The sequence below is a fragment of the Pseudonocardia zijingensis genome (assembly GCF_042657305.1).
Taxonomy (GTDB): domain Bacteria; phylum Actinomycetota; class Actinomycetes; order Mycobacteriales; family Pseudonocardiaceae; genus Pseudonocardia; species Pseudonocardia zijingensis.
On the sequence record NZ_JBHSKO010000028.1, the window covers coordinates 1 to 57,501 of the forward strand.

Here is a 57,501-nt window from a genome sequence, read left to right on the forward strand (position 1 = left end):
CGAGGGCGGCCCAGCTCTCCAGCATCGAGCGCGCGATGCTCACCTTGCCCGGGAGGAGCAGCTGCCGCCCGGCCTTCGGCCTCGCTCCCCAGTCGCCTTCGTCGAGCGCGGCGCGCAGGTCGGCGCGGGTGACCCACATGGCCTCGGCGATCTCGCCGTCGGCCGGGACCAGGGGGTCGTCGGGGTCGGCGACCGCGGAGAAGCCGACCATGAGGGAGCGCGGGAACGGCCAGGCCTGGCTGCCCAGGTAGGACACGTCCCGGACCCGGACGCCGACCTCCTCGTGGATCTCCCGCAGCACGCAGGCCTCGAGGGACTCGCCCGCCTCGACGAACCCGGCGAGCACGGAGTAGCGCCCCTCCGGCCACACCGGCTGGCGGGCGAGGAGCACCCGGTCCGCGCCGTCGTGCACGAGGCAGATGACGGCCGGGTCGGTGCGGGGGTACTCCTCGTGGCCCTCCTGCTCGCAGACGCGGTGCCAGCCCGCGTTGCGGGGGTGCATCGGCGAGCCGTCGCGCGTGCAGAACCGGGCGGCCGCGTGCCAGTTCAGGACGGCCACGGCGCCGGTGAGCAGGCCGGCGCCCAGCGCGTCGAGGGCGGCGCCGACGGTGCGCAGGTCGGCCCAGTCGGTGGGGTCCTCCCCCGCGACGAGGTCGACGTCGCCGCGCACCGCCCAGTAGGCGATGCCCTCGTGCTCGCCGAGCAGCACGGCGTCCTCGGGCGGCTCGTCGCCCGAGGTCGGCCGGGTGAGCAGCCGGGCGCCGGAGCCGGCGATCCGGTCCCAGCGGTCGCGCGGCCGGGGGACGTCGCCCCAGTCGACGGGCGTGCGCCCGCCCTCGTCGAGCACGACGAGCCGGGCCTTGGGCCAGCCGGCGAGCTGGCGCTCGCGGTCGGTGCGGATGGGTTCGTCCCGCATCACCACGGAACGGGACAGGACGGGCGGGGCGAGCAGCGGAAAGGTCACGGGCCCGTGACCCCGCCCAGCGCCCGCACGCCGGCGCCGATGACGTCGGCGTCGCCCACGACGACCCCGGTGAACGCCGACGGCGCGAAGAACTCCAGCGCCGCCTCCGCCACCTGCTCCACCGTGACCGACTCGAGCCGGCCCGGGTGGGCGCGCAGCCAGTCGATCCCGAGGCCGTCGGCGGCCAGCGCCGACAGGGTGGACGCGAGGCCGCCCTGGTTGTCCAGCGAGATCAGCAGCGACCCGACCGCGTAGGCGCGGGCCGCGTCGACCTCCTCGGCCGTGGGCGGGACCGCCGTGAGCCGGCCGAGCTCGTAGCGGGTCTCGAGCAGGGCGGCGGCGGTGACGTCGCTGGCCACGTCGGTCTCGACGCCGAGGACGGCGCCGCCGGGCACGAACTCGATGCCGGAGTGGGCGCCGTAGGTGTAGCCCTTGTCCTCGCGGACGTTCTCCATCCACCGCGAGGAGAAGTAGCCGCCGAACACGAGGTTGGCCAGCTGCAGCGCGGCATAGCGCGGGTCGTCGCGGCGCAGGGCGGGCGCGGAGAGCCGCAGCTGCGACTGCACGGAACCGGCGCGGTGGACCAGCTGCAGCTCCGACGGCGTGATCGCGGGCGGCGGGGACAGCTCGCGGGCCGGGGCGCTCGCCGTCCAACCGGCGACGGCCTTCTCCACCTGCGCGAGCGCGGCGGCCGGGTCGATGTCGCCGACCAGCACCATGATCGACCCACCGGGCACGAGCGCGGCGGCGTGCAGCTCGCGCACCTGCTCCGCGGTGACGGCGGCGACCTCCTCCCCCGTGGGCATCTCGCGGGTGATCGGGTGGTCGCCGAACCGCTTGCGCTGCAGCGCCTCGCGGGCGATCGTGCGCGGCTGGGCCCGGGCCACCGTGATCCGCTCGACGAGCCGGTCGCGCTCGCGCGCCACCTCCGCGTCGGGGTGGGTGGCCGACGTGAGCACGTCGGTGAGCACGCCGAGCAGGTCGGGCAGGCCGTCGGCGAGGCCGGACGCGCCGAACTGCAGCCGCTCCGGGTCGACGTTCACGCCGATGTCGGCGCCCACCGCGGCCAGCTCGTCGTCGATGCCGACCCGGTCGCGGGTGGCCGTGCCGGTGAGCAGGGTGGACGCGAGCAGCTCGGCGACGGCCGGGTGCTCGGGCTCGTCGCCGGCGAACGGCACCCGCAGCCGCAGCTCCACCATCGGCACGCCCGGCCTGCGCGCGGCGAGAACGCGCAGCCCATTGGGCAGCACCCGCTCCTCGACGTCGGGCAGCGGCACGGCGCGGGTGCGCCCGAGCGGCGGGAGCGGGCGCGGGCCCGGCCCGGTGCGGCCGATCTCCTCCGCGCTGCGGTGGGACGTGACAGTCACTCTGCCTCCTTCGGCTCCACCAGCAGCACACCGCGCCCGCCGGAGCGCAGCGCGGCCGCGGCGGCGCGCACCTGCTCGGGGGTGACGGCGGCGAGCCGGTCGGGCAGCTCCGCACTGATCTCGGCGCGGCCGTACAGCAGCTCGCGCGCACCCAGCCCGAGCATCCGGTACATCACGCGGTCGTTCTCCTGGTGCAGGCCGGCCGACCAGCGCGCCACCTGCCGGGACAGCTCGTCCTCGCTCGGGCCCTCCGCAGCGAGCTTGTCCAGCTCCTCGTCGACGGCGGCGAGCACGCGGTCGGGGTCGACCGCCGCCGGGTGCACGGCGGTGATCGTGAACGTGTCGGGGTCGCGGGCGTCGAGCGGGCCCATCAGCCCTGCGCCTGCGGAGATGTCGGTGACCAGCCCGTCGGTGTGCACGAGGCGCCGCTGCAGCCGCGCCGCCTCCCCGTCGCCGAGCACCGAGCCGAGCAGCGCGTGGCCGAGGTAGCCGTCGAGGTCGGTGCCCGGGTCGGGCAGCCGGTAGCCCAGGGCGATGGCGGGCAGCGGGGCGTGCGCGTCGACCACCGACTGGCGTCGCTCCCCCGTGGGCAGCGGCTCCCCGAACGAGGGACGCTGCGGCGCGGGCCGGGCCGGGATGTCCCCGAAGTGCTTCTCGACCAGGCGCAGCGTCTCGTCGACGTCGAGGTAGCCCGCCACGGTGACCTGCGCGTTGGCCGGTGCGTAGTAGGTGTCGAAGAACGCCGCGGCGTCGTCGAGCGACGCCTGCTCCAGCTCCGAGAAGTCGCCGTAGCCGTTGTGGGCGTTGGGGAAGGTGTCGTAGAGCACCGGCGGCAGCAGGATCCAGGGGAACCCGCCGTAGGGCCGGTTGAGGACGTTGAGCCGGATCTCCTCCTTGACCACGTCCACCTGGTTGCGCAGGTTCTCCTGCGTGAGCTTGGGCGCGCGGAGGCGATCGGCCTCCAGGAACAGCGCACGCTCCAGCGCCGCGGCCGGCAGCACCTGGAAGTAGTCGGTGTAGTCCTGGTGGGTGGAGCCGTTGAAGATCCCCCCGGAGCCCTGGACGTGCCGGAAGTGGGCGAGCTTCTCCAGGCTCTCGCTGCCCTGGAACATGAGGTGCTCGAAGAGGTGGGCGAAGCCCGTGCGCCCCTCCGGTTCCGAGCGGAAGCCGACGTCGACGTGCACCGCGACGCCGACGACGGGGGTGACGGGGTCCGGCACGACGAGGACCCGCAGCCCGTTGGGCAGCGTCGTCCGATGCAGTTCTGGCGCAGGCACGCTGCCGAATGTATCCCGCGGCACCGGCGGCGCGCTGGGAGCCGGGTGCGACCTCAGGCCGGCGGCAGCACCACGAACTGGCGCAACGACAGGTCGACGTAGGTGACCGGGCCCCGCGGTCCCGGCGTGTGGTCGACGTTGATGCCGGTCTCGGGCAGGCCGAGCAGCTTGTAGCCGTCCAGCAGGCGGGTGGTGGTGTTCCAGAACACCCCGGTGCCCGGGTAGGCGTCGATGAACGCCTCGGCGGTGGCGCGGTCGGTGGCGCAGACCGTGGCCGCCAGACCGGACGTCTCGCGCGCCGCCGTGGCCGCCGCGTCGAGCGCGCCGTCCACCGGGGCCACCGTGACGTGGGCCTCCGCGCCGGAGTCGAGGGCCCACTCGTGCCCGAGCGGGTGGGGGTGCGGCGGCAGGCTCGGCGTGATCCCCCGCTCCCGCAGCGCCGCCTCCGCCACCGGCCACAGCCGGTCGTAGGCCGGGCGGTCGATCAGCAGCAGGTTGAGCCGGTTGCAGACGCCGAGCCGGTCGGTGCTCTCGGTGACCAGCCGCGTGACGTCGGCCGGGTCGGCGCTCGCGTCCAGGTAGAGCACGCCGCCGCCGTCGGCGTGGGCGAGGACGCGGGTGCCCGCGGTGGCGCCGAGCGCCGACAGCTTGCGGGTGACGTCGCCGCTGCCGCGCACCACCACCAGCGGGACGAGGTCGGGAAGGCCGACCAGCGCCTCGGCCCCGGCGTGGCCCGGCGTGGGCACGAGCTGCACGGCGGTCGCGGGCACCCCGTGGCGTTCCAGCGCGGGAGCGATCACGAGCTCGACGAGCGCGCGGGCCGAGCCCAGCGCGGCCGAGCCGGTGCGCAGCACGGCGGCGCTGCGCGCCTTCAGCACCTGCGACGCGACGTCCACCGTGACGTTCGGGCGCGCCTCGAACACCGCGCCGATCACGCCGACCGGCACCCGCCGCTCGAACACCCGCTCCCCGGTCGGCAGCGTGCGCACCTCGCGCTGCGCGGGCGGTTCCGGGGTGTCGGCGAGCACCTCGAGCTGCGTGGCCATGTCGGCCAGCCGCTCCGGGGTGAGCCGCAGCCGGTCGAGCAGGCCCGGCGCCATCCCGGCCGCTTCGGCGGCGGCCACGTCGGCGGCGTTGGCGTCCAGCAGCTCGGCCTCCCGCTCCCGCAACAGCGCGGCGGCGGTGCGCAGCGCCGCGTCGACGGCGGCGCCGCCCGCGGCCCGCACTCCCGGCGCGGCGGCCGCCGCACGCTGCGCGGCCTCCCGCACGGCGGCGGCTTCGGGGCTCTCGGTGACGGCGGTGGTGCTGGTGCTCACGGGGAAAGGTTGCCACGCCGCGCGGGGCCGGCGCCCGGAGGTTCAGGAAAGCCACATTCAGGGCCGCTCCGGCCCGGAATGTGGCTTTCCTGAACCACGGGGGCGCCCGGCCACCGAACCGAGTTGACCTGCACCCCGGTTCAAGTTGCACGATCGTCTCGTGACCGCAGCCCCACCCCCCACCGCCGTCCGCGACGAGCTGTTCGGACCGAGCCGGCGTGCCACGACGATCGGCATCGTGCTCCTGATCAGCCTCATCGCGTTCGAGGCGATGGGGGTGAACACGGCGATGCCCGCGTTGGTGGCCGACCTCGGCGGCGTGGCGCTCTACGCGTGGCCGTTCGTGACGTTCATGGCCGCGTCGGTGTTCGCCACGGTGCTCGGTGGCCGCTGGTGCGACCGGGCGGGCCCGCGGGTGCCGCTGCTGGTCTCGCCGCTGCTCTTCGGCGCGGGCCTGCTCCTCGCGGGCACCGCGACGAGCATGGCGCAGCTGCTCGCCGGCCGGGTGCTCCAGGGCGCCGGGGCGGGCATGACGAGCGTGGCGATCTTCGTGCTGATCGCCGCGGTGTACCCGGAGCGGGCGCGGCCGGCCGTGTTCGGCCTGATGTCCTCGGCGTGGGTGCTCCCGGCGCTGCTCGGGCCGCCGGTGTCGGGGCTGGTCACCGAGGCCCTGTCCTGGCACTGGGTGTTCCTGGGGCTGGTGCCGCTCGTGCTGTTCGCCGCGGCGCTCGTGGTGCCCGCCGTGCGCACGCTGGCGGCTCCGGAGCGCCCGGCGGGCGGCGGCCGGCGTGGGCTGGTGGCCGCGGCGCTCGCCGCGTCGGCGGGGGTGGCCGCGTTGAGCTGGGCATCGCAGCACGTGTCGGCGCTCGGCGGCGTGGTGGCCGCGGTGTCGGTGGCGGTGCTCGTGCCTGCGCTCGTGCGCCTCTTCCCGCGGGGTGTGTTCCGGCTCCGGCGCGGCATCCCCACGGTGGTGGCGTGCCGCGGGCTGCTCGCGGGCGTGTTCTTCACGATCAACTCGTACCTGCCGCTGATGCTCGAGGCCACGCACGGCTGGTCGCTCGCCGCCGCCGGGATCCCGCTGATCGTCGGTGCTCTGGCCTGGTCGGGGGCGTCGGCCTGGCAGGGCCGCCACCCCGACCTGCCCCGCCAGCGGCTGCTGCGCGTGGGGTTCTGCGCGGTCACGATCGGGGCCGCCGGGATGCTGCTGGTGGCCCCGGCGTGGGGCGTGCCGTGGCTGGCCCTGCCGTTCTGGGCGATCGCGGGCCTCGGGATGGGGCTGGGGTTCTCGTCGGTGTCGTTCCTGCTGCTGCAGCAGTCCGAGTCCCACGAGACCGGCTTCCACACATCGGCGGCCCAGATCGCCGACCAGCTCGGCACCGCCGCCCTGATCGGTGCGGGTGGCGCGGCGCTCGCCCTGCTCGGCACGCCTGCGGCGGCGCTGCCGGTGCTGATCGCCGTGCTGGTGGCGCTCGGGGTGGTCGGGGTGCTCGGCGCGCCGCGCACGGCCGGTCAGGTCGGCTCGGCGAACACCACGACGTTGTCGGCGTAGTGCCTGGTGCGGCGGTCGAACGCACCACCGCACGTGATCAGCACCAGCCGCGGTGGCCCGCCCGGGGCGAACACCTCCGGCGGCAGCTCCGCCTTCGCGTACTGGCGGCGGGCGCTCACGCGGTAGCCGACGGACCGGCCGTCGGCCCCGGTCAGGACGACCTCCTCACCCTCCCCGACGTGGCGCAGCACGGCCAGCGCGCCCAGCCCGCCCGTGGCCGAGTCGACGTGCCCGGCGAGCACCGTGGTGCCCGCCGCGCCACCGGGCAGCGCGCTCGGCGACCACCACCCCACCGTGGAGGGCGGCTCGGGCACGACGAGCGCGCCCTCGGGACCGGTCGTCACGGCGACGACGGGGGCGCGCACGTCGCGTGCGGGCAGCACGAGCTCGACGGGCACGGTGCCCGCCCGGACCGGCTCCGGCACCGGTGCCTCGCCCGCGAGCAGCCGCGCGAGCTCCCCGTCGACGACCGGCGCGGGGTGCAGCGCCAGCGGATCCGGCGGCGGCCCCGGCCGGACCGGCGCCGGCGCATCGAGCGGCGCCACCACCGCGCCCGGCCCGGGAGCGAGCATCGTGAGCCCGGCCAGCACGCACACCGCGCCCGCCGCCACGAGCGCGCGCGAGACGCGCCCGGGTGCGGCGCGCCGGGCCGCGACCGGGTCGCGCGCCACGTCGCGGTGCTTTTCCGGTGCCGCGCCGCGGTGCTCGGCGAGCCCGGCGACCGTGGAGGTCCCGCCGGGCCTCAGGCCGCCCGGCGCCGCCACCACAGCGCGCCGGCGAGCAGCAGGGCCCCGAACCCGACCAGGCCGATCGCCGCGGACGTCACGTCACCCGCGGCCTGCCCGCCGCTGCCCGCGTCGACGGCCGTGGGCGCCGAGGCACCCGTCGAGCTCGAGGCGTCCTGGAGGCCCTCGGCGAGGGCGTCGAGCTTGTTCAGCGCCTCCTGCGCGGCGGCCTTGGCCTCGGGTGAGGCGTTCTCGTCGGCGAGCACGGCGTTCGCCGCGTCCCGGGCCTGCTCCTGGAACTGGCCCGCGGTGCGCAGCCAGGCTTGGTCGAACTGGTCGCCGCTGCGGGCGCGCAGGTCGGCGAGGGTGGCCTGCTGCTCGGGCGTGGGCTCGGCGGGCACCGCTCCGCCCGCACTCTCCTGCAGCTTGTCGACCAGCGCCTGCCCGTTGGTGGCGTACTGGGCGCCGAGATCGCGGACGTTCCCGGCGGCGCCCTGGGCCTCACCGAGGCCGCCGAGCGCGGCCATCGCCGCCCCGGCCGACCCGGCGGCGCCGAGCACGCCCACACCACCGGCACCGCCCGCGCCATCGCCTGCGCTCGCGTCACCGGGTGCCCCGGTCCCGTCCGGAGCGGCCGGGGCAGGCTCCTGGGCCTGATCGGAGGAACACGCGCCGACGGCGCCGAAGACCACGCCGAGGACGGCGACCACGGCGACCGCGTTCATGACGACCTGCCGGACAGTACGGGTGCGCACGGTTCCTCCTTCATCGGCGGATCCGGACACCCTTGCGCCATCCGCGGCGGGCCGCAGGCACAACCACACAAAACCGCCTGAACGGGTGGGAGTCAGGCTCGTTCGGACGGTTCTAGCTGCGGTGCGGCAGCTTCGCGGGCGTCGACGGGGGCGGCACGACGGGACCGGCGTCGCCGTCGGGCGCGGTGTCGAGGTCGACGATCACGGGCGCGTGGTCGCTCGGCCCGCTCCCCTTGCGGGCCTTGCGGTCCACCCACGCGGCCTGCACGCGCCCGGCCGGGTCGTCCCCGGCGAGGACGAGGTCGATGCGCATGCCGAGGTCCTTGTGGAACCGGCCGGCCCGGTAGTCCCAGTAGGTGAAGACCCGCTCGGTGGGCCAGCGGTCGCGCACGACGTCGTGCAGGCCGAGGCCCTTGATCTCGGTGAGGGCCTTGCGTTCGGCCGGCGTGACGTGCGTGGAGTTCACGAACAGCGCCGGGTCCCACAGGTCGTCGTCGGTGGGAGCGATGTTCACGTCCCCGGCCACGACGGCCGTGACCGGGTCGGTGATCGACTCCCGCAGCGCGGCGAGCCACTCAAGCTTGTAGAGGTAGTGCGGGTCGTCGGGGGTGCGCCCGTTCGGCACGTACACCGAGGTGATCCGCAGCCCGCCGCACGTCGCGGTGATGGCACGCGCCTCGGCGGGCGAGTCGGGGGTGGGGTAGCGCGGCTCACCGGGCAGCCCCCGCACCACGTCGTCGAGGCCGACGCGCGACAGGAGGGCGACCCCGTTCCAGCGGCCCTCGCCGAAGTGGGCGACGGCGTAGCCCCGTTCGGCCAGCGGCGCGTCGAGCGCCTCGGCGAACGCCTCGTCGGACAGCTTGGTCTCCTGCAGGCACACGACGTCCGGCGCGCGCTCGTCCAGCCACGGGAGCAGCCGGGGCAGGCGGGTGAGGGCGGAGTTCACGTTCCACGTAGCCAGACGCACGTGCGGCACGCTACCGTTGCCCGGAGTTTGTACGATGGCCGAACAAAGGGGTTTCTCCCATGCCTCAGCCCACCCGCGAGGACCGCTTCAGCTTCGGGCTCTGGACGGTCGGCTGGCCCGCCAACGACCCGTTCGGCACGGCCACCCGGCCCGCCCTCGACCCGGTCGAATCCGTGCACCGGCTCTCCGAGCTCGGCGCGTGGGGCGTCACGTTCCACGACGACGACCTCATCCCGTTCGGCACCGACGCGGCCGAGCGCGACCGGATCATCGCGCGGTTCAAGGCGGCGCTGGACGAGACCGGCATGGTCGTGCCGATGATGACCACGAACCTGTTCACCCAGCCCGTGTTCAAGGACGGGGCGTTCACCAGCAACGACCGGGGCGTGCGCCGGTTCGCGCTACGCAAGGTCATCCGCAACCTGGACCTCGCCGCCGAGCTGGGCGCCAAGACCTACGTCTTCTGGGGCGGCCGCGAGGGTGCCGAGGTCGACTCCGCCAAGGACATCGCCGCCGCGCTCGACCGCTACCGCGAGGGCATCGACCTGCTCGCCGCCTACGTCAAGGAGCAGGGCTACGGCATCCGCTTCGCGATCGAGCCGAAGCCGAACGAGCCCCGCGGCGACATCCTGCTGCCCACCGCGGGCCACGCGCTCGCGTTCATCGCCGAGCTCGAGCACGGCGACATCGTGGGCATCAACCCCGAGGTCGGCCACGAGCAGATGGCCGGGCTCAACTACACCGCGGGCATCGCGCAGGCCCTGTGGGCGGGCAAGCTCTTCCACATCGACCTGAACGGCCAGCGCGGCATCAAGTACGACCAGGACCTGATCTTCGGTCACGGCGACCTGCTCAACGCGTTCTCCACGGTCGACCTGTTGGAGAACGGCGCACCCGGCGGCGGCCCGCGCTACGACGGGCCGCGGCACTTCGACTACAAGCCGCTGCGCACCGAGGACGTCGACGGCGTCTGGGCGTCCGCGGCGGCCAACATGAGCACCTACCTGCTCCTCAAGGAGCGGGCCGCGGCGTTCCGCGCCGACCCCGAAGTGGCCGAGGCGATGGCCGTGTCCGGTGTGGCGGACCTGGCCAAGCCCACGCTGAACCCGGGCGAGACCGTGGCCGACCTCAAGGCCGACCGCTCCGCGTTCGAGGACTACGACGCCGTCAAGGCGGGTGAGCGCGGCTACGGCTTCGTGCGGCTGGCGCAGCTGGCCGTGGAACACCTGCTGGGCTCGCGATGACACTGGTGGCGGGGGTCGATTCGTCGACCCAGTCGTGCACCGTCGTCATCCGCGACGCCGAGACCGGCGCGCTCGTCCGGTCCGGCCGTGCCAAGCACCCGGACGGCACGGAGGTCGACCCCGCCGCGTGGTGGGACGCCCTGCAGGCCGCCGTCGCCGACGCGGGTGGGCTCGATGGCGTCGAGGCGATCGCCGTGGCCGGGCAGCAGCACGGGATGGTGTGCCTGGACGCGGCGGGCGAGGTGGTGCGGCCCGCGCTCCTGTGGAACGACACCCGCTCCGCCCAGGCCGCCTCCGACCTCGTGGCCGAGCTGGGTGCCACGGCCTGGGTCGAGGCCACCGGGCTGGTGCCGGTGGCCTCGTTCACCGCCACGAAACTGCGCTGGCTGGCCGAGCACGAGCCCGACCACGCCGCCGCCACCGCGGCGGTGTGCCTGCCGCACGACTGGCTCACCTGGAAGCTGCACGGCACGGGCGAGCTCGCCGACCTGGTCACCGACCGGTCGGATGCCAGCGGCACCGCCTACTACTCGGGCGTCACCGGGGAGTACCGGCTCGACCTGCTGGAGCGGGCCTTCGGGCGGTCGGACGTGCAGCTGCCCCGGGTGCTCGGCCCGGCGGAGGAGGCCGGGCGCACCCCGGACGGGGTGCTGCTCGGACCGGGCGCGGGCGACAACGCCTCGGCAGCGCTCGGCCTCGGCGCCGGCCCGGGCGACGTGGTGGTGTCGATCGGCACGTCCGGCGTCGTGTCCGCGGTGAGCCACACCCCCACGGCCGACGAGTCCGGCACCATCGCCGGCTTCTCGTCCGCCACGGGCGAGCACCTGCCGATCGTGGTCACCCTGAACGCCGCGCGGGTGCTCGACGCCACCGCGCGGATCCTCGGGGTCGACCACGACGGGCTCTCCCGGCTGGCGCTCTCCGCCCCGGCGGGCGCGGACGGGTTGGTGCTCGTGCCGTATCTGGAGGGCGAGCGCACGCCGAACCGGCCGGACTCCACCGGCGCGCTGCACGGGCTCACGCTCGCGAGCTCCACACCGGGGCACGTGGCGCGCGCCGCCGTCGAGGGCCTGCTCTGCGGGCTCGCCGACGCCCTCGACGCGCTGGTCGCGGCCGGGGTGCCGGTCGAGCGTGCGTTCCTGGTGGGCGGTGGCGCCCGGTCCGAGGCGCTCGCCCGGATCGCGCCCGCGGTGTTCGGGCGGCCCGTGCTGCGACCCACACCGGGCGAGTACGTGGCCGACGGCGCGGCCCGGCAGGCCGCGTGGGTGCTGTCCGGGGGCGAGTCCCCGCCGGTGTGGGAAGCCGCCGACACGGAGACGTTCGAGGCCGAACCCACACCCGCCGTCCGGGAGCGGTACGCCCAGGTCCGCGACCTGACGGCACCGCGCACCGGATGACGGGCACCGCGTGAGCGTTCCTGCGGGACAGCACACGGTCCGGCGGCACAACCTGGCACTCGTGCTGCGGGAGGTCGCCGGACCGGAGCCGCTGTCGCGGGCCGGGGTGGCGGCGCGCACCGGGCTCACGCGCGGCACCGTGTCCTCGCTGGTCGAGGAGCTGATCGCGGCCGGGCTCGTGGCGGAGCTCGCCGCCGAGCGCGGGGGCCCGGGACGCCCGGCCAGCCCGCTGCGGCTGGATCCGAGCGGGCCGGCCGGGCTCGGGCTCGAGGTCGGCGTCGAGGCCGTCGGCGCCTGCGTCGTCGACCTCAGCGGCGCAGTCCGCGCGCATCGCACGACCGCATCCGACCACCGTGACGACGCACCGGACGCCGCGCTCGCCCGCCTCGCCTCACTCGCGGTCGACGTCATGGCCGAGGCGGCGCTGCCGATCGCGGGCGCGACGGTGGCCATCCCCGGGGTCATCGGGCCGGACGGGGTGCTGGAACGCGCGCCGAACCTCCCGCGCTGGGTCGACGTCGACGTCGGCAGCGCACTGAGCGAGCGGCTGGGCGGACTCCCGGTCCGCGCGGGCAACGAGGCCGACCTCGCCGCGCTGGCCGAGCGGTGGGCCGGCGGGCCGGCCGACGCGATCGTCGTCTCCGGCGGGATCGGGGTCGGCGCGGGGATCCTGCTGGGCGGCGCGCTCTTCCCCGGCGCCGGTGGGCGGGCAGGCGAGATCGGCCACGTGGTGGTCGACCCGGACGGGCCGGCATGCCACTGCGGCGGCCGGGGTTGCCTCGAGACCGTCGCCGGGCTCGAGGCGCTCGCCGGGGGCGACGCGGACGCGGTCCGCGCCGCCGGGCGCGCGCTCGGCATCGCGCTCACCGGCGCGGTGCACCTGCTCGACGTGCCGGCCGTGGTGCTGGGCGGCGACTACCCGGGCTGCGGTCCCCCGCTGCTGGAGGCCGTGCGGGCCGAGCTCGCCGCCCGGGTGTTCTCCCGCGCCGGCGTCGACGTGCGGTTCTCCGCGCTCGGGCCCGACGCCGCGCTGCGCGGGGCCGCCACGGCGGTGGTGCAGGCCGTGCTGGCCGACCCGGGCCGGTTGATCGTCGGGAACGGTGTCAGAGCGACGGGTTCACCGTCCTGACACTCAGGAGGCCTTGGGCAGCACCCGGATCCCGTCGGCGCGGATCGTGGCGCCGTCGGCGGTGCCGGTGAGCACCACGACGTCACCGACCACGGGCTTCTGCGACAGCGCCGTGACGTCCGCGGAGACGGGGAGCCCGTCCACGGAGGTCACGGTGGCGGTGTCGCCGCTGAGCGCGGTGACGGTGCCCATGACGCGCGCCTGCGGCACCCAGATCGCCTCCGCGGTGGCGGCCTCGCCGGTGCCCTCGACCGCCATCACCACGCGCTCGCCGACCTGCAGGTCGCCCAGCCCGCTGTTGCCGGCACCGCGCACCCGGGTGTCGCCGTCGGTGCGGATGGTGCGCGGGGCCGCGCCGTCGACGTTCACGACGATCGACCCGTTCGCCACGGACCCGACCGTGCCGGCAACGACCGGCTCGTCGCCGAATCCGCCGAAGCCGAAGCCCTGCCCGCGCGGGCCCCGGCCCTCGAACTCGTCGTCATCGTCGTCCCAGCGCTCCCCCATCGGCCCGCCGTGGCGCTCCTGCACCCACGGCGGCGCACCCGACCAGCCTGCGCGGTCGAAACCCGGGCCGAACCGGCCGCGGTCGTGATCGGGCAGCAGGAGCGCCGCGGTCACGCCGGCGATCACGACCAGCGCCGCCACCACGGCGGTGATCACGACGCCGCGGCTGCGCAGCCGCGACCGCCAGGGCCGGCGCGGCCCCTCGGTCGAGGTGGTGGGTGGTTCGGTGCTGCTCATCTGAAGGCTCCCCTCGGGACGTCTTGCGAACTCCCCACCGACGCTGCCGCGCGTTCCTGAAGCCGGCCTGAAGCGCGCCCACACCTTCAGCCGATCTTCAGTCGGGCCCGCCCGCGCGGCGGGAGAATGGGAGCCGTGACCGCGCGCGTGCTGGTGGTGGAGGACGCCGAGGCGATCCGCACCGCCGTGGTTTCCGGGCTCGGGGAAGCCGGGTTCGGCGCCGCGGGGCGCCCGGACGGGCGCACCATCGAGGACGACCTCGCGACCTTCCGGCCCGACCTGGTGGTGCTCGACGTCATGCTGCCCGGACGGGACGGGTTCGCGCTGCTCGACGTCGTGCGCAGGCACAGCGACGCAGGGGTGGTGATGCTGACCGCCCGCGACGCCGTCGACGACCGGTTGCGCGGGTTGCACGGCGGCGCCGACGACTACGTCGTGAAGCCGTTCGCGCTCGCCGAGCTCGTCGCGCGGGTCACGGCGGTGCTGCGCCGGATGGGCCGCACTCCGGCCACCGTCGAGGTCGGCGACCTCGTCATCGACGCCGCCGCGGGCACGGTGCTGCGCCGCGGCGCACCGGTCGAGCTCACCGCCACCGAGTTGCGGCTCCTGGACTACCTCGCCACGCAGCGCGGCCGCGTGGTCAGCAAGGGGCAGATCCTCACCCGCGTGTGGGGCTACACCGACTACGACCCCAACCTGGTCGAGGTGCACGTCTCCGCGCTGCGGCGCAAGCTCGGCGAGCCGCGCCTCGTGCACACCGTGCGCGGGCTCGGCTACGTCCTGCGCGCCGAGGGCGAGGCGGAGACGTGACCGGCGGCCCGGCGCCCCGCCTGCGCACGGTGTCGCTGCGGCGCCGGGTCACGGTGCTCAGCCTCACCGTGCTCGCCGCCGTGCTGCTGGTCGTCGGCGTCCTCACCGACTTCTTCTTCAGCAACCAGATCCGCTCCGAGCTGCGCCAGCAGCTGGACGTGCGCGCCACCCTCGCCGGCCAGCTCGTGGCCCAGGGCGTGGCGGCCGACGAGGTGGCCCGCCGGGTGGAGGCCCCGGGCATCCGCGCCGAGGTCCGCGCGCCCGACGGCCGCGTCTACGCGGGCGACCCCGACGACGACCACCCCATGTGGGGCCCGCCGTGGCGTGACCGGCCGCCGGGCGCCGGCGAACGCTGGTGGGACGACGAAGAGGACGACCGCGCCGCGCGCCAGGTCCTCGAACGGCCGCTGGCCGACGGCTCGCAGCTCACGCTCGTGGCGAGCGGCGGGCCGGTGAGCGGTGCCCAGCAGGCGCTGCGGCGCATCCTCACCGTGCTGGGCCTCGCCGCGCTGGCCGTCGCCGGCATCGTCATGCTGCTCACCACCCGGGTGGCGCTCGCGCCGCTCGACGCGATGACGGCGCTGGCCCGCTCGATCACCAGCGGCAACCGCGGCAGGCGGCTCGCCCCCACCCGCACCGACACCGAGCTGGGCCGCACGGCCGCCGCCTTCGACGCGATGCTCGACGAGCTGGAGGGCGCCGAAGCCGCGGCCCGGGCGTCGGAGGCCAGGACCCGGCAGTTCGTCGCCGACGCCGCCCACGAGCTGCGCACCCCCATCGCCGGCGTGCAGGCCGTCGCCGAGGCGGCGATCGCGCCCGGGATGGCGCCCGAGGAGCGCGAGCGGCTGCACCTGCTGCTGCTGCGCGAGAGCAGGCGGGCCGGCCGGCTCGTCGACGACCTGCTGGTGCTCGCCCGGCTGGACGCGGGGCTGGAGCTGCGCCGCGAACCGGTCGACCTGCTGGAGCTCGCCCGGGCCGAGGCCGAACGCGCGCAGCTGGTGGCCCCCGACCAGCAGGTGGAGGTGCGCGGCGAGCACGTCACCGTGCCCGGCGACGCCTCCCGGCTGGCGCAGGTGCTGGGCAACCTGCTCGACAACGCGCGGCGCCACGCCGGGCCGGGCACGGTCGTCGTCACCGTGTCGGGCGGGGACCCCGCCACCGTGCTGGTCACCGACGACGGGCCGGGCGTCCCGCCCGCCGACCGCGAACGGATCTTCGACCGGCTGGTGCGCCTGGACGAGGCCCGCGGCGAGGACGGCGGCGCCGGGCTGGGCCTCGCGATCGCCCGCGGGATCGCGCGCGCCCACGGCGGTGACCTGCGCTACGTCGACCCGCCGTCCGGCCGCGGCGCGGCCTTCGAACTGGCCCTCCGGGCCCCGTGAGTGGATACGAGTGCTGGAGCACTCGTATCCACTCACGACCGCCGGAGGCGGCTCAGTCCTCGTCGGGCAGCGTGACCTTCTTGATGTAGAGCAGCCGGTCGCCGCGCTCCAGCGCGTCCACGGCGGAGGCGTCCACGCGGTACAGGTCGTCGCCGCGCACCACGCCCAGCACGATGTCGGCCAGGTGCCGGGGGGAGCCACCCACCTCGGCCTCCTCCACCGGCCGCTCGCTGATCGCGAAGCCGGCGTCGGGGGTGAGCAGGTCCTCCACCACCTCCACGACGCTCGGGGTGGTGGTGGCCATGCCGAGCAGGCGCCCCGCCGTCTCCGCCGAGACGATCACCGAGTTCGCGCCCGACTGGCGCAGCAGGTGCACGTTCTCCGACTCCCGCACCGACGCGACGATCCGCACGTCCGGAGCCAGCTCGCGGGCGGTGAGGGTGACGAGCACCGCCGTGTCGTCGCGGTTGGTGGCCACCACGATCGCCGACGCCTGCTGCAGACCGGCGATCCGCAGCACGCTCGACCGGGTGGCGTTGCCCGTGACCGTCACCAGGCCGAGCGCGGAGGCGGCGTCCAGCTGCGCGCGGTCGGTGTCGACGACCACGATCTCGGTGGGGTCGGCACCGTCGCCGAGCAGCGTCTCGACGGCGGCACGGCCCTTGGTGCCGTAGCCGACGACGACGGTGTGGTTGCGCACGCGGGACCTCCAGCGCTCGATGCGGACCGCCTGCCGGGAGCGCTCCGTGAGCAGCTCCACCGTGGTGCCGACCAGCACGATCAGGAACAGCAACCGCAGCGGCGTGATGACGACGGTGGTGAGCAGCCGCGCCTCGGGCGTGACGGGCACGATGTCCCCGTACCCGGTGGTGGAGAGCGAGACCGTGGCGTAGTAGAACGCGTCGCCCAGCGAGATCGGGGTGTCGCTGTTGTTGTCGACGTAGCCGTCGCCGCCGAACCAGACGACGAGCGCGGCGGCCACGAGCGCGCTCAGCGCGATCAGGACGCGGCGCAGCAGCGCCACCGCGGGACTCGCGCCCGTGTCGGGCATGCGGATGAGGCCGACCAGCGACGGGTCGGCGAGCGGCCGACGCTGATTCGTCCGGCGCAGATCCGTCACCACGCGCGGAGAGTAGCCGCCGGGCGGGGAGCGCGCGCACCGACCGGGCCGTCCCCGGCGAAGATCACCGCGGTTCCTCGACGATGCCGGCCTCGGCCGCGCCTGCCACGAGCTCGTCGAGGCCGAACGCCGTGACCGCGTCCACCGCCCCGGTTCCGGCCACGCCGTGCTCGGCGGCCCGCCAGGCGCCCCACGCGAGCAGGTCGGCCGTGATCGCGTACGGCTCGGGGGCGGTGAGCCGGGTGCGCGCGAGCAGCGTGCCGGTGCGGTCGAACACCTCGGCGACGAAGTGCGACCGGGCGCCCGCGAGCGCGCTCCCCGACGGCGCGGCCGGCACGGGGCGGGTCAGCAGGTCGGCCGCGGTGGCCACGACACGGCCAGGCAGGCGCGACAGCAGCGGCGCGACCCGGGCACCCGCGTGCACCGCCCCGCTCGCCCGGCCGAACCAGCCCAGGTAGACGTCCACCGTGCGCAGCCCGGGCGCGAGGCGCGGAAGTGCGAACTGCTCGCTCGCCCCGATCGTGACGCCCGGGCGCGGGCGCCCCGCCACGTCGAACGTGCGCATGCGGGCACCGGCCGCCTCGGTGCGCAGCGCACCGTCGCGCCAGGCGTAGAGGGGCTGGGTGGCGATCCCGGCGAGCGACCGCAGGGTGCCCCGGGAGAACGGCTGCCCCCGACCGAGCCCGGTGAGGAAGTAGCCGACGTCCACGCGGTCGGCGCCCCCGCCCGCCGCACGCAGGGCGAGCGCCCCGGCGAGCACCCCGGGCACGTAGTCGTTGCCGAACGCGGTGAGCAGCGCGGCGCCGGACCGCTCCGCGACAGGACCCCAGCGCTCGTGCACCGCGCGGATGAACGGCGGCTCCCCCGTGGAGTCGAGGTACACCGCGCCGGCGTCGACCGCGGCGGCCACCGCGGGCGTCCCGAGCTCGGTGAACGGCCCGACGGTGCTGACCAGCACCTCACCGCGGCCGACGAGCCGGGCGACCGACGTCTCGTCGGTGACGTGCGCGATCTCGGTCTCCAGCCCGCCCAGCCGCTGCGCGAGCGCCGTGAGCTTCCGCGGGTCCCGGCCCGCGAGCACCGGCCGCAGGCCCCGGCGCACCATGGCCTCCGCGGTGCGGGCCCCGGTGTACCCGGTGGCCCCGAACACGACGACCCGCGCGCCCATGGCGGCCACAGTAGCCACGCCGTGCGGCCGGCGGCCCGCACGAACGCGCAGCTCACCCCTCCGGGCGCGAGACTCGCCCGGGCAAACCGGAGACTCGCGGGGCAGATGCGGGACTCGGCCGGGCAAACGCGGGAATCGCCCGGTGAAACGGGAGACTCGCCCCATGGGGGCGCGAGTCCCGGTACCGGGGGGCGTGTCTCCCGTGGCGGCGGCCGAGGTGCGCGTTTCGTAGGCTCCCGGCATGCCCCGGTACGCCGTGCTCCTGCGCGGGATCAACGTCGGCCGCGCGAAGCGCGTGGCGATGGCCGACCTGCGCGCCGTCCTGCAGGACGTCGGCTACACGGACGTGCGCACGCTGCTGAACAGCGGAAACGTGGTGCTCACCGGCGAGGAGGCCGACCCGGCCGAGCACGCCGGGCGGATCGAGGAGGCCATCCGGGAGCGCTTCGGCATGGACGTGCGGTGCGCCGTGCTGACCGCCGCGGAGCTGCAGGCGGTGGTCGCGGGCCACCCGTTCGCCGACGTGGCCGACAACGGCTCGCGGATGATGGCGTTCGTCTACGTGCGGCCGGTCGACCCGGCGCTGGTGGCGGGGCATCCACCGGTGCCGCAGGACCCGGATCGCGCCCGCGTCGGCGACCGGGCCGTCTACCAGTGGTGCCCGGACGGGCTGATGGCGGCGCCGGACCTGTCGCCCTACATCCGGGACCACCTGCGCGCGGACGTCACCGCGCGGAACTGGAACACGATCACGAAGCTCGCGGCTCTTCTCTAGCCGGCTCCGCACGCTGCTCGCGCAGGTCCCTGAGCTGCCGCCGGGCGTCGTGCAGTTCCGCGCGGGCGTCCTCGAGCGCTTCGTCGGCGGCCTGGCGGCGGGCGTCGCTCGCGCGGAGGCGGTCCTCGAGCCCGCAGATGGCGCAGGCCGAGGCGAGCGGGTGACCGGCGTCGAGCAATTCCCGCAGCCGGGCCGCGATGGCGAGCTGGCGACGCGAGTAGCGGCGGTGGCCGCCGCGGGTGCGGTGGGGCTTCAGGATGCCGGCGTTGTCGAGGCTGCGCAGGAAGGCCGGCTGGACGCCGAGCAGCTCCGCGGCCTGCCCCATGGCGACCGCGGGGTAGTCCTCGTCGTCCAGCCTGGCGAGCTTGTTCTTCACTGGTCTCATCCGTTCACGTCGATCCGGCGGTCCTCCTCACCTGCCTCCTGCGGTCGTGCTGCGTACTGCGTGGTCGTCGGCCTCCCGGTGCCTCCGGGGCGGACCGGTCGGCCGGTATCGGTGAAGCCGGTCGGCGGGCCGATCAGCGCGCGGAGCTGGAGGCGGGCTCCCTCGCGCTCAGCTGCCGCACCTCACCCGGTCCGGCGCCGTCGATCGAGGTGGGGGCCGACGGTGCGCCGGTGCCGGTGAAGGCGGTGAACCCGAAGTGGATCTCCCCGGCGGCCGCGGTGCGCTCCGGGTGCGGGGCGGCGTGGACGCGGGAGGAATCTGCGCGCACGACGCCCGCGGCGTCGACCGCGTCGAGCTGGGCGAGCAGCCGGGCGAGGGTGACCGGGGCCTCGCTCGGGCAGCGGTCGGTCTGCGTGAGGGTGCGGTGCAGCGGCCCCGTGTGCCAGCCGTCCGGGTCCCCGCTCCCGACGGGAACGGCGACGGCGACGTCGAGCAACCACCGCGACGGTTTGCCGGCGATCTCGGGTGTCTGGTGCAGCGTGATCTCGGTGACCTGGTCGGCACGGACCAGGCTGCGGTCGAACAGCTGCAGCCACACGTTCGCAAGGCTCACGTCGCTCTCCTCGGATCTGAAGCCGACAGCGGGGATATCTCTATCGTGCACTGTAGGTTAAGCGATCGCAAGGCGCAGGGTTACTGCATCGCTCCAGACACTTCGGCGACGGGAACAGATGCCAGCAGGGCGCGCAGGCCGTCGGCGTCGAGCAGGTCGGCGGGACGCAGCGTGACGTCCTGGCGCACGTAGTGGAACGCCGCGCGCACCCGCTCGGGCGGGCAACCGGCGAGCGCCGCCCAGGCGAGCCGGTAGGCCGCGAGCTGCACCGCGAGCGCGGGGACCCGCTCGTCCTCGGGCAGGGCGCCGGTCTTCCAGTCGACCACCGTCCAGCCGCCGTCCGGGTCGGCGAAGACGGCGTCCATCCGCCCGCGCACGCCGATCCCGGCGATCACGGTCTCGAACGGCACCTCCACCTCGACGGGCCGCCGGTCGGCCCACGCGCTGGCGAGGAACGCCTCCTGCAGCTCCTCGAGCGCGTCGTCGGAGGCCGCGCCCTCGTCGGCTGCGCCGGGCAGCTCGTCGATGTCGAGCAGCTGGGCCGCGCCGAAGCGCTGCTCCAGCCAGGCGTGGAAGGCCGTGCCGCGGCGGGCGTGCGGGTTCGGCGGCAGGGGCAGGGGTCGGCGCAGCCGGGTGGCCAGCTCCGCCGGGTCGGCCGCGAGCTCCACGAGCCTGCTCACCGACAGCTGCGCGGGCAGCGCCACGGCCGGCCGGGCCCGGGCCGCGGCCCGCTCGGCGAGCAGCACGTCGACGTCGGCGGCCCACCCCTCCGGGTCGTCCACCTCCGGCTCCGCCGGCTCGTCCGGCGGCTGGGCCCCCGGCAGCCGGATCTGGTCGCCCGGCTCAGCCGCGGCCTCCGCGTGGGCGGCGCGCCGCTCCGACAGGTCGCGCAGCGCGGCGCGCACGAGCGCCGCCCCGGCGTGCACGTGCTCCGACCGCGCGCCCAGCGGGTCCGCCGGCCACAGCGCGGTGGGGTGCTCCAGGGTGGCGGGGTTGACGTCGTCGGGCGCGGGTTCCTCCGCCCAGTGCTCGGCGCCGTGCACGGCCGCGATCTCCACCAGGAAGTCCGACGGCTGCTTGGGCCGCTCCGCCGCGGCCCCCCACCGGTGCCCGGAGACGAGCAGGACGCGCTCGGCGCGGGTGAGGGCCACGTAGAACAGCCGGCGTTCCTCGGCGAGCCGCCGCTCGTCGAGGGCCTCGGAGTGGGCCTTGATCGCGTCCTCGAGCTGCTTGCGGTCGGGGGAGTCGCCGGGCAGGTCCAGCGCGGGCAGGTCGTCGGCGTCGCCGCGCAGCGCCACGGGCAGCTCGGCCGGGTTGGTGAGCCAGGTGCCGCTGAGCTTGCGGCCGGGGAAGACCTGGGACACCAGGTGCGGCACGGCCACGACCTCCCACTCGAGGCCCTTCGCGGCGTGCACGGTGAGCACCTGCACGCGGTCGGGCGCCACCTCGACCTCGCCGGGGGTGAGCCCGTCCTCGGCGCGCTCGGCCGTCTCGAGGAAGTCGAGCAGCGCGGGGAGCGTGGCCACCTCGGCACCCGCCGCGAAGTCGGCCACGACGTCGGCGAACGCGTCCAGGTGGGCCCGCCCGACCGGCCCCGGCCGGGAGACGGTCTCCGCGTCCAGCAGCAGCACGCGCTCCGCGTCGGCCACCAGGTCGGTGAGGGGCGCCGACGCGCGCGAGCGCAGCCACCCCAGCTCCCGGGCGAGCCGCGTGATGCGCGCGTAGCCCTGCGCCGAGTAGCGCTCCGGCTCGCCGGGGTCGTCGAGGGCGTCGACGAGCCCGGCCTGCTCGGCCTGCTCGCCGGGCAGCGCCCCGTGGGCGAGGGACTCCGGGGTGGGCGGGCCGGGGCGGGTGGGCAGCTCGGGCACGAGCTCGCGGGCGCGCTGCCACAGGGCGGCGAGGTCGGCCACCCCGAGCCGCCATCGGGCCCCGGTGAGCAGCCGGACGGCCGCCGGCCCGGCCAGGGGGTCGGCCACGAGCCGCAGCGCGCTCACCAGGTCGCGCACCTCAGGGGTGTCGAGCAGGCCGCCGATCCCGACGACCTCCACCGGCAGCCCGCGCTCGCGCAGCGCGGTGGCGATCGGGGCCATGTCGGCGCGGCGGCGCACGAGCACGGCCGACGTGGGCGGCTCGTCCGCCTCGTGCCACCGCTGCGCGATCGCGTCGGCCATCCACGCGATCTCCGCGGCGACGTCGGGGAGCAGCGCCACCCGCACGTCGCCGCTGCTGGTGCCGGGCCCGGCTTTCAGCTCGCCGACGCCCACCGCCCCCGGCGCGGCGCGCAGCGGGGCGGAGGCGGCGTTGGCGAGTGCCAGCACCTCCGGCGGGTTGCGGAAGCTCGTGAGCAGCCCGTACTCGGGGGCGGGGCCACCGTCGGGGCCGGGGAAGTCGGTGCGGAACCGGGCCAGGTTCCCGGCGCTGGCCCCGCGCCAGCCGTAGATCGACTGGTTCGGGTCGCCCACCGCGGTGACGGTCGGGTCGTCCGCCCGCACCGGTTCGCCGGGCGGGGTGCCGAAGAGCGAGCGCAGCAGCACCCGCTGTGCGTGCCCGGTGTCCTGGTACTCGTCGAGCAGCACCGCCCGGTACGTCGCTCGTTCGGTGGCGCCCACCTCGGGGTGCTCGGCGGCCACCCGGGCCGCGATCGTCAGCTGGTCGCCGAAGTCGACGGCCCGTTCCGCCCGCTTGCGCGCCGCGAACGCCTCGACGAGTGGCAGCAGCGCCCGCCGCTGGCGCTGGGCCTCCATCCAGCGCTTGTAGGTCTGCGACGGCTCGGCCCGCTGCCTCTTGCCGGGCGGGGCCGCGGCGAGCACGGCGACCAGCGCGTCGGCGTGGCGGCGCACCGCCTCCGGGTCCACGAGGTGCTCGCCGAGCTCGCCCGCCAGCGCGAGCAGCCGCTCGGTGACCGTGGCGGGGACGAGGTCGACGTCCAGGTCCTCGGCCCACGTCGTGACGACGCGGTGGGCGAGCTGCCACGACGCCGTGGGGCCCAGCAGACGCGCCGCGGGCTCGGCGGGCAGCCGCAGCGCGTGCTCGCCGACCAGGCGTCCCGCGTAGGCGTGGTAGGTGGCGATAGTCGGCTCGCCCGCGAGTACCTCGACGCGACGGCGGCCGCTCGGGTCCAGCTCGTCGAGCAGCGGGGTGCCTGCCAGGCGGCGCAGCCGCGCCCGCACCCGGGCCCCGAGCTGCTGCGCGGCCTTGCGGGTGAACGTCAGCCCCAGCACCTGCTCGGGCAGCACCTGGCCGGTGGCGACGAGCCACACCACGCGGGCGGCCATCGTCTCGGTCTTGCCCGCACCCGCCCCCGCCACGACGAGCGCCGGCCCCGGCGGAGCGGCGATCACCGCGGCCTGCTCGTCGGTGGGCGGCGGCAGGCCGAGCGCGTGGGCCAGCGCCCCGGGGGTCAGCTCCACCCGGCTGTTCTACCCGACCCGCGCCGCGGCGGTGTCAGCGCCGCGCGTCGCGGGGCGCGGCGAAGATCTTGACCCAGTCGATCTCGAGGCTGACCTCTTCGGGCGTGGTGGCGTCCGGGGCGGGGATCCACTCCCGGTACGGGCCCATGTCGAGCTGCATCGTCATGTGCATGGGCACCTTCGGGATCACGTTCTTGTCGAAGGTCTCGAACTGCTTGACGCCGTCGACGAACCAGGTGATCCGGTTGGGCAGCCACTCCATGGCGAACGTGTGCCACTGGCTGAAGTCGCCGCTGACCTTGTTGCCCGCCTGCTTGTTCTGCGGCGAGAAGTGGATGACGAAGTGGGCCTGACTGCGGTCCTCCTTCGGCACCTCCATCATGTCCAGCTCGCCGTCGTCCTTGTTCTCGGTCTGCGGCCAGAGCAGGATGGCCGCCCCGCGGCCGCGCCCCTTCTCGGTGCGGGCCCGGAACTCCCAGCGCCCGTACAGCTGGTCGCGCTCGTGCCCCATGCCGCCGGACACGTTGCCACGGGCGGTGATCCGCAGCAGCCCGTCCCGCACGGTGATGGCCGAGGGCCTGCGGAACCCGTTGCCGAAGCCGCCGACGCTGTTGTAGCGGTTCCACACCTTCGGATCGAGGCTCGAACCGTCGAAGTCGAAGCTGTGGACCGGCCGCCAGTCGACGCCCGTGACGTCACGGCCCGTGCCGACGCCCGACACGCCGCTGGGCGGCTCGGGCACCGAGGTGGGTGGGGGCGCCGGTGCGGGCAACGCCTGCAGGAGATCCGGTTCGGTCGAACCGGTGGCTCCGGCACAGCCCGCGGCCAGCAACATCGCGGCGCAGACCAGAAACGATCGCAGCCGCCCCGGACTCCGGGACATGCTCGCCTCCTCGACCTGTACACCGGTGGGGGAGCTTTCGGGGAGCGCCGGCGTACGGGATCACGGTACCGCGTACGCGGAACCGGACAGAACGACCTACCCCGTGGTTGAGCTCGCCCGATCCGGCGATCGGCCGAACACCGCGCGTGGTGCTGTGCGACGTGCGGGGCTATGCATCGGGGACCGGTCGGCCGGACGCGTTGAGCGGACAGCTGGTGCGCACGGGGCAGCGGTCGCAGTCGGGCCCGAGGCGCGCGATGAAGTGCGCCTCGGAGGTGTCCTCGGCACAGCGCCGCACGACCTCCTCCCACGCGGCCAGCTGCTCGTCGTCGAGCGGGGGCTGGGTGGGAGCCTTCGCCTGGCCGCCCGCCTTCTGGTCGGCCACGTACACCAGCCGCGCGCCGCCGGGCTTGACGCCGGGCTCGAGCAACCTGCCGAACGCCCCGAGCGCGGCCGCCAGCTGGTAGACGGCCAGCTGCGGGTGCTCGGCCGCTGCCCGGGCGCTGATCGCGGTCTTGCCGGTCTTGACGTCGATCACGACGGGCCGGCCTTCGGCGTCGACCTCCAGCCGGTCGACGCGCCCGCGTACGCGCAGCCACGGGCCGGCCGTGCGGCCCGCCCGTTCGCCCAGCTCACCCGGCTCGTCGCCCGCGAGGTCGAGCTGGACGGGCTGCTCGACAGCCACCAGCCGCATGCCCTCGGCCCGGCTGGTGCGCACCCACTCCTCGAACGCGGCCAGCATGCCCCGCACCCGCTGGAGTTCGCGCCGGCCGAACCACGGGGCGCCCGCGTCGAGCCTTGCCCACGCCGAGCGCAGCGCACCCTCCAGCTCCTCCTGCGCGGCCCCGGCTGCGCTGGCCTGCACGAGCGCGTGCACCAACGACCCGGTGACGGCCGCCAGCGCGCCCACCTCCGAGCCGCCGTGGCGCTCCAGCACCCAGCGCAGCGGACAGCGGACGATCTTCTCCACGTCCGAGGGCGAAACCGGCACGACCTCACCCGGCGCACGCAGCGGGGTCTGGCTGCTCACGGGCGCGAGGCCGTACCAGTCGTCGGGGTGGGCGCCCGGCACACCCGCCTCGGCCAGCCGCGCCAGCTGCACGGCGGCGCGGCGCCTGCGCTCCTCCCCCGCCGCGTCGTGGGCGGGGGCGCACACCGCCCGCCGCAGCTCCCCCACCAGCTCCGCGAGCACGAGCGAGCGGGCGGGCCGGTGGACCGGGCGGTCGGCGTTGGTGGCCGGCACCGGGTCGAGCTCGTCGAGGAAGCGCGAGGGCTGCTCGTCCTCGCCCTGCACCGCGCTCACGAGCAACGTGTGCCGCGCCCGCGAGCACGCCACGTAGAACAGGCGCCGTTCCTCGGCCAGCAGCGGCGCCACCCGCGAGACCGTGGGCTCCGCCACCCCGGCCACCAGGTCGACGAGCCGCTCGTTGCCCAGCAGGCTGCCGCGCAGCCGCAGGTCGGGCCAGCTGCCCTCCTGCACGGACGGCACGGCCACCACGTCCCACTCGCGGCCGCGGGCCGCGTGGGCCGTGAGCAGCGAGACGGCGTCGCCCTGCGGGGCGCGCGGCGCGAGCGAGTCGCCGGGCAGCTGCTGGTCGGCGAGGTACTCCACGAAGCTCGCGACGGCCGCGCCGGGCAGCCGGTCGGCGTGGCGCGCGGCCGCGTCGAAGAGCGCGAGCACCGCGTCGAGGTCGCGGTCGGCGGCCGCCCCCACCGGGCCGCCGCGCCCGCTCGCGTCGCGCAGCCGCGGGCCGAGCCCACTGGCCTGCCACACCCGCCACAGCACCTCCTCGGCGCTCTCGCCGTCGCGGGCGGCGTCGCCCGCGATAGCGAGCAGCGTGCTCACCCGCCGCAGCGGGGCGGCCTCCTGCGGGGGCAGCGCGACGAGCAGGTCGGGCCTGCCGAGCGCCGCCGAGCGCAGCACCTCCACCAGCAGCGGGTCGCTGCCCACGCGTTCGGCCTGCTCCGGCTCGGGCGCACCGCCCACGTGCAGCCGCAGGAGCCCGCGGCGCAACCGCCGCATCCGCATCGGGTCGGCCGACCCGAGCGGGGACGTGAGCAGGGCGTGGGCCGCGTCGGCGTCGATCTCGTCGGGCCGGGTGGCGCAGCGCAGCACCAGCAGCAGCGGCACGACGGCGGGCTGGCGGGCGAGCGGCAGCTCCTCGGGCGGCGCCGCGATCGGCACGCCCGCCGCCAGCAACGCGCGGCGCAACGTGGGCAGGGTGCGGCGGGTGGAGCGCGCCAGCACCGCCATCCGCGACCAGGGCACACCGCGCACGAGGTGGGCGCGCCGCAGCTGGTCGGCGATCCACCCGGCCTCCTGCGCCGCCGAGGCGAACACCTTCACCTGCACCTCGCCGGGCGCGTCCGGCTCCCCGGGCGGCGCGGCGCGCTCCCGGCCCGGCCCGCTGCCCGGCAGCCGGGCGGCGAGGCGGCCTACGGCCGCGCGCACCGCGGGCGCCCCGCGGTGGTCGACCGGCAGCACCACCGTGGGGGCCTCGACGGCACGCAGGCCCTCCGGGTCGGCGCCGCGGAAGTTGAGGACGGCCTGGTCGGGGTCGCCCGCGAGCAGCACCGTCTGCGCGGTGGCCCCGAGCACGCGGACCAGCTCCATCTGCTGGGGGTCGAGGTCCTGGGCGTCGTCGACGACGAGATGGCGCACCCGCTCGCGCTCGGCGGCGAGCAGATCCGGGTCGGCGGCCAGCGCGTCGAGCGCGGCGGCCACGAGCTCGGCGGCGTCCAGCGCGGGGGCGGTGGCCTGCGGCGCCCCGCGGCCCGCGGCGCCGCGCAGCAGGATGACGTGCTCGTAGCTGCGGAAGAACCGGCCCGACGCCACCCATTCCGGCACGTCGTGGCGACGACCCAGCTCCACCAGCTCGTCGGGGCCAAGCCCGCGCTCGGCGGCGCGCAGCAGCAGCTCGCGCAGCTCGGCGGCGAACCCCGGCAGCCCGATCGCCGGGCGCAGCCGATCGCCCCACCCCGAGTCGGGCACCCCACCTTGCTCGGGCCCGGCGAGCTCCCCGCCGAGCAGGTCGCGCACCACGGCGTCCTGCTCGGCGCTCGCGAGCAGGCGCGGCGGCGGGTCGCCGTGGCGCGCGGCGTGCAGCCGCAGCACGCCGAACGCGTAGGAGTGGACCGTGCGCACCAGCGGCTCGCGGGTGGTGCGCTCCGCGTGCGGGTCGTGGGCGAGGTCGACGATCCGCTCCCGCAGCTCCGCGGCCGCCCGCCTGCTGCCGACCAGCACCAGCGTGCGCTCCGGGTGCTCACCCGCCCGGATGCGCCGCGCGACCGCGGACAGCAACACCGTGGTCTTGCCGGTGCCCGGCCCGCCGACCACGCGCAGCGGCCCGGCACTGTGCTCGAGCACCCGGCGCGCCTGCGCGGACCACTCGGGCTCCACGGCCGCCGCCCGCGGGCGCCGCACCAGCCCCGGGGCGAGCGCGGCGCGGTCGGGGCGGACGTCCGAGCGGAGCACGCCACGATGCAACCACGCGCCCCCGACAGCGCACCGCCCGGCTGGCAGGATCGGTCGGCGTGACCGAGCTCCCCCTGCACGTCCACACGTTCGGGCCCGCCGACGGGCGGCCCGTGCTCGCGCTGCACGGCGTCACCGGGCACGGGGCCCGCTACCGGGTGCTCACCGAGGAGCTGCCCGGCATCCGGCTGCACGCCGTCGACCTGCGCGGCCACGGCCGCTCCCCGTGGACCCCGCCCTGGCGGATCGAGGACCACGTGGCCGACGTCGTCGGCGTGCTGAACGCGCTCGGTCTGGACCGCGTCCCGGTGGTCGGGCACTCGTTCGGCGGCGCGATCGCCGTGCACCTCGCCCGCAGCGCGCCGGAGCGCGTGGAGCGACTCGTGCTGCTCGACCCGGCACTCGGGCTCGGCACCGAGCGCATGCTGGAGCAGGCCGAGGCCGCGCGGGCCGACGAGTCGTACCCCGACCTCGCCGCCGCCCGGGCCGACCGCGCACAGCGCTGGGAGGGCGTCCCCGGCGACCGCGTCGAGGCCGAGCTCGCCGAGCACCTCGTCACCGACGGCGACCGGCTGCTCTACCGCTACTGCCAGTCGGCCGTGGTCGTCGCGTGGAGCGAGATGGCCCGGCCCGCGCTGACACCACCCGCGGGCACCCGCACGCTGCTCCTGCCGGCCACCAGCGCCGACTTCGTCGATCCCGCCTGGGTGGAGGCGTGCCGTGCGGAGCTGGGCGACGCGCTCACCGTCACCGAGGTCGACGCAGGCCACATGCTGTACCTGGAGAAGACGGCCGAGGTCGCGGCGCTGATGCGCGCGTTCCTCACGAGCTGACGGGGGCGAGGTGGACGAGGAGACCGTCGAGCGGGTGCGGGCCGCCGTCCGCGCGATCCCGCCCGGGGAGACCGCGAGCTACGGCGAGATCGCCGACCGGTGCGGGCTGCGCTCGCCCCGGCTGGTGGGCCGGATCCTCGCCGAGGACGGCCACGACCTGCCCTGGCACCGGGTGCTGCGCGCCGACGGGTCCTGCGCCCCCCACCTCGCGCAGGAGCAGAGCGCCCGCCTGCGGGCCGAGGGGGTGCTGATGGTGAACGGCCGTCTCCCCCGCCCCGGCACGCGCCGTCAGGCGGGCAGGGACACCGACGCCACCGCGGACCGGTAGCGGGCCGCCAGCACGTCCAGCACCGCGTCGTGGTCGGCCAGCGGGGCGCCCACCACGTCGGCGCCGCAGTTCTGCAGGTTTCGGTGGAAGAGGCCCGGCGCGAGCAGCCACGACGCCACGGCCACCCGCTGCGCACCGTCGGCACGCAGGCGCTCCACCACGCCGGCCACGCCCGGCCCGGCGCCGAGCACGATCGGGGCAGGGGTGACGGGTCTGCGCAGCAGCCGCCCCAACCGGCGGGCGGCGCGGGCGCCGTCGGCCTGCGCGTGCGGGTCGCTCGACGCGGCCACGGCGAGCACCACGGCGTCGCCGGGCCGGGCACCGGCCTCGGTCAGCCGCTGCGCGGCCGCCGCCACCAGCGCGGGGTCGGGGCCGAACGCGCCCGCGAGCACGACGTCGCGGCGCCCGCCGGCGCGCAGCTGCTCGGGCACGTCGGCCCGCACGTGGTAGCCGGCGGCGAGGAACGCGGGCACGGCGACGGTGGGCCCGGGCAGGTCCGCGAGCGCCTCGGCGGGCGTGGGACCGCGGACGTCGGCGAAGCAGGCGCGCACCGGCACGTCCAGCAGCCGTTCGGCCCGCGCGGCCACCCGCTCGGTGACGACGGCCCCTGCCGGGTCGCGTGTGCCGTGCGCGACGAGGAGCAGGTTCACCGCTCCCCCCGGGTCGTGTGCGAGCGGCTCACAGGCAGTGCCCGTCGGCGCCGGCGTCCACGGACAGGCGGTAACCGCGCTTCACCACGGTCTGCACGAGCTTGGGCCGCCCGAGCGCGCTGCGCAGCCGCGCCATCCCGGTCTCGACGGCGTGCTCGTCGCCGCTGCCGCCGGGGAGGGCCCGCAGCAGCTCGGCCCGCGACACCACCCGGCCCGCCCTGCGGGCGAGCACCCGCAGCAGGGCCATCCCCGCGGGCGGCACGGTGCGCAGCTCGCCGTCGATGAGCACGGCGTGCCCGCGCAGCTCCAGCACGTGCCCGGCCACCGGCAGGCGGCGCGCGCGAGCCGGCAGCTCGGCCTCCAGCTGGCGCACCATCGCGCCGAGCCGGGAGCGCTGCGGCTGCACGGTGCGGACGTCCAGCGCTTCGAGGGGAGCGGCCGTGACGGGCCCGACGCACAGGGCGAGCACCGGCCCGCGCAGCGCGTCCAGCAGCGGACCGCGCACCCCGCGCTCGTCGGCCCGGGCCAGGATGCTCGCCGCGGCGGGTGCGCTCGTGAAGGCGAGCACGTCGACGCCGCCGCAGAGGACGGCGTCGATCAGCCGGTCGAGCGGGCCGAGGTCGGCGGGCGGCACCCACCGGTACACCGGCACCTCGATCACCTCGGCGCCCGCCATCGACAGGGCGTCGACGACGTCGGGCAGGGGCTCGCCGTGCAGCTGCACGGCGATGCGCAGCCCGTCGACCCCCAGCTCGAGCAGGTGGTCGAGCACCTCGGCGGACGACTCGGACGGCGGCGACCACGCGTCCACGAGCCCGGAGGCGCGGATCGCGCCGCGCGCCTTCGGGCCGCGGGCGAGCAGCCTGCCGGAGCCGAGCGCGGTGAGCAGGTCCTCGGCGATCCCCCACCCCTCGGCGGCCTCGACCCAGCCGCGGAACCCGATGCCCGTGGTGGCCACGGTGACGTCCGGCGGGCGGGCGATGAGGGCGCGGGTGGCGTCGGCGAGCTCGGTGTCGTCGGCGACGGGGACGATCCGCAGCGCGGGCCCCTGCTGCACCACCGCCCCGCGCCGCTCCAGCATCGTGGCGAGCTCCTCGGCGCGCCGCGCGGCGGTGACTCCCACGGTGAACCCGGCCAGCGGCGGTACCGCGGCCACGGCGGTGGTGGCGGCGGCGGCCGTCATGGCAACCCGACCTGCAGCCACCCGTCGACCACCCGGACCGGGTACACCGGCACGCGGACGCCGGGGTCGTCCAGGCACTCGCCGGTGGCGAGGCTGAACGGCTGCTTGTAGACGGGCGACACCACCACCGGCACCCCGCCGCGGTCGCCGACGATCCCGCGCGACAGCACCGCGGCCCCGGAGAACGGGTCGACGTTGCCGATCGCGTGCACGGTGACTTTCCCGCCCCCCTGCCCTTCGGGCCCACCCCCCATGCCGTCTGCCAGCCGGAAGAGCGCCACCTGGATCGGTTCGCCACCGCCCGCCGACAGCAGGGCCGCGGCCCCGCGCTCGGGGAACAGCCGCTCCAGCGGGCACACGGTCTCCCAGCGCAGACCGATCAACTCCGCGGTCATGCGCGCACCGCCGGCAGACCGAGCGTGACGGGCACCGGCTGCCCGCGCTCGCTCACGAACGAGATGGTCGGATCGGGGGTGTCAGGGGCGTTGACGAACGACACGAACCGCTCCAGTTTCTCGGGGTCCTCCAGCACGCCGCGCCACTCGTCGGCGTACCCGGCGATGTGCGCCTCCATCGCCGCCTCCAGGTCGGCGCAGATGCCGAGCGAGTCGTCGACGATCACGGCGCGCAGGTGGTCGAGCCCGCCCTCCATGCCCTCGATCCAGGAGGCGGTGCGCTGCAACCGGTCGGCCGTGCGGATGTAGAACACGAGGAACCGGTCGATCAGCCTGATGAGGGTGTCGGTGTCGACGTCGGAGGCGAGCAGCTCGGCGTGCCGGGGCGTGAACCCGCCGTTGCCGCCGACGTAGAGGTTCCAGCCGGTCTCGGTGGCGATCACCCCGAAGTCCTTGGAGCGGGCCTCCGCGCACTCCCGGGCACACCCCGACACCCCCGACTTGATCTTGTGCGGGGCGCGCAGGCCGCGGTAGCGCAGCTCCAGCGCCACGGCGAGCCCGACCGAGTCCTGCTGGCCGTAGCGGCACCACGTGGTGCCGACGCAGGACTTCACCGTGCGCAGCGCCTTGCCGTACGCGTGCCCGGACTCGAAGCCCGCGTCGACCAGGCGCCGCCAGATCGCGGGCAGCTGCTCGACCCGGGCGCCGAACAGGTCGATCCGCTGGCCACCGGTGATCTTCGTGTAGAGGCCGAAGTCCCGGGCCACCTCGCCGATCGTGATCAGGCCGTCCGGGGTGATCTCGCCGCCCGGGATCCGCGGCACCACCGAGTACGTGCCGTTGCGCTGCAGGTTGGCGAGGAAGTGGTCGTTGGTGTCCTGCAACGCGGCCTGCTCGCCGGACAGCACGTGCCCGGTGCCGAGCGAGGCCAGGATGGACGCCACGGCGGGCTTGCAGATGTCGCAGCCACGCCCGGTGCCGTGCTGCGCGATCAGCTCGGAGAACGTGCGGATGCCGGTGCCCGCGACGATCTCGAACAGCTCGGCGCGCGACACCGCGAAGTGCTCGCACAGCGCCTTCGAGACCTCGACGCCTTCCTGGACGAGCAGCTTCTTGAGCATCGGGACGCACGACCCGCAGCTGGTGCCTGCCCGCGTGCAGGCCTTCAGCGCCGGGACGTCGTGCGCGCCGCCGCAGATCGCCTCGCGCAGCGCACCCTTGGTGACGGCGTTGCACGAGCAGATCTGCGCCGAGTCGGGCAGCGCGTCGGCACCGAGCTCCACCCCGCCCGGGGCGATCATCGCCACCGGGTCGGCAGGCAGCGGAGACCCGACGAGCGGGCGCAGCGTGGCGTACCTGGACGCGTCGCCGACGAGCACCCCGCCCAGCAGCGTCTGCGCGTCGTCGCTCACCACGAGCTTGGCGTACGTGCCCGCCACCGGGTCGTTGACGACCACCTCGAGCGCGCCCGGGGTGCGGGCGAGCGCGTCGCCGAAGCTCGCGACGTCGACGCCGAGCATCTTCAGCTGCGTCGACATGTCCAGCTCGGCGGGCGTCATCGTGGCGGAGCCGCCGAGCAGCCGGTCGGCCACCACCTCGGCCATCGCGTACCCGGGCGCCACCAGCCCGTACGTGCGCCCCTCGAGCGCGGCCACCTCGCCAACGGCCCACACGTGCGGGTCCGGGGTGCGGCACGCGGTGTTGACGAGCACGCCGCCGCGCTCGCCGAGCGGCAGCCCGGCCTCGCGGGCGAGCCCGTCGGCGGGCCGGATGCCCGCGGAGAAGACCACGACGTCCGCGTCCAGCTCGATGCCGTCGGACAGCGACGCGATCAATCTCACCGGCGGGGATCCGCCTTGCTCCGCGGCGGCGTTCCCCCGCCGGACACGCGTTGGCAGCCGCCCGCGGTCCTCGGCGATCCCGGTGACGGACACGCCGCAGCGCACCTGCAGGTCCTCGGACTCCACGAGCCGCCGCAGCACGGCGCCGCCACCCTCGTCGACCTGCACGGGCATGAGCCGGGGTGCGATCTCGACGACCTGCGGGGACAGCCCGAGCAGCCGCAGCGCCCGCGCCGCCTCCAGCCCGAGCAGGCCACCGCCGACGACCACCGCCGAGCGCCTGCCCGGCCCGGGCGCCGCCACCGCGCGCTCCGCGGCCGCCATGATCGCGTCGAGGTCGTCGAGAGTGCGGTAGACGAAGCAACCGGGCAGGTCGCGGCCTGGCACGGGCGGCACGAACGGCACCGACCCGGTGGCGAGCACGAGCGCGTCGTAGGGCAGCTCCCGCCCGGACGCGGTGCGCACGACCCGGGCGTCGCGGTCGAGCGCCACGGCCGGGTCGCCGAGGTGCGACACGACCAGCGGGTCGTCGACCACCGGCAGCGTCAGCTCCTCGGCGCTCTTGCCGTCCACGTAGGACGAGAGCGCCACCCGGTCGTACGCCGGGCGGGTCTCCTCGCCGAGCACGGTGACGCGCCAGGTGCCACCGGTGTCGCGGTCACGCACCGCCTGCACGAGGCGGTGCCCCACCATGCCGTTGCCGACGACGACGAGTTCCTTCACGCGGCTCCCTCCTCGGGGACGGGGGTCAGCGTCGGGGTGTCGCTCAGCGGATCGGCGCTGCCGAGCCAGTCGCAGATCCCGCGCACGGTGTCGCCGCAGCCACCACATCCGGTGGTGGCGCGGGTGGCCCGGGCGAGCGCCGGGACGTCGGTGTGGCCTGCGCGCCACGCGGCGACCAGTGCTCCCTTCGTGACGCTGTTGCAGCGGCAGACCACCGCGGACGCCGGCAGCCGTCCCGGGTCTGCGGTCTCCGGCGCCCCGGGCAGGGCGCGGCCGAACAGCAGCCCCAGCCGGTCGGTGGGCGCGGGCTGCCCGGTGTCGTAGTACTGGATCATCGAGGCCGCCGCCTCCGGCAGGCCGATCATCGCGCCGCTCACCACGCGGTCGCCGTGCAGCGCGAGGGTGGCGTAGCGGCCACCGTGCGGGTCGGCGAACCGCAGCACCTCGGCGCCGTCGTCGCCGAGCACGGCCGGGTCACCGACCGTGGCGAGGTCGACGTCGCGCGCCTTGAGCCGCGTGACGGCGCGGGTGCCGCGGTAGCGGGCGGCGGGGTCCGTGCCGGTGATCAGGTCGGCGAGCACCGCGGCCTGCTCCCAGCCCGGCTGCACGAGCCCGGCGGGAGTGCCGGGGTGCTGGGCGCAGTCGCCGATCGCGTGCACCCGCCCGTCGGAGGTGGCGAGGCGGTCGTCGACGAGCACCCCGCGGTCGACGGCGATGCGCGCGTCGGCGGCCAGCCCCGTCTCCGCGCGCACGCCCGCGGCGACCACCAGCGCGTCCGCGTCGATCAGCTCACCGCCCGCGCCACGCAGCCCCGCACCCGGGTCCCACGCCACCGCGGAGAACCCGAGCCGCACGTCCACGCCGAGGCGCGCCATCGTGGAGGCGAGCACCTCCCCGGCGCCCGCGTCCAGCTGGCGCTCCATGAGGTGCGGGGCGGGGTGCGCCACCGTGACCCGTACGCCCCGACCGGCGAGCCCGCGCGCGGCCTCGCAGCCGAGCAGCCCACCGCCCAGCACCGCGAACCGGGCCCCCGGGCGCGCCATGGCGATGATGCGTTCGCAGTCGTCGAGGTCGCGGAAGGTGACGACCCGGTCGTCGTCGAGGCCCTCCAGCGGCGGCAGCCAGGCCCGGCTGCCCGTGGCGAGCACCAGCTCGTCGTAGCGCACGGCCGACCCGTCGGAGCACCGCACCAGCCGGGCGTCCCGGTCGATCGCCGTGACCGTGACGCCCGCCCGCAGGTCCACCCGGTGCCGCGCGGCCCAGCCCGGCGGGTGCAGCTGCACGGCCTGCGCCGTGAGCCCGCCACCGAGCACGGTGGACAGCAGCACCCGGTTGTAGGCCGGTCGCGGCTCGGCCCCGAGCACCGTGAGGCGCACGCGCGCGCCGTCGGGGTCCCGGCGCCGCACCTCCTCGGCGAACCGGGCCCCGACCATCCCGTGTCCCACGACCACGACCCGTCTGCTCACGCCGACCGACGGTAGGTAGCGGGAGTTACGCGCGTGGGGCGGTTCGTGACGGCGAGGTAACGCGGCTCGCACATCGCTCACCCGCCCCCGTGAGCCGGCCGCGCGGTGTGACCCGGGCACCTACGCCGGCTCCAGCCGCACGGCGCTCACCTTGAACTCCGGCATCCGGCTGATCGGGTCCAACGCCGGGTTGGTCAGGCGGTTGGCCGCCTGACCAGCGCCGAAGTGGAACGGCAGGAACACCGTGTCCGGCCGCAGGGTGGGCACGCACCGCACCCGCGCCTGCGCCGTGCCCCGCCGCGACACCACCACCGCGAGGTCCCCGTCGGCCAGCCCGGAGCGGGTCGCCGTGTCCGGGTGGACCTCCACGAACGACTCCGGAACCACGCCGGTGAGCTCCGCCACCCGCCGGGTCTGCGCGCCCGACTGGTAGTGCACGAGCACGCGGCCCGTGGTGGCCCGCAACGGGTAGTCGGCATCGGGCAGCTCGGCCGACGGGGTGTGGTCGACCGGCACGAGCCGGGCCCGGCCGTCGGCGTGGGCGAACCGCTCGGTGAACAGCCGCGGCGTGCCCGGGTGGCCCGGCTCGGGGCAGGGCCAGTGCAGCGCCTCGCCCGCGTCGAGGCGCTCGTAGCTGATCCCCGAGTAGTCGGCGATCCCGCCCGCGGACGCCGCGCGCAGCTCGTCGAACACCTCCCGGGGTCCGCTCGGGAACCCGGCCACGCCGAGCCGCGAGGCCAGCCCCGACACCACCTCCAGGTCCGTGCGCACCCCGTCCGGCGGCGGCATCGCGCGCCGCCTGCGCAGCACCCGCCCCTCGAGGTTGGTCATCGTGCCCTCCTCCTCCGCCCACTGGGCGACGGGAAGCACGACGTCGGCGGCCATGGCCGTCTCACCGGGCACGACGTCGGCCACGACGAGCAGGTCCAGCGCCGCGAGCCGCTCGGCCACGGCACCCGCGTGGGGCGCCGACACGAGCACGTTCGAGCCGAAGACGAGCAACGCCTTCGGGCCGCCGCGCCGCCCGAGCGCGGCGAGCAGTTCGGTGGCGCTGCGCCCGGGGCCGGGCAGCCGGTCCGGGTCGACACCCCAGACGCCCGCGACGTGCGCCCGGGCGGCCGGGTCGCTGATCGAGCGGTACCCGGGCAGCTGGTCGGACTTCTGCCCGTGCTCGCGCCCGCCCTGGCCGTTGCCCTGCCCCGTGATCGTGCCGAAGCCCGACCCCGGGCGGCCGGGCAGCCCGAGCGCCAGCGCGAGGTTGATCCACGCGGAGACGGTGTCGACGCCGTGGGCGTGCTGCTCGGCACCGCGCGCGGTGAGCACGTAGCGCCGCCGCGCACCGGCGAGCAGGCCCACCGCGGCGCGCATGTCGGCCACCGGCACCCCGCACACCCGTTCGGCGCGCTCCGGCCACCACTGCGCGGCGATCCGCCACGCCTCCTCGAAACCGGTGGTGCGCTCCTCCAGGTAGTCGGCGTCCAGGTGCCCGTCGATCACGGCGATGTGCAGCATGCCCAGCGCCATCGCCAGGTCCGTGCCGGGCACCGGCTGCAGGTGCAGCCCACCCGAGGCGAGCGCCCGTTCCGCCGTCGGCGTGCGCCGCGGGTCCACCACCACGAGCCGCGCGCCCGTGAGGTGCCCCATCAGCGGCGGCATCGTCTCCGCGATGTTCGCCCCGGCCAGCAGCACCACCTCGGCGTCGTCCAGATCGGACACCGGGAAGGGCAGGCCCCGGTCCACGCCGAAGGCCCGGTTCCCGGCGGCCGCAGCCGACGACATGCAGAACCGGCCGTTGTAGTCGATCTGCGACGTGCCGAGCGCGACCCGCGCGAACTTGCCGAGCAGGTAGGCCTTCTCGTTGGTCAGCCCACCCGCGCCGAACACGGCGACCGCATCGGGACCGTGCTCCGCCTGCAGCTCGCGGACGCGGGCGGCCACGTGCCCCAGCGCCGCGTCCCAGCTCGCGACCCCGAACGGGGCCGAGCGGTCCGAGCGCACCAGCGGCGCGGTCAACCGCTCGGGGTGGGCCAGCAGGCTGCCCGACGTCCAGCCCTTCTGGCACAGCCCGCCCCTGTTGGTCGGGAAATCGCGCCCGTCGACGTCCCCGCCGGCACCGACCCACTGCCCGCACTGCAACGCGCAGTACGGGCAGTGGGTGGCGACGCGCGGGGTGGCCGCGACCGTCACACGCCCGCGAGGGCCACGTGGGCCGGGGCCGGGCGCAGGTACACCGCGTACGTCACCGCGATGCACACCACGTAGAACGCGAGGAACGACCAGAAGGCGGGGTCACCGGACTGCGCCGTCATGAACGACTGCCGGAAGGCCAGGTTGATGAAGAGGCCACCCAGCGCGCCGACCGCACCCGCGATGCCGATCACCGCGCCGGACAGGCGCCGCGCACGCAGGTACGCCTGCCCCGGGTCGGCCCCGTCGCTCTCGATCGCCACCCGCGCCTGGCCCCGGAAGATCGCCGGGATCATCTTGTACGTGGAGCCGTTGCCCACCCCGGTGAGCGCGAACAGCAGCACGAACCCGACCGTGAACAGCGCCAGCGAGTCGGCGGCCGACGCCGCGAGCACCACGAGGGTGGACACACCCATGCCCACGAAGTTGTAGAACGTGATCTTCGCGCCGCCGTACCGGTCCGCGAGCCACCCGCCGACCGGACGGATCACCGACCCGAGCAGCGGGCCGATGAACGTCACGGCCGCCGCCTGCAGCGGGGTGCGGCCGAACTGGTTCTGCAGCACGAGCCCGAACGCGAAGCTGTAGCCGATGAACGACCCGAACGTGCCGATGTAGAGGAACGACATCACCCAGGTCTGCGACTCCCGCACCGCCTCGGAGAACGCGCCCGTGTCGTTGCGCATCGAGGTGATGTTGTCCATCTTGATGGCGGCGAAGGTCGCGGCCACCACGATCAGCGGGATGTAGATGCCGAGCAGGATCCCCGGCGCCGACGTACCGGCCGTCGCGATGATCAGCAACCCGACCAGCTGGATCACCGGCACGCCGATGTTCCCGCCGCCCGCGTTCAGCCCCAGCGCCCAGCCCTTCTTCGCCTCCGGGTAGAACGCGTTGATGTTCGCCATCGACGAGGCGAAGTTGCCCCCGCCGAGCCCGCCCACGGCGGCGACGACGACGAACACCCAGTACGGCGTGCCCGGCTGCATGACGAACGCGGCGAGGACGGTCGGGATCAGCAACAGCGCCGCGCTCACGACCGTCCAGTTGCGGCCGCCGAAGCGGGCCGGAGCCATCGTGTAGGGCAGCCGCAGGATCGAGCCCACCAGCGTCGGCACCGCGACGAGGAAGAACTTCCCGGCTGCGTCGATGCCGTACTCCGGGCCCATGAACAGGACGAGCACCGACCACATCGTCCAGATCGAGAAGCCGATGTGCTCGGACAGAATCGAGTACCACAGATTGCGGTTCGCCACCTTGGCCCCGGTGCGCTCCCAGAAGGTGGCGTCCTCCGGGTCCCAGTGGTCGATCCAATGCCCGCGCCGCAGCGATGAGCGTGCGGGGGGTGCGTCCGGTGCCGTGGTCGTCACGCCCGTCCTCCTGGTTCGTCGGTCGGCGCGACGCTATGCACGGGCCGTTACCGACCCGTCGGTTCGATGTGACGAGGACGCAAACCAGCGCTCACGGCGAGCCTGCCCCGGAGGTGAGGTCCGGCGCAGGTGGATCGCGGATGAGCTGCCGCTACAGGAGCGGGCCGATGGCGCCCGCGGCCCGCTGCAGGCCGGCGAGCGTGCGCGGCGAGCCGTCCGGGTGCTGCGCGTGCAGGGCCACGCGGTGCAGCAGGGCACGCAGCAGCATCTGCGGCCACTCCTCGAGGTGCGACCACCGCTGCGGCAGCTGCTCGTCGCCGCCACCCCACGCCAGCGCGTCGACGACGATGACCGCGGCCGCCCACTGCGGCGGCCGCCAGCACGGCACGAGGTCGATCACGGCAGGCACACCGTGCTCGTCGAACAGGACGGCGCCGAACAGCTCCGGGTGCACCAGCTGCGGGGTGATCTGCACCGGCTTGCGGAACTCGGCCAGCTGCGCGTACAGCTCACCGCCGGTGGCCGGGTCGAGCGTCAACCGCCGCTCCCCGAACGCCCCCGCCGCGGACCGGGTGACCAGATCGTCCCGGTCGTCGAGGAGCCGGGGCCGCGACACGCTCGCCGTGGCGGCGTGCAGCCGCACCGACGCCTCGATCACCTCGTCGTAGCGCGGCTCGACGTAGCCGGGGATGTAGCGGCACGCCGCCCAGCCACCGACCACCCACCGCCCGTCCGACGAACGCAACGGGCGCGCGATGCGCACCCCCTCGACCTGGAGACCGTCGAGCACGGCCGCGGACCAGGCCGCCACCACGTTGTCCGGAACGGGACGGACGAGCACATCGCCGCAGTGCCATGCACGCCTGCCCGCCCACACGACCGGACGCGGTTCGACGTCGTTCACGCCGAACGCGGTGCGGACGTGCGCGGGCAGGGTGGTCCCGGCGGGCGGCAGGACGGGCGCAGCGGTCACGGCATCGCACGCTACCTGCGCCGCGCCGCCGTTCCGGGGTGCCACGCGGGGCGCGTCGCCGTGCCCCGCGATCGGGCGGTGCGGCGCTCGTTGATCACGCGGTGTTGCCGTCCCTGATCAGGTGACACGGCCCGTCCCGGCCGAGCCCGGCGCCCATGCCGCCGTACGAACGGCACACCCGTACCGCTCTATCGCACCAAAGTGCCGCTCGTACACGCAGGACACGGATGACCACCCGTTCCGGCCGAGCCGACGCAGCCACGGAACCGTACGAACGGCACACCCGTACCGCTCTATCGGACGAAGGTGCCGCTCGTACACGCAGGTCGCGGGTGATCAGGGGGAGTCAGTCGTCGTCCCCTCCGTCGCCGCCATCGTCGTCGCCGCCATCGTCATCGTCGCCGCCATCGTCGTCCCCGCCGTCGTCATCGTCGTCGGAGTCCTTGTCGTCGTCCTTGTCGTCGTCCTTGTCGTCGTCCCGGTCGTCCGAGTCCCGGTCGTCATCGGAATCCTTGTCCCGCGACCGCTTGTCGTCGTCGGAATCCTTGTCCCGCGAGCGCTTGTCGTCGTCGGAGTCCTTGTCCCGGTCGGAGTCCTTGTCCGAGTCCTTGTCCCGGTCCGAGTCCTTGTCCCGGTCGGAGCCCTTCTCGCGGTCCGAGTCCTTCTCGCGGTCCGAGTCCTTCTCGCGGTCCGAGTCCTTCTCGCGGTCCGAGTCCTTGTCCCGGTCCGAGTCTTTGTCCCTGTCCGAGTCCTTCTCGCGGTCGGAGCCCTTCTCGCGGTCGGAGTCCTTCTCGCGGTCCGAGCCCTTCTCGCGCGACTCCTCGTCCGAACGGTTGTCGGAATCACGGTCCGACCGCTCCTCGGACGACTCCCGGTCCCTGCCCGAGTCCTTCTCCGAGTCCCTGTCCGAGTACTCCTCGGACGCGTCGCGGTCCGAGTCCCGGTCGTCGTCCCGGTCGTCGGAGTCCCGGTCGTCGGAGTCCCGGTCGTCGGAGTCCCGGTCGTCGGAGTCCCGGTCGTCGGAGTCCCGGTCATCGGAGTCCCGGTCGGAGTCGTCGCGGTCGGAATCATTCCGGTCGGAGTCGCGGTCGGAGTCGCGGTCGGAGTCGTCGGCCAGCGCCGCCCAGACCGCGGCCTCGAGCTCGTCCTCGTCCCACCCGTCGAGCGCGTCGGAGTCGGAGTCCGAGTCGGAGTCGCGGTCGGATGATTCACCCGACGAGTCGTCGTCGCGTGAATCCCGATCCGGAGCGTCACCGTCCGAGTCGCGGTCGGAGCTGTCCCGGTCGGAATCGCGGTCCGAGTCCCGGTCGTCGTCGGAGTCGTCCGACTCGGAAGCGGCCGCCAGCAGGGACCCGATCCCGGAGGCGCCCAACGCCTCGAGCACGCGGGCGGCCCGCTCGGCGTCGTCGTCGGAGCGGGACGAGTCGTCGGAGTCCGACCTGTCCCCCTTGCGGTCGTCGCCGGAGCGGTCCTCCCGGCCCCGGTCGGAGCCGCCGGACCGGTCCCGCTCGGAGTCGTCGCCGGACCGCTTCCGCTCCCCTGAGCTCGTCCGGTCGGCGTCTCCGCCGCGACGGTCGTCGTCCTTCTTCTTGTCGTCGTCCCCGGTCAGAGCCCCGCCGACGGACTCGACCACTCCCGTGACGCCACGGCCGCGCCCGGACGAGTCCGAGTCGTCGTCCCCGTCATCACCGCGGCCGTCGCCGCGGCCGTCCCCGTCGCGGTCGGATGCGCTCGGCTTGCCTGCGGACCCGCTGCCACGGTCGGCGCGGCTGTCGTCGTCATCGTCATCTCGGTCGTCGCCGTCCCGGTCACCGCCGCCGAACAGGCCGCGCAGCGGCCCACGACCACCGGAGTCGTTCTCCTCGTCCGAGTCGCCGTCGTCGGAATCGCCGTCGTCGGAATCACCGTCGTCCGAACCCCCGCCGTCCGAACGACTGCGGTCCCCACCGCGGTCGGCCGAGTCGCCGCCGAGGAGGCCACCGAGGGATCCGGCGATCCCGCCCGGCCCGCGGCCACCGCCTGAGCCGGGGCCGGTCCCCGAGCCGCCGTCCGTGCCGCCGTCCGTGCCGCCGTCCGAACCGCCGTCCCCGGCCCGTTCGCTCGGGCCACCCCGCTCCCGGCCGCCGGAGTGCTCGCCGTCCGAACCGCCGCCGAGCGCGTCGCCCACGGATCCGAGGGCGTCACCCAGCGGGTTCCGGCCACCCGACCGGTCCTGGTCCCCGCCGGGCTGCCCGGCGCTGGGGCCGTCCTTCTCGCCACCGTCCGCGCCGCCCCGCTGACCGGGCGGATCGACCGTGCCTCGGCCGCCCTCGTCACCGGGACCGCGCTCGTCCTGTTCCCGGTCGCCATCACCTCGGGACTCGCCGCCGAGCGCATCGCCCAGCTTGTCCAGCGCGTCCCCGACCGGCCCACCGGGACGCTCCCGCTCCCCACCGCCCTCGTCACCGGGACCGGCGCCACGGGCCTGGTCGCCCGGACCGGCGTCGCCCCGCTTCTCGCCATCGGCAGGCCCGCCCGGTCGCTCCCGCTCCCCGCCCTCTTCACCGGGACCGGTGTCGCGGCCGCGCTCGCCCTGCTCCCGGTCGGGACGACCCCGGGACTCGCCGCCGAGTGCATCACCCAGCTTGTCCAGCGCGTCCCCGGCCGGCCCACCGGGGCGCTCATCACCCGGATCGGCGCCACGAGCCTGGTCACGGGGCCCGCCGCTCTTGTCACCGGGACCCGGGTTCGCCCGCCCCTCGTCCTCGCGGGAGGCATCCCCCTTCGACCCCGGCCCGTCGCCGTCGCCGCTGTCGCGCAGCGACTCACCGAGCGGGCCGAGGGCGTCGGCGAGCGGCCCGCGGCCGGGCCCGTCGGCCCGGACGTCCGGGCGGTCCTCGTCGTCCCCGGAGTCGCGGTCCTCGTCGTCGGGGTCGTCGTGATCCGCAGCCTCGTCGCCGGGCCCGCGGGGATCCGGCGGCGCACCGTTGGACGTGTCCTCGCGTTCCCGGTCCTCCTGCTCGTCGCGTGCGGTGACGTCGGGCAGGTCGGGCAGCGGGTTGCCCTGCGGCTCGCGCTCGTCCGACCGGTCGCGGTCCGACCCGTCGGAGTCGCCCTCGTCCCGATCTTCGTCGTCGCGATCCTCGTCGTCGCGATCCTCGTCGTCGCCCTCGTCGTCGCCCTCGTCGCTCTCCTCGTCGCGGTCCTCGTCGTCACGGTCCTCGTCGTCGCGGTCGCCGTCCGACTTGTCGCGGGAGGGTGGGCGCTCGACCGCGTCGCGGACGCGCTCGCTGACCTCGGTGGTCTCCTTCTCGTCGTCGGGCAAGGGGGTGCGGACGGCGCTGTCGACGCCGCGTTCGAGGTCCTCGAGCTCCTCGCGCTTGGCCCCCCGCTGGCGCAGGCGGAGGTCGCGCTGTTCGTCGAGGGCGGCGATCTCGGACGACGCCCGGGGGTTGCGCCGCCGGTCGGGCGGGGTGTCGGCGAGCGCGTCCTCGACGGCCTGCAGGTGGCGCTCGGTGCTCTGCAGCTCGGAGCGGGCGCGGTCGAGCGAGCGGTAGGTGTCGATCTGCGACCGGAGGGTCGCCTTGCGCCGTTCGAGCAGGGCCTTGCGCTCCTGCAGGTCCTCGAGCGCGGGCGGGGTGATCGCGCGCCGCTCCGGCGGGAGGCCCGCCCACATCCGTTCGGCCTGCGTGAGCGTGTCGAGCTGGGTGTCCAGGGAGGCGAGGGTGATCTGCGCGTGCGCGAGCCACTCGGTACGCGGGTCGACCCCGGGTGGGGTGGAGACGGCCGGTGGTGGCGCGACGGGTTCGGACGCGGTGAACAGGTAGCTGGCGGCGAGCACGCCCGCCGCGCCGACCACCGCCACGGTGCGTCGCCGCCGGGCCGTGGTCCTGCTGGTGGCCCCGACCGAGCGGGACGCCACCGCCCGGGCCCTGCGCTCTGCGCGCTGCGCCTCGGTGATGGCCCGCTGCTCGCGCACACCGTGCGGGACGGGGAGCTGCTGCTCCTCCTCCGAGGGCTCGAGGAGCCAGGGAAGGGCGGCGGCGAGGCGCGCCTCCTGGCCCGACTGCGCGGCGGCCCGGCGCGCCTGCCGTGCGGCCGCCCGGTGGGCGGCGGTGCAGTACCGGCGAGGTGGACGACCGGGGATGTCCTCGATCACTTCGTTGCACCCGGGCAGGGCGCAGCGTCTCGCGTTGTCGTCCACCGTGTGCGACCCCCCATCGCCGGGTGACGGAAAGGAATGCCGGAACCGGGACGGCCCGTGTTGTACGCCGCCGGCGCACCCCGACAACACGGTGCCGCTGATCGGTCTTGATCTTCCGGCTCCGGAACGCTACTCGGCACTCGTCCGGGTGTCACTGCTCCGTTCGACCAACACGACGACGCGGAGATGATCACTTTGCGTGATCGAGAATGGTCCGATTGCGCCATTCGGGCGCGCCTTCCCGTGCGCGGACCAGACGACATTGCATCCGTCCAGAACGGACGTCCGGAAACGCACGACGGCGCCCCCTCCGACCAGGTGTCGGACCGGGGGCGCCGTCGCGGAGGCGCGGTGTTGCGCTCAGTACACGGGCTGCGAGGGATCGACCTGCTTGACCCACGCCAGCACGCCGCCGCCGACGTGCACGGCGTCCTTGAAGCCCGCGCGGTGCAGCACCGCGAGCGCCTCGGCCGAGCGGGCGCCGGACTTGCAGTGCAGCACGACGGGCTTGTCCTGCGGGATCTCCGAGAGGGCCTCGCCGGACAGGATGCGGTCCTTCGGGATCAGCTTCGCACCCGGGATGTTGACGATCTCGTACTCGTTCTGCTCCCGGACGTCGATCAGCTCGAAGTCCTTGCCCGCGTCGATCATCTCCTTGAGCTCGAGCGCGGTGATGGTACTGCCGGCGGCGGCCTGCTGCGCGTCGTCGGACACCACGCCGCAGAACGCGTCGTAGTCGATGAGCTCGGTGACCTTCGGCGTGTTCGGATCCTTGCGGATCTTGATCGTGCGGTAGCTCATCTCGAGGGCGTCGTAGACCATGAGCCGGCCCAGCAGCGGCTCACCGATACCGGTGATCAGCTTGATGGCCTCGTTCACCATGATCGAGCCGATCGAGGCGCACAGCACGCCCAGCACGCCGCCCTCGGCGCAGGAGGGCACCATTCCGGGGGGCGGCGGCTCGGGGTAGAGGTCGCGGTAGTTGAGGCCCTTGCCGTTGGGGGCGTCCTCCCAGAACACCGACGCCTGGCCCTCGAACCGGAAGATCGAGCCCCACACGTACGGCTTGCCCAGCAGCACCGCGGCGTCGTTCACCAGGTAGCGCGTGGCGAAGTTGTCGGTGCCGTCGAGGATGAGGTCGTAGTCGCGGAACACCTCGAGCACGTTCGACGAGTCGAGCCGCGTGTTGTGCAGCCGCACCTCGACGTTCGGGTTGATCTCCTTGATGGAGTCGCGCGCCGACTCGCCCTTCGGCCGCCCGACGTCGGACTGCCCGTGGATGACCTGGCGCTGCAGGTTGGACTCGTCCACGACGTCGAACTCGACGATGCCGAGCGTGCCCACGCCCGCGGCGGCCAGGTAGAGCAGCGCGGGGCTGCCGAGGCCGCCCGCGCCGACCACCAGCACCTTCGCGTTCTTCAGCCGCTTCTGCCCCGCCATGCCGACGTCGGGGATGATGAGGTGGCGGCTGTAGCGCTCGACCTCCTCCTTCGTCAGCTCGGCGGCCGGCTCCACGAGCGGCGGTAGCGCCATGATCATGCTCCTCGCATCGACGTACGGTCTGGGTGACAACGTCGTGGTCACCCGTCTTCTTCCCAGGTCCCTGCCTCCACCGCATCCCACATGCCCGCGACCGCGGGCGCCACCACCTGGGGCGCCTCGATCTGCGCGACGTGTCCCACACCGGGCAGCACGAGCAGGCGCGAGCGCTGCAGCGCGGCGGCGGTGCGCCGCGCCAGCCGCGGCGCGACGAGCCGGTCGCGCTCGCCCCACACCACCAGCGTCGGTGCCTGCACCCGGGCGGCCACCGACCAGAGCGACTCACCGCGCAGCCACCCCGCCACCATCGCCTTCCCGGTGCGCTCCGAGGCCTCCTGCGCCCATGCGAGGCGCGCCCGCGCGGCGAACTCGGCGGCGGCCTGCTCCATCCGGTGCCGGGGTGCGAGGTCCGGATCGCCGAAGCAGAGCCGCACCACCTGCTCGGCGCGGGTGCGAGGGTCCATCGCGGCCAGCTGGGCGCGGGCCCTCCTGCCGACGAACGGCAGCAGGGCGAGCAGCAGCCTCGGGTCCGACACCCGTCGCGGGTCGGGCCGCAGGTCGGGCATCGCGGGCGACACGAGCGTGAGCGTGCGCACCAGTTCGGGCCTGCGGGCGGCCACGGAGAGCGCGACGGCGCCACCGAAGGAGTTGCCCAGGAGGTGCACGGGGCGGCCGCGGCCCGCGAGGAAGCAGAGCAGCGCGTCGGCGTGGCCCGCCGGGGAGTAGTCGCGGGACGCGAGCGGGCGCGAGAGCCCGAACCCGGGCAGGTCCACCGCGGTGCCCGCGGCGCGGGTGGAGAGCAGCGCGGCGAGGTCGGTCCAGTTCGTGGCCGACCCGGACAGCCCGTGGACGTAGACGGCCGGGGTGTCCTGCGGCCCCGGGGTCTCCCGCACGTGCAGCGTCACACCACCGGAGGTGACCTCGGCGCCAGGCCAGGCCTCCTGGCGCGGGTCGAGGTCCGGCAGCGTGGCCGGATCCGCCATCGGTGCCGCCCCGACCGGCTCCACCCGCGCTCTGCGGGCGCGCACGAGCGGGCGGACGAACGGCAGCGTCGCGGAACTCACCCCTCCGAGGATGACCCGCGGACGCGCCCGTGGCCACCCGCCGTGACCGGTCTCGCGCCTGTTGGGGGACGTCATCAGCTCGGCGCGGAGCCGTTGTACACCGGGGGGAGGAAACCGATGATGAGCCACCCGGCCACCGCCGCCGTCGCCGGACGTCAGGTCGAGAGCGCGGCCACGCTCCTGGTCGCCGTGGCGGCGCTCGCTGTGCTCGGCTACCGGCTGGGCAGCAGCGAACCGGCCGCCTCTGCGGTGGCTGCCGCAGCGGCGGTGCTGGTGGTGGCGGTGCCCGGCGCGCTGCGCCTCGCCACCGGACTGCCCCGGCTGGTGGGCACGGACCGGGCAGGCCGCCTCGGCGTGCTGGTGTCCACCGCCGCGTTCGACACCGCGCGGCGCGTCGCCACGGTCGTGTTCGCGGGCACCGGCACGCTCACCCGCGGCGGGCTCGCGGTGCACGCGGTGCACGCCGTCGACGGCGCCGCTCCCGCCGAGGTGCTGCGGCTCGCCGGCTCCGTGGCCCGGGAGTCCGACCACCCGCTCGATCGGGCGGTGGCCGCCGCCGTGGAGCAGGCACCCGACGCGGGCGAGTTCGACACCGTCGCGGGCCTGGGGCTGCGCGGGCTGGTGGCCGAGGTCGTGGGCGCCCCGGACGAGGAGCAGCGGGTGATCGCCCACGCCGTGCTCGTGGGAGACCCGGGCCTGCTGGCCGTGCACGACATCGAACCGCCTGCCCGGTCACCCGAGCCGGGGTGCGTGCCGGTGGCGGTCGCCTGGGACGGGGTGGCCCGCGGGCTGCTGGAGGTCGGGCCCGCCGTCCGGACCGAGACGGCCGCGGCCGTCCAGGAGCTCACCGCGCTCGGGCTGCAGCCGGTGCTCGTGACCTCCGAGTCCGCCGCCATGTCGCGGGCCGTGGCCGCGCGCGCCGGCATCCCGCCCGACTCCGTGCTGGCGGGCGTCGATCCCGATGACGCCGCCGCGGCCGTCCGGGAGCTCCCGGCCCCCGTCGCCGTGATCGGCGCCCCCGAGCCGTTCGGGGCCGCGCTCGACGCCGCCGACCTGGCCGTCCGCCTCCCGCCGCACCCGGCCGCAGGGCACGGTCCCCCGCGGCCTGCGCTGACGCTGGTGCACGACGACCTCTCCGCCGTGGTGCGCACCATCCGGCTCGCGCGGCACACCGTGGCCGTCGGCCGGGCGAACCTGATCGTCTGGACGGCCTCGGTCGCGGCACTGCTCCCGCTCACCACGGTCGGCCTGCTCGGCCCGGTGCACGCGGCCGCGGCGACGGCGGCGTGCGGTGCCGTGATCGCGGTGAACAGCCTGCGGCCACAGCGGCGCACCGCTACCGACGGGTAAGGTGTTCACGCACCCGATCGGGTGGACGGACGGAGGGCAAGCGCATGACCGAGGCGCCGGCACCGGTGAGCCGCGGCACCCGCCTGTCCCGCGACGCGCGCCGCGCCCAGCTGCTCGTGGCCGCCCGCGACGTCTTCGCGGCCCACGGCTACCACGCCGCCGCGATGGACGACATCGCCGAGCGGGCAGGCGTGAGCAAGCCGGTGCTCTACCAGCACTTCCCCGGCAAGCTGGAGCTCTACCGGGCGCTGCTCACCACGTACGCGGACGAGCTGGTGGAACGCGTCACGGCAGCGATCGAGGGCACCACCGACAACGAGCAGCGCGTGCACGCCGCGGTCGCGGCGTACTTCGACTTCGTGGCGGGCGAGGGCCAGGCCTACCGGCTGGTGTTCGAGTCCGATCTGCGCGGCGAGCCGGAGGCGGCGGCCGTGGTCGACGGCGCGCTCACCCGCTGCATCGACACCGTCGCCGCGGCGGTCACGGCCGACGCGGGCCTCGACACCGCGCGCGCCCGGATGCTGGCGGTCGGCCTCGTCGGGTTGAGCCAGGTGGCCGCCCAGTACTGGCTCGACTCCGACCAGGCCGTGCCCCGCGACGAGGCCGTCTCCCTCATGTCCGGGTTCGCGTGGCGCGGCCTCGCCGGGTTCCCCCTGATCCACGACTGACGGGCGCCCGCCTCAGCGGGGCGGCGTGCGCAGCACCCCGTCGACCAGGCCGTAGTCGGCGGCCTCCTGGGCGCTGAACCAGCGGTCGCGGTCGAAGTCGGCCTCGATCCGCTCCAGGGCCTGGCCGGAGTGCTGGGCCGTGAGCTCGGCGATCCGCTTCTTCAGCTTGGCCAGCATGCCGGCGCGGATCACGATGTCCGACTCCGAGCCGCCCGCACCGCCCGATGGCTGGTGCATCATCACCCGGGCGTGCGGCAGCGCGAACCGCTTGCCCGGCGCGCCACCCGTGAGCAGGAACTGGCCCATCGACGCGGCCATCCCGGTGGCCACCGTGGCCACGTCCGGCTCGATCGAGTGCATCGTGTCGTAGATCGCCATCCCGGCGAACACGGAACCACCGGGTGAGTTGATGTAGAGGGTGATGTCGGACCCGGAGTCCTCGCCCGCGAGCAGGAGCAGCTGCGCGACGAGCTTCGTGGCGACGTCGTCGTCCACCTCCTGGCCGAGCACGACGATGCGTTCCCGCAGCAGGCGGTCGTAGACGGTGTCGTCGATGGTGGGTGCGCTCATGGCGGTCTCCTTCAGCGGGGGAGCTTGCGGGTGGCGATCACGTTGTCGGCGAGCCCGTAGGCCACGGCCTCGTCGGCGGTGAGGATCAGGTCGCGATCGATGTCGGCGTGGATGCGCTCCACGGCCTGGCCGGTGCCCTCCGCGAGGGCCTCCTCCAGCTGCCTGCGCAGCCGGGCGACCTCGGCGGCGTAGATCTCCAGGTCCGAGGTCTGGCCGCGGACCACGTCGATGCTCGGCTGGTGGATCAGCACGCGCGCGTGGGGCACCACCGACCGGTGGCCCGGCGCACCGGCCGCGAGCAGCACCGCGGCGGCCGACGCGGCCTGCCCCAGGCAGTAGGTGTGCACCGCCGGGCGGATGTAGCGCATGGTGTCGTAGATCGCGGTCATCGCGGTGAGCGAGCCGCCGGGCGAGTTGATGTACAGCGAGATCGGGCGGTCCGGCTCGGCCGACTCGAGGCAGATCAACTGGGCCATCACGTCGTTGGCCGCGGCGTCGTCGATCGGCGTGCCGAGGAAGACGATGCGGCCCTCGAACAGCTTGCTGTAGGGGTTCGACTCCTGGTGCCCGTAGCTCGTCCGTTCGACGAACGACGGCAGGACGTACCGGGCCTGCGCGCTCTGCATGCGGCGGACGCTAACGGCGTCCGACCTGCGCAGACCTGCTCCTTCGCGGGTGGCGAACCGCTTTCGCCGAGAGCGGACGGCTGCCGCCGATGAGTTCCGCGTGTGGCCGCGGTCTCACCTACGACAGCGCCACACGGGGCGCGCCGGCCCGGAAGGGAGCGAGACGATGACCACCACCACCGACCTCAGCCACCGGGACCGCGCCGTGCTGCGCGCCGTCGCCGCGGGCCGCTGCACCGTCTCCACGATCGGCGTCCTGGCCGTCGACGGGCTCGGGTGCTGCGACCAGTTCGTCGGGCGCAGGCTGGCGGCTGCCGGGCTGATCGCGCCCGGCGCAGGCCCCGCCCACCTGACGGCCAGCGGCCGCGCACTGATCGAGGCGGCGTGACGTGAACACCTACTGCGACCGCTGCCCGGCCCGCGCACGGGTCCGCGCCGAGCTCCCGGCGGGCGAGCTGCACTTCTGCAACCACCACGCGCGGGAGCACCGCGACCGCCTCCGCGAGACCGGCGCGCGGCTGATCACGCTGCCCGGCCGCCCGGCCCCGCTCCCCGCGACGGCACGGTCACGCCGACTCGCGGCGTGACAGCGGCTCGGCCGCCTCCGCGGCGTCGGCGGCCAGGGCGGCGATCCGGCTCGCCACGCCGGACACCCGCTCCAGCGGCAGCATGTGCCCGGCGCCCGGGAAGATCGTCAGCCCGGCCGACGGGAGCGCGTCGGCGATCCGCCGCGCCGCGCGCACGGGCGTGAGCCGGTCGCGGGAGCCGACCAGCACGACGGTCGGGATGTCGGCGAACGCCGCCAGCGCGGCGTCGCGTTCGTGGGCCTGGAGCGTGGCCTGGAACCCGGCCACCGTGAGCGGGCGGCACCCACCGACCGTCTCGCAGGTGATGCGGCGGGCCTGTGCGCTCGGCCGGTCGCCGAGCAGGAGCCAGCGCATGGCGGGCGCGATGAGGCGAGGGTCGCAGAAGTGCTCGCGCCGCGACCAGGACCCCGTGGCCGACACCCGCCGCTCCGCCCGGCGGTACAGCGCCGCCACCCGCGGGTGCATGCCGAAGGGGCGCTCGGCGAGCCCGCCACTGGCGGTGGCCACGAGCGCGATGCCGCCGGCGCGCGCCAGGACGCCGGGGTGCCGCTCGGCGAGCGACATGAGCGTCATGCCACCCATCGAGTGCCCGACAAGCACGAGCGGACCGGCCGGCGCCGTGGCCGCGACGACCTCCGCCAGGTCGTCGGCGAGCTGGTCGATCGTCATCGTGGCCGGCGGAACGGCGGCGGAGCGGCCGTGGCCGCGGTGGTCGGGGCGCACCACGCGCACCGGATCGGGTCCGTCGGCGAGAGCGCGGGCCACCGGGCCCCAGACCCGCCGGTCGAGCGTCCAGCCGTGCAGGAGCACCACCGTGACCGGGGCGTCCCCGGGACCGTCGAGGTCGACGTGCAGCGGCGCGCCGTCGGCGGCCGGGACGGTGCGGGACGTCGTCATCGGATGAGGTGCGCCTTCCGCCAGAGGAGCTCGCTCGGCCCGCCGATGAGACCCTGCTCCCGCAGGAACGGCACCAGCTTGCGCGCCGTCCAGGCCAGCGTCTCCTGGTAATGGGGATTGTGCAGCGCCGCCTTCTGCCCGACCACCGGATCGATGCCGACGGACCGGTAGACGTCACGGTGCACCAGGTTGCGGGCCACCACGGACGCGACCCGCGCCGAGAGGTAGCGGGCCAGCGCGCGCTCCGCGCGGTTGGTGCGCGGCATGATCCGCATCAGCTCCTCTCGGGCGTAGCGGACGTGGCGGGCCTCCTCGGTGACGTGGATCCGGTTGACCATCCGGGTGAGCGGCTGCACGGTCTCGTCGCGCATGGCCTCCCGCTGCAGCTGGTCGAGGATCTCCTCGACGAACAGCGTGGCGGCGAACATCGCGGGACCGGTCGCGACGGTCTTGAAGAAGCGCCCGAGCTCGTGCGTGAGCCGACGCGGCGCGTAGTCGGGCACGCCGTAGCGCTCGGTCATCCTGGCGAACATGATCGAGTGCCGGCACTCGTCGGCGATCTCGGTGAGGGCGTACTGGATGTGCTGGCGGCGCGGGTCGCGGTCGTAGGAGTAGCGCAGCAGCATCTGCATGAGGATGATCTCGAACCACAGCCCGATCCGCGCGATGCTGCACACCTCGTGCACCGACAGCGTGCGCCGCTGCTCTTCGGTGAGCCCGTCCCACAGCTCGGTGCCGTAGAGCGACACGCGGTGCGGCGGCATCCCCCAGGTGCCCTCGGCGAGCGGCGCGTCCCACTCGATGTCGATGCTGGGCTCGTAGGAGTGGTCGAGCGAGGATCGGAGCAACCGCTCCGCGGTCGCCTCGCGGTCGTTCACGGTCTTGGCGTTCACTGCGGGCTCCTCTCGAGGGGCACTTCGCGACCGGTCAGCCGTGCGACGAGGCCTGCGGCCAGCGGCGAGCCGTCGAACCGCCCTGCGGCGGCCTGCGTGCGGATCCGCCGGGCGGCGATCGCGCCGACCACACCGGGGAGGTGCCGGCCCGCCCACAGCTCGACGTTCCCGGCGCGGGTGCAGGCCGTGTCCCGCGGGGGGCGCCGGGCGGTGAGCGTGCGCAGCACGGTGCCGACGACATCCTCGACCTCCTCGCGCCGCACCTGCCCCTCCAGCGACAACCCGACCTCGCGGCCCGCGGCGTGGATCCCGGTGCGCACGTACCCCGGGTAGACGGTGCTGACGTGCAGCTGCGTGCCGTACTCCAGCCGCAGCGCGTCGGCGTACGCGCTCATCCCCCGCTTCGCCACGCTGTAGGCGGATACGAACGGCAGCGTCAGATAGGCGAGCTCGCTGGCCACGAACACGGCGCGGCCGCGCTGTCCCCCACGTTCGGCGCGACCGGCCAGGAGCGCCGGTAGGGCGGCCGCGGTGACGCGCCACGCGCCGAGCAGGTTGACGTCGATGACGCGCAGCGCGTCGGGTTCGAGCGGGCCGCCCGCGTCGTTCGGGATGCCGATGCCCGCGAAGTGCACGACGGCGTCGAGGCCGCCCAGCCGCCGCACGGTCTCGGCGACGGCCGCCTCGACCGCCGAGCTGTCGGTGATGTCACAGGCGAGCACGTCGTCGCCCGCGTCACCGGCGACGTCGAGCCCGACCACCCGGGCGCCCCGCTCCCGCAGCCGCGCCACGGTGGGCGCGCCGAAGCCGCCTGAGGCCCCGGTGACCAGCACCCGGGCGGGCGTGCCTGCGGACGCCGCTGTCCCTGCCATCGAACCAGCCTCCAGACGAGACTTGCGTGTTACCGGCGGTAACTGTTACCACAAGTACCGTGCAACGCGACGACGCCCGTGTCAAGCCGACCGCCCCGGCGGCACGGCAGCAACGACGTGCCGAACGGCGCGCCGAGATGGTGCAGGCCGCGATCGAGGCGGTGCGCACCCACGGGCCGGGCGTCTCCGTCGCGGAGCTCGCAGCGGCCGCCGGCATCACCAAGCCGGTGCTCTACCGGCACTTCACCGACCGGGCCGACCTGCAGCGTGCGGTCGGCGAGAAGGCCGCGGAGATGCTGCTGAACCGGATGGCACCCGAGCTGGATGCGGGTCGGGAGCCCGTGCAGCTCATCCACGGCGTCATCGACGCGTTCCTGGCGGGCATCGAGGCCGAACCGCAGCTGTGGCGCTTCGTCGTGCACCACCCGATCGAGCGCGAGGCCGGGGCCGAGATCGTCGAGGACGCCCGGCAGCAGATCGCGCGCCTGCTCGCCATGATCATCGGCGAGCGGCTGCGTGCGCTGGGGCTCGACTCCGGCGGCGCGGAGGCGTGGGCGCAGGGCCTCGTGGGCATGGTGCAGAGCGCGGGCGACTGGTGGCTCGAGCGCCGCACGATGAGCCGCGCCGCGCTCACCGAATACCTGACCACCCTGATCTGGGGCGGCATCTCGGGCGTCATCGCCATGGCCGACCAACCCTTCCCCAGCCCGTCCCCGGAGGTGGACCGTGGCTGAGCACGACGACCACGAGGAGGGCTACACCGGCCCCGCCGTCCTCACCACGGTCGAGGGCCGCGACCTGCCGGTGCACGCGCAGCTCGACGCCCGCCACGAACCCCATGACGGGCGGGTCCACTGGTTCGGCCGGGTCCGGATCGCCGAGGGGCATCCGGACGTCCCGAGCGGCACCGTCGGGCTGCGCACCGACAGCGGGAGCGCCGAGGGTCGCATCGGCGACGTGGACCCCTGGGGGCGCTACCGCGTCACCGGCGTCGGCACCCCGCCGTTCCGGATCGACGAGCCGGACCTCGACGACGACTGACGACGCAGGCCGTCACCAGGGAGAACTCGCCCCCCGAAACGCGAGACTCGCCCGCCGGAACGGGGGACTCGCGCCCCCATGGGGCGAGTCTCCCGTCCGGACAGGCGAGCCCCACGAACGGATGGCCGACATCCGCAATCAGACGGGTCGGCCGGGCACAGCGTCAGCTGATGGCGAAGCCCACGCGGCCGGTCGGCGCCGGCGCGATCTCCACGTACGCGATCTGCGCGGCGCGGACGAGGTAGCGCCTGCCCTTGTCGTCGACGAGGCGGAGCAGCCCGTCCGCGTCCTTGAGCGCGTCGTCGACCAGGGCCTGCACCTCGTCCGGCGTCTGGTCGCTGGACACCACGAGCTCGCGCGCGCTCTCCGCGATGCCGATCTTGACCTCCACCGGTGGACCTCCTGGTCACGTCGTTCGAGCGGGAAATGCGCGGCCCAGGCTAGCCGAGCGGCGGGCGGGGAGCGGCCGTGGGCGCTCCGCCCTGGGCGAACGGGCGCTACGTGAGGCCGAGCTTGGCCATCCGCTTGCCGTGGTTGGACTGCAGGCGCTTGAACAGGGCCGCGATCCCGGACAGGTCGCCGGACCCGGACACGATGAATTCGGCGAGCTCGTCGCGCTCCGCCACGATGTGCTGAGCCTGTGTGACGGCCTCACCGAGCAGGCGGCGCCCCCAGAGGGCGAGCCGGTCGTGCACCTGCCGCCCGCTCGCGCAGGCGGCCTTGACCTCACGCTCGGCGAACGCGCTGTGGCCGGTGTCGGCCAGCACCTGCTGCACGAGCTCGCCCGTGGGGCCGGGCAGCCAGGTGGCGATCTCGCGGTAGAAGTCGGCGGCGAGCCCGTCGCCGAGGTAGGCCTTGACGAGCGACTCGAGCCAGCTGCGGGGCGCGGTGGACGCGTGGTAGGCGTCCCACTGCGCCACGAACGGGCGCATCGCGTCCTCGACGGCGACGCCGAGGCCCTCCAGGTGTTTCTCGAGCAGCCGGAAGTGCCCGATCTCGGCGGCGGCCATCGCCGAGAGCGCTGCCCGGCCGGCGAGGGTGGGCGCCTGACGCGCGTCCTCGGCCAGGCGGTCGAACGCCGACAGCTCCCCGTAGGCCAGCACGCCGAGCAGGTCGACGGTGGCGCGATCCGCCACGGCCTTGTCCACCGCCCGTGCAGTCACCATGAGGTCGAGCCTAATGCCCGCGGGGGCGCCGTGACCGACGTCACGAAGATCGGTTCGTTCCGGTCCCGGCCACGGGACGGCGGGTCCGGCCGGTGCGGCGCGGCGGCGCGCGGTGGCCCGCGTCGCCCCGCGAGGACCCGCGACCCGGTAGGATGTACTGCAGCGCAGCGCCCACGACGGGTGCGCGCACACGAGCGTCGCCGGTGCATGGGCGCCGGCTCCGCAACGACATGGTGCGTGCAGCGCCTCGTCAGCTCTCCCACCCGAGCGCTTCCGCGCCGGTGGTCGACGAGCCGGCCTCGGGCTCCTGTGCGCGGAGAGAGGCGATCAACCTGTCCGTCGAGAGCGACACTTCAATCGACAACCCCCCCACCGCCGACCCGGCCGACGAGGTCGTGGAGGCACACCCGCTGCAGGCCGGCGCGCCGGTCCGCAACGACTCACCCACGTTCGCCGAGCTCGGCGTCCGGCCGGAGATCGTCAAGGCGCTCGCCGAGGCCGGCATCGAGCGCACGTTCGCGATCCAGGAGCTCACGCTGCCGCTGGCGCTCGCCGGCGAGGACGTGATCGGCCAGGCCCGCACCGGCATGGGCAAGACGCTCGGTTTCGGCGTCCCGCTGCTGCAGCGCGTCGTCCCGCCGTCGGAGCAGCCCGCTGCCGACGCCCACGGTGAGGCCGCCGACCGCACCAAGGACGTGCCGCAGGCCCTCGTCGTGGTGCCCACGCGCGAGCTGTGCGTGCAGGTCGCCAAGGACATCGCCGACGCCGGCAAGCACCTCGGCGTCCGGGTCACCGCGATCTACGGCGGCCGCGCCTACGAGCCGCAGCTCGCCGCCCTGCGCAAGGGCGTCGACGTGGTCGTCGGCACGCCGGGCCGCCTGCTCGACCTCGCCGAGCAGCGCCACCTGGTGCTCGGCCGCGTGCAGGCCCTCGTGCTGGACGAGGCCGACGAGATGCTCGACCTGGGCTTCCTGCCCGACGTCGAGCGCATCATGCGCATGCTGCCCGAGAAGCGGCACACGATGCTGTTCTCGGCCACGATGCCCGGCCCGATCATCGCGCTCTCGCGCGCGTTCCTGCACCGGCCCACCCACATCCGGGCCGAGGAGGCCGACCAGGGGTCGGTGCACGAGCGCACCCGCCAGCTGGTCTACCGCGCCCACGCGATGGACAAGGTCGAGCTGCTCACCCGCGTCCTGCAGGCCGAGGAGCGCGGTCTCACGATGATCTTCGCGCGCACCAAGCGCACCGTGCAGCGGGTGGCCGACGACCTGGCCGAGCGCGGGTTCGCGGCCGCAGCCGTGCACGGCGACCTGGGCCAGGGCGCCCGTGAGCAGGCGCTGCGCGCGTTCCGCTCCGGCAAGATCGACGTGCTGGTGGCCACCGATGTGGCGGCTCGCGGCATCGACGTCAGCGACGTCACCCACGTCGTCAACTACCAGTGCCCCGAGGACTCGAAGACCTACGTCCACCGGATCGGCCGCACCGGCCGCGCCGGCAAGGAGGGCGTGGCCGTCACCCTCGTCGACTGGGACGAGATCCCCCGCTGGAAGTTGATCAGCGACGACCTCGGCCTCGGTATCGAGGAGCCGGTCGAGACGTACTCCACGTCCGAGCACCTCTACAACGACCTCGGCATCCCCACCAGCGCCACAGGTCGCCTGCCGCGCTCGAAGCGCACCCGGGCCGGGCTCGACGCCGAGTACGTCGACACCGAGGGCGACCACGGGGGCAAGCGCCGCCGCAAGGGGCCTCGCGGTGGGGACGAGGTCGTGGCACCGCGGCCGCGCCGCACGCGGGCCCGCACCCGCAGCCGCGCGGGCGTCACGGTGAGCGGCTCGACCGCCACCGGCGCCGACGACGCGAGCGGCGAGCAGGCCGGCGCGCCGCAGAACGGGCCGGAGTCCGTGCAGGACACCGCTGGGCGCGACTCCGCCGGGCCGGGCACCGAGGGCGCCCGCAGGCGGCGCAGGCGCCGCGGCGGGTCCCGCAGGCGCGAGGGTGCCTCCGTCGACACCGTCGGCGGCGAGGCGCAGGACGCGGCGGCCAGCTGAGCGCCACGCACGGGGCCACCGGGTTGACGCCCGTCGAGCCCCAGCGGCCGCGCCCCCCGCGGGTGCGGCCGGAACGGCGCCGCCGCAGCGACGTGGTCGTTGCGGTGGCGCTCACGGTTGTGCTGATCGGCGTCGGCGTCGTGCTCTGGGTCACGAGCGACGCCGCGCACACGTCGTCGCGCCCGGCCGCCGAGCCGATCACACCCCCGCCGGGCGTCACCGGCGTGCCGGCACTCGTCACGGAGGCCTGGCGCGCACCGAGCGGTGCCACGGTGGCGCCGGTGGTGGCGGGTCCCGCCGTCGTCACCGCCGACGGCGGCCGCGTGGTGGGCCGCGACGCCGCCACCGGCGAGGAGCGCTGGAGCTACGAGCGCGACCGGCCGTTGTGCACGGTGGCGGCCGGGTTCCCCCGTGCCGACAGCGGCCGGGGCCGGGTCCTCGCGCTGTACGCCGGGGACGCCGAGTGGTGCAGCGAGCTCACGTCCCTGCGCCCGGACACGGGCGAACGGGTGGGCGCCAGCAACCCGGACGTGCGCCCGGGCACCCGGTTCGCGGCGGCCGGCTCCTCGGTGGTGGCGACCGGTGCC

General features: G+C 75.3%; 50 protein-coding genes (1 of these 50 only partly in view). 17 read left to right on the plus strand and 33 right to left on the minus strand.

Going from position 1 to position 57,501, the window contains the following annotated elements; genetic code table 11:
• From nudC to ACFPL3_RS35410, 4 genes are all read right to left on the minus strand, one after another.
• A partial coding sequence (gene nudC, locus ACFPL3_RS35395; RefSeq protein WP_379590333.1) for an NAD(+) diphosphatase occupies positions 1-964 on the minus strand: 964 nt, incomplete at its 3' end.
• Entirely contained in the window at positions 961-2,331 is a 1,371-nt protein-coding gene (locus tag ACFPL3_RS35400; RefSeq protein WP_343946957.1) for a M16 family metallopeptidase, read from the minus strand. The genes nudC and ACFPL3_RS35400, both read right to left, overlap by 4 nt.
• A complete protein-coding gene (locus ACFPL3_RS35405) occupies positions 2,328-3,608 on the minus strand; it encodes a M16 family metallopeptidase (protein WP_343946956.1) in 1,281 nt (426 codons plus the stop codon). Before ACFPL3_RS35405 ends, ACFPL3_RS35400 begins: the two co-directional genes overlap by 4 nt.
• Before the next feature lie 53 nt (positions 3,609-3,661).
• On the minus strand, positions 3,662-4,924 hold the full coding sequence (locus ACFPL3_RS35410; RefSeq protein WP_379590336.1) for an aldehyde dehydrogenase family protein: 1,263 nt from the start codon (positions 4,922-4,924) through the stop codon (positions 3,662-3,664).
• A gap of 160 nt (positions 4,925-5,084) precedes the next feature.
• Here ACFPL3_RS35410 and ACFPL3_RS35415 point away from each other — a divergent pair, with 160 nt between their 5' ends.
• Positions 5,085-6,473, plus strand: a complete 1,389-nt coding sequence (locus ACFPL3_RS35415) for an MFS transporter (RefSeq protein WP_379590338.1) — start codon at positions 5,085-5,087, stop codon at positions 6,471-6,473.
• Here the strand turns inward: ACFPL3_RS35415 and ACFPL3_RS35420 are convergent.
• The 3 genes from ACFPL3_RS35420 to ACFPL3_RS35430 form a co-directional block, all read right to left on the minus strand.
• Positions 6,434-7,144, minus strand: coding sequence for a class F sortase (locus ACFPL3_RS35420; protein ID WP_379590340.1), 711 nt, complete (start codon positions 7,142-7,144; stop codon positions 6,434-6,436). The genes ACFPL3_RS35415 and ACFPL3_RS35420 overlap by 40 nt on opposite strands.
• 71 nt (positions 7,145-7,215) lie before the next feature.
• Positions 7,216-7,953, minus strand: coding sequence for a DUF4142 domain-containing protein (locus ACFPL3_RS35425; RefSeq protein WP_343941246.1), 738 nt, complete (start codon positions 7,951-7,953; stop codon positions 7,216-7,218).
• A gap of 112 nt (positions 7,954-8,065) precedes the next feature.
• Positions 8,066-8,920: an exodeoxyribonuclease III gene (locus tag ACFPL3_RS35430; RefSeq protein ID WP_425564177.1), complete on the minus strand. Its 855-nt coding sequence runs from the start codon at positions 8,918-8,920 to the stop codon at positions 8,066-8,068.
• 59 nt (positions 8,921-8,979) lie between these two features.
• On the opposite strand from ACFPL3_RS35430, the gene xylA reads away from it, so the two are divergent.
• Genes xylA through ACFPL3_RS35445 form a run of 3 tightly spaced genes read left to right on the plus strand, consistent with a single transcriptional unit; the run spans position 8,980 to position 12,690 of the window.
• Positions 8,980-10,164, plus strand: a complete 1,185-nt coding sequence (gene xylA / locus ACFPL3_RS35435; RefSeq protein WP_343941248.1) for a xylose isomerase — start codon at positions 8,980-8,982, stop codon at positions 10,162-10,164.
• Positions 10,161-11,561, plus strand: coding sequence for a xylulokinase (gene xylB, locus ACFPL3_RS35440; RefSeq protein WP_343941249.1), 1,401 nt, complete (start codon positions 10,161-10,163; stop codon positions 11,559-11,561). The genes xylA and xylB overlap by 4 nt, the downstream gene beginning before the upstream one ends.
• A 10-nt stretch (positions 11,562-11,571) precedes the next feature.
• Positions 11,572-12,690 carry an ROK family transcriptional regulator gene (locus tag ACFPL3_RS35445; protein WP_379590343.1) on the plus strand — a complete coding sequence of 373 codons (1,119 nt, stop codon included), beginning with the start codon at positions 11,572-11,574 and terminating at the stop codon, positions 12,688-12,690.
• 3 nt (positions 12,691-12,693) lie between these two features.
• Here the strand turns inward: ACFPL3_RS35445 and ACFPL3_RS35450 are convergent, their stop codons facing one another.
• Positions 12,694-13,434 (minus strand): single stranded DNA-binding domain-containing protein, encoded by a 741-nt coding sequence (locus tag ACFPL3_RS35450; protein WP_343941251.1) that lies wholly within the window; start codon positions 13,432-13,434, stop codon positions 12,694-12,696.
• A 126-nt stretch (positions 13,435-13,560) separates the two neighbouring features.
• Here ACFPL3_RS35450 and ACFPL3_RS35455 point away from each other — a divergent pair, with 126 nt between their 5' ends.
• The gene (locus ACFPL3_RS35455) at positions 13,561-14,244 is read left to right on the plus strand and encodes a response regulator transcription factor (protein WP_343941252.1); all 684 of its coding nucleotides are present in this window, start codon (positions 13,561-13,563) and stop codon (positions 14,242-14,244) included.
• Complete coding sequence (locus ACFPL3_RS35460) at positions 14,241-15,626, plus strand: sensor histidine kinase (RefSeq protein WP_343941253.1); 1,386 nt, start codon at positions 14,241-14,243, stop codon at positions 15,624-15,626. The genes ACFPL3_RS35455 and ACFPL3_RS35460 overlap by 4 nt, the downstream gene beginning before the upstream one ends.
• Before the next feature lie 52 nt (positions 15,627-15,678).
• Here the strand turns inward: ACFPL3_RS35460 and ACFPL3_RS35465 are convergent, their stop codons facing one another.
• Positions 15,679-16,677 (minus strand): potassium channel family protein, encoded by a 999-nt coding sequence (locus ACFPL3_RS35465; protein WP_343941259.1) that lies wholly within the window; start codon positions 16,675-16,677, stop codon positions 15,679-15,681.
• A gap of 133 nt (positions 16,678-16,810) precedes the next feature.
• Positions 16,811-17,914: a saccharopine dehydrogenase family protein gene (locus ACFPL3_RS35470; protein ID WP_343941254.1), complete on the minus strand. Its 1,104-nt coding sequence runs from the start codon at positions 17,912-17,914 to the stop codon at positions 16,811-16,813.
• Positions 17,915-18,155: 241 nt separating this feature from the next.
• Here ACFPL3_RS35470 and ACFPL3_RS35475 point away from each other — a divergent pair, with 241 nt between their 5' ends.
• The gene (locus ACFPL3_RS35475) at positions 18,156-18,689 is read left to right on the plus strand and encodes a DUF1697 domain-containing protein (RefSeq protein ID WP_343941255.1); all 534 of its coding nucleotides are present in this window, start codon (positions 18,156-18,158) and stop codon (positions 18,687-18,689) included.
• On the opposite strand, the gene ACFPL3_RS35480 is transcribed toward ACFPL3_RS35475, so the two are convergent.
• The 5 genes from ACFPL3_RS35480 to ACFPL3_RS35500 form a co-directional block, all read right to left on the minus strand.
• Positions 18,664-19,074, minus strand: coding sequence for a helix-turn-helix domain-containing protein (locus ACFPL3_RS35480; RefSeq protein ID WP_343941256.1), 411 nt, complete (start codon positions 19,072-19,074; stop codon positions 18,664-18,666). The two genes, ACFPL3_RS35475 and ACFPL3_RS35480, sit on opposite strands and share 26 nt — an antisense overlap.
• A gap of 133 nt (positions 19,075-19,207) precedes the next feature.
• Entirely contained in the window at positions 19,208-19,687 is a 480-nt protein-coding gene (locus ACFPL3_RS35485; protein ID WP_343941257.1) for a hypothetical protein, read from the minus strand.
• Between the two features lie 80 nt (positions 19,688-19,767).
• Positions 19,768-23,097, minus strand: coding sequence for an ATP-dependent helicase (locus tag ACFPL3_RS35490; protein ID WP_379590347.1), 3,330 nt, complete (start codon positions 23,095-23,097; stop codon positions 19,768-19,770).
• Between the two features lie 34 nt (positions 23,098-23,131).
• Positions 23,132-23,980, minus strand: coding sequence for a glycoside hydrolase family 16 protein (locus ACFPL3_RS35495; RefSeq protein ID WP_343945311.1), 849 nt, complete (start codon positions 23,978-23,980; stop codon positions 23,132-23,134).
• A gap of 169 nt (positions 23,981-24,149) precedes the next feature.
• Positions 24,150-27,455 carry an ATP-dependent helicase gene (locus ACFPL3_RS35500; RefSeq protein WP_379590350.1) on the minus strand — a complete coding sequence of 1,102 codons (3,306 nt, stop codon included), beginning with the start codon at positions 27,453-27,455 and terminating at the stop codon, positions 24,150-24,152.
• A 59-nt stretch (positions 27,456-27,514) separates the two neighbouring features.
• Here ACFPL3_RS35500 and ACFPL3_RS35505 point away from each other — a divergent pair, with 59 nt between their 5' ends.
• The gene (locus ACFPL3_RS35505) at positions 27,515-28,288 is read left to right on the plus strand and encodes an alpha/beta fold hydrolase (protein ID WP_343946828.1); all 774 of its coding nucleotides are present in this window, start codon (positions 27,515-27,517) and stop codon (positions 28,286-28,288) included.
• A gap of 10 nt (positions 28,289-28,298) precedes the next feature.
• Positions 28,299-28,616 carry an MGMT family protein gene (locus ACFPL3_RS35510; protein ID WP_343946827.1) on the plus strand — a complete coding sequence of 106 codons (318 nt, stop codon included), beginning with the start codon at positions 28,299-28,301 and terminating at the stop codon, positions 28,614-28,616.
• Here ACFPL3_RS35510 and ACFPL3_RS35515 read toward each other — a convergent pair.
• From ACFPL3_RS35515 to ACFPL3_RS35565, 11 genes are all read right to left on the minus strand, one after another.
• Positions 28,577-29,266, minus strand: a complete 690-nt coding sequence (locus ACFPL3_RS35515; protein ID WP_379590353.1) for a sirohydrochlorin chelatase — start codon at positions 29,264-29,266, stop codon at positions 28,577-28,579. The genes ACFPL3_RS35510 and ACFPL3_RS35515 overlap by 40 nt on opposite strands.
• Positions 29,267-29,294: 28 nt before the next feature.
• A complete protein-coding gene (locus ACFPL3_RS35520; RefSeq protein WP_343945335.1) occupies positions 29,295-30,449 on the minus strand; it encodes a uroporphyrinogen-III synthase in 1,155 nt (384 codons plus the stop codon).
• Positions 30,446-30,844: a nitrite reductase (NAD(P)H) small subunit gene (locus ACFPL3_RS35525; RefSeq protein ID WP_343945334.1), complete on the minus strand. Its 399-nt coding sequence runs from the start codon at positions 30,842-30,844 to the stop codon at positions 30,446-30,448. The genes ACFPL3_RS35520 and ACFPL3_RS35525 overlap by 4 nt, the downstream gene beginning before the upstream one ends.
• Complete coding sequence (nirB, locus tag ACFPL3_RS35530) at positions 30,841-33,408, minus strand: nitrite reductase large subunit NirB (protein WP_343945333.1); 2,568 nt, start codon at positions 33,406-33,408, stop codon at positions 30,841-30,843. The genes ACFPL3_RS35525 and nirB overlap by 4 nt, the downstream gene beginning before the upstream one ends.
• Positions 33,405-34,874: an FAD-dependent oxidoreductase gene (locus tag ACFPL3_RS35535; RefSeq protein WP_343945332.1), complete on the minus strand. Its 1,470-nt coding sequence runs from the start codon at positions 34,872-34,874 to the stop codon at positions 33,405-33,407. Before ACFPL3_RS35535 ends, nirB begins: the two co-directional genes overlap by 4 nt.
• 120 nt (positions 34,875-34,994) lie before the next feature.
• Positions 34,995-37,061, minus strand: coding sequence for a molybdopterin oxidoreductase family protein (locus ACFPL3_RS35540; protein ID WP_343945331.1), 2,067 nt, complete (start codon positions 37,059-37,061; stop codon positions 34,995-34,997).
• A complete protein-coding gene (locus ACFPL3_RS35545; protein ID WP_343945330.1) occupies positions 37,058-38,431 on the minus strand; it encodes a nitrate/nitrite transporter in 1,374 nt (457 codons plus the stop codon). Before ACFPL3_RS35545 ends, ACFPL3_RS35540 begins: the two co-directional genes overlap by 4 nt.
• 151 nt (positions 38,432-38,582) lie before the next feature.
• Complete coding sequence (locus ACFPL3_RS35550) at positions 38,583-39,404, minus strand: TIGR02569 family protein (RefSeq protein ID WP_343945329.1); 822 nt, start codon at positions 39,402-39,404, stop codon at positions 38,583-38,585.
• 346 nt (positions 39,405-39,750) lie between these two features.
• Positions 39,751-43,542 carry a hypothetical protein gene (locus ACFPL3_RS35555; RefSeq protein WP_343945328.1) on the minus strand — a complete coding sequence of 1,264 codons (3,792 nt, stop codon included), beginning with the start codon at positions 43,540-43,542 and terminating at the stop codon, positions 39,751-39,753.
• A 405-nt stretch (positions 43,543-43,947) separates the two neighbouring features.
• On the minus strand, positions 43,948-45,120 hold the full coding sequence (moeZ, locus tag ACFPL3_RS35560) for an adenylyltransferase/sulfurtransferase MoeZ (protein ID WP_343945327.1): 1,173 nt from the start codon (positions 45,118-45,120) through the stop codon (positions 43,948-43,950).
• A gap of 47 nt (positions 45,121-45,167) precedes the next feature.
• Positions 45,168-46,190 (minus strand): alpha/beta fold hydrolase, encoded by a 1,023-nt coding sequence (locus tag ACFPL3_RS35565; RefSeq protein ID WP_343945326.1) that lies wholly within the window; start codon positions 46,188-46,190, stop codon positions 45,168-45,170.
• Positions 46,191-46,307: 117 nt separating this feature from the next.
• Between ACFPL3_RS35565 and ACFPL3_RS35570 the strand changes: the two genes are divergently transcribed.
• Both ACFPL3_RS35570 and ACFPL3_RS35575 read left to right on the plus strand, forming a co-directional pair.
• Positions 46,308-47,540 (plus strand): HAD family hydrolase, encoded by a 1,233-nt coding sequence (locus ACFPL3_RS35570; RefSeq protein WP_343945325.1) that lies wholly within the window; start codon positions 46,308-46,310, stop codon positions 47,538-47,540.
• 44 nt (positions 47,541-47,584) lie between these two features.
• The gene (locus ACFPL3_RS35575; RefSeq protein WP_343945324.1) at positions 47,585-48,208 is read left to right on the plus strand and encodes a TetR/AcrR family transcriptional regulator; all 624 of its coding nucleotides are present in this window, start codon (positions 47,585-47,587) and stop codon (positions 48,206-48,208) included.
• 12 nt (positions 48,209-48,220) lie between these two features.
• On the opposite strand, the gene ACFPL3_RS35580 is transcribed toward ACFPL3_RS35575, so the two are convergent.
• Positions 48,221-48,778: a ClpP family protease gene (locus tag ACFPL3_RS35580; protein ID WP_343945323.1), complete on the minus strand. Its 558-nt coding sequence runs from the start codon at positions 48,776-48,778 to the stop codon at positions 48,221-48,223.
• An 11-nt stretch (positions 48,779-48,789) separates the two neighbouring features.
• Positions 48,790-49,404 (minus strand): ATP-dependent Clp protease proteolytic subunit, encoded by a 615-nt coding sequence (locus tag ACFPL3_RS35585; RefSeq protein ID WP_343945322.1) that lies wholly within the window; start codon positions 49,402-49,404, stop codon positions 48,790-48,792.
• Positions 49,405-49,570: 166 nt separating this feature from the next.
• Between ACFPL3_RS35585 and ACFPL3_RS35590 the strand changes: the two genes are divergently transcribed.
• On the plus strand, positions 49,571-49,792 hold the full coding sequence (locus ACFPL3_RS35590; RefSeq protein ID WP_343945321.1) for a hypothetical protein: 222 nt from the start codon (positions 49,571-49,573) through the stop codon (positions 49,790-49,792).
• A 1-nt stretch (position 49,793) separates the two neighbouring features.
• A complete protein-coding gene (locus ACFPL3_RS35595; RefSeq protein WP_343945320.1) occupies positions 49,794-49,991 on the plus strand; it encodes a DUF7455 domain-containing protein in 198 nt (65 codons plus the stop codon).
• Here the strand turns inward: ACFPL3_RS35595 and ACFPL3_RS35600 are convergent.
• Genes ACFPL3_RS35600 through ACFPL3_RS35610 form a run of 3 tightly spaced genes read right to left on the minus strand, consistent with a single transcriptional unit; the run spans position 49,971 to position 52,653 of the window.
• The gene (locus ACFPL3_RS35600; protein ID WP_343945319.1) at positions 49,971-50,888 is read right to left on the minus strand and encodes an alpha/beta fold hydrolase; all 918 of its coding nucleotides are present in this window, start codon (positions 50,886-50,888) and stop codon (positions 49,971-49,973) included. The two genes, ACFPL3_RS35595 and ACFPL3_RS35600, sit on opposite strands and share 21 nt — an antisense overlap.
• Positions 50,885-51,781: an AurF N-oxygenase family protein gene (locus ACFPL3_RS35605; protein WP_343945318.1), complete on the minus strand. Its 897-nt coding sequence runs from the start codon at positions 51,779-51,781 to the stop codon at positions 50,885-50,887. The genes ACFPL3_RS35600 and ACFPL3_RS35605 overlap by 4 nt, the downstream gene beginning before the upstream one ends.
• Positions 51,778-52,653, minus strand: a complete 876-nt coding sequence (locus ACFPL3_RS35610) for an SDR family NAD(P)-dependent oxidoreductase (protein ID WP_343945317.1) — start codon at positions 52,651-52,653, stop codon at positions 51,778-51,780. The genes ACFPL3_RS35605 and ACFPL3_RS35610 overlap by 4 nt, the downstream gene beginning before the upstream one ends.
• A 59-nt stretch (positions 52,654-52,712) precedes the next feature.
• On the opposite strand from ACFPL3_RS35610, the gene ACFPL3_RS35615 reads away from it, so the two are divergent.
• Together ACFPL3_RS35615 and ACFPL3_RS35620 are read left to right on the plus strand one after the other, a co-directional pair.
• Positions 52,713-53,387, plus strand: coding sequence for a TetR/AcrR family transcriptional regulator (locus tag ACFPL3_RS35615; RefSeq protein ID WP_343945316.1), 675 nt, complete (start codon positions 52,713-52,715; stop codon positions 53,385-53,387).
• Positions 53,380-53,694 carry a DUF4873 domain-containing protein gene (locus tag ACFPL3_RS35620; RefSeq protein WP_343945315.1) on the plus strand — a complete coding sequence of 105 codons (315 nt, stop codon included), beginning with the start codon at positions 53,380-53,382 and terminating at the stop codon, positions 53,692-53,694. The genes ACFPL3_RS35615 and ACFPL3_RS35620 overlap by 8 nt, the downstream gene beginning before the upstream one ends.
• Positions 53,695-53,857: 163 nt before the next feature.
• On the opposite strand, the gene ACFPL3_RS35625 is transcribed toward ACFPL3_RS35620, so the two are convergent.
• Together ACFPL3_RS35625 and ACFPL3_RS35630 are read right to left on the minus strand one after the other, a co-directional pair.
• Positions 53,858-54,085: a DUF3107 domain-containing protein gene (locus ACFPL3_RS35625; RefSeq protein ID WP_343945314.1), complete on the minus strand. Its 228-nt coding sequence runs from the start codon at positions 54,083-54,085 to the stop codon at positions 53,858-53,860.
• A gap of 106 nt (positions 54,086-54,191) precedes the next feature.
• Positions 54,192-54,860 (minus strand): ferritin-like fold-containing protein, encoded by a 669-nt coding sequence (locus tag ACFPL3_RS35630; RefSeq protein WP_343945313.1) that lies wholly within the window; start codon positions 54,858-54,860, stop codon positions 54,192-54,194.
• Between the two features lie 230 nt (positions 54,861-55,090).
• On the opposite strand from ACFPL3_RS35630, the gene ACFPL3_RS35635 reads away from it, so the two are divergent.
• Together ACFPL3_RS35635 and ACFPL3_RS35640 are read left to right on the plus strand one after the other, a co-directional pair.
• Entirely contained in the window at positions 55,091-56,914 is a 1,824-nt protein-coding gene (locus ACFPL3_RS35635; RefSeq protein WP_379590382.1) for a DEAD/DEAH box helicase, read from the plus strand.
• A 104-nt stretch (positions 56,915-57,018) separates the two neighbouring features.
• A protein-coding gene (locus ACFPL3_RS35640) for an Rv3212 family protein (RefSeq protein ID WP_343947053.1) crosses the window boundary here: on the plus strand, positions 57,019-57,501 show its 5' portion. It continues 705 nt past the right edge of the window; 483 of the gene's 1,188 nt are visible here — the first part of the coding sequence; the start codon lies at positions 57,019-57,021; its stop codon lies off the right edge, out of view.

Coding starts and splice junctions, on each gene's coding strand:
- ACFPL3_RS35630 (WP_343945313.1), bottom strand. CDS start 54,860: ATGGTGACTGCACGGGCGGTGGACAAGGCCGTGGCGGATCGCGCCACC.
- ACFPL3_RS35470 (WP_343941254.1), bottom strand. CDS start 17,914: ATGGGCGCGCGGGTCGTCGTGTTCGGGGCCACCGGGTACACCGGGGCC.
- moeZ (WP_343945327.1), bottom strand. CDS start 45,120: ATGGCGCTACCGCCGCTCGTGGAGCCGGCCGCCGAGCTGACGAAGGAG.
- ACFPL3_RS35580 (WP_343945323.1), bottom strand. CDS start 48,778: ATGAGCGCACCCACCATCGACGACACCGTCTACGACCGCCTGCTGCGG.
- ACFPL3_RS35585 (WP_343945322.1), bottom strand. CDS start 49,404: ATGCAGAGCGCGCAGGCCCGGTACGTCCTGCCGTCGTTCGTCGAACGG.
- ACFPL3_RS35520 (WP_343945335.1), bottom strand. CDS start 30,449: ATGACGGCCGCCGCCGCCACCACCGCCGTGGCCGCGGTACCGCCGCTG.
- ACFPL3_RS35635 (WP_379590382.1), top strand. CDS start 55,091: ATGGTGCGTGCAGCGCCTCGTCAGCTCTCCCACCCGAGCGCTTCCGCG.
- xylB (WP_343941249.1), top strand. CDS start 10,161: ATGACACTGGTGGCGGGGGTCGATTCGTCGACCCAGTCGTGCACCGTC.
- ACFPL3_RS35570 (WP_343945325.1), top strand. CDS start 46,308: ATGATGAGCCACCCGGCCACCGCCGCCGTCGCCGGACGTCAGGTCGAG.
- ACFPL3_RS35525 (WP_343945334.1), bottom strand. CDS start 30,844: ATGACCGCGGAGTTGATCGGTCTGCGCTGGGAGACCGTGTGCCCGCTG.
- ACFPL3_RS35465 (WP_343941259.1), bottom strand. CDS start 16,677: ATGCCCGACACGGGCGCGAGTCCCGCGGTGGCGCTGCTGCGCCGCGTC.
- ACFPL3_RS35610 (WP_343945317.1), bottom strand. CDS start 52,653: ATGGCAGGGACAGCGGCGTCCGCAGGCACGCCCGCCCGGGTGCTGGTC.
- ACFPL3_RS35480 (WP_343941256.1), bottom strand. CDS start 19,074: ATGAGACCAGTGAAGAACAAGCTCGCCAGGCTGGACGACGAGGACTAC.
- ACFPL3_RS35495 (WP_343945311.1), bottom strand. CDS start 23,980: ATGTCCCGGAGTCCGGGGCGGCTGCGATCGTTTCTGGTCTGCGCCGCG.
- xylA (WP_343941248.1), top strand. CDS start 8,980: ATGCCTCAGCCCACCCGCGAGGACCGCTTCAGCTTCGGGCTCTGGACG.
- ACFPL3_RS35590 (WP_343945321.1), top strand. CDS start 49,571: ATGACCACCACCACCGACCTCAGCCACCGGGACCGCGCCGTGCTGCGC.
- ACFPL3_RS35600 (WP_343945319.1), bottom strand. CDS start 50,888: ATGACGACGTCCCGCACCGTCCCGGCCGCCGACGGCGCGCCGCTGCAC.
- ACFPL3_RS35455 (WP_343941252.1), top strand. CDS start 13,561: ATGGGAGCCGTGACCGCGCGCGTGCTGGTGGTGGAGGACGCCGAGGCG.
- ACFPL3_RS35475 (WP_343941255.1), top strand. CDS start 18,156: ATGCCCCGGTACGCCGTGCTCCTGCGCGGGATCAACGTCGGCCGCGCG.
- ACFPL3_RS35575 (WP_343945324.1), top strand. CDS start 47,585: ATGACCGAGGCGCCGGCACCGGTGAGCCGCGGCACCCGCCTGTCCCGC.
- ACFPL3_RS35450 (WP_343941251.1), bottom strand. CDS start 13,434: ATGAGCAGCACCGAACCACCCACCACCTCGACCGAGGGGCCGCGCCGG.